Raw genomic sequence first — 40,473 nt, 5'->3', positions numbered from 1 at the left:
CAGCATGTGCGAGGCGCGATCGAGGGAGAACGTGTTGAACGTCGATGACGACATCCTGGCGGTAGGGCGCGGGCGGTCGGGGGTACGGGGCCCGGCTCCGCTCCAAGTGTTTTACTTGTGTAATACCTGTTAAAGTAAATGAGTGCGTGATACAACCATCCGGTCCTCCCGGCCCGCCGTCCGCAAGCTCCCGCTGACCGGTCCGCTGCGCCTGGCGCACCCGTCCGACCAGTGGTTCAAGCCCGCCACCAGCGTCGTCGTGGCCACCGCGATACCCAACCTGGTGCTCCTGGCCCTCGGCCGGCTCGACCTGGTGATGTACACGATGGCCGGCTCACTCTGTGCGCTGTACGGCCACAGCCTCCCGTACGTCCGCCGCGCCGGAGCCGTCGCCGGGGTCGTCCTCGGCATGACCGCCGGCCTCGGCGCCGCCCTCGTCGTCGCCTCGCTCACCGGATCGGCCGCCGTCCTCATCGCCGTCGGCGCGCTGCTGGCCGCCGGCCAGAAGCTGCTCTGCGACGCGACCCGGATCGGGCCGCCCGGACCGGTGATCTTCACCTTCGTCAGCTCCGCCGCCCTCTTCGTCCCCCAGACGCTCGCCCAGGTCCCCGGCCACCTCGCCCTGACCCTCGGCGCGGGCGCCGTGGCCTGGCTCGTCGCCGTCGTCGCCCCCGCGCTCGTCCGCCGCGACGGCCCCGAGCGGCGCGCCACCGCCCGCGCCCTGGACGCCGCCGCCGCGCACGCCGCGGCCCCCGGCCACGCCACCCGCCGCGCCGCCGTCGCCGCCGTGCACGCCGCCTGGCAGACCCTCCTCGCCGCCGGCCGCCCCACCCCGGCCCGCCGCGCCCTCGAACGCCTCGTCGTCCACGCCGAGACCTCGGTCCTCGCGGGCGCCCCCGACCCCGCCGACGCCAGCCGGCTCCGCGAGTGGGCCCGGCTCACCCGCGCCCGCGGCCCCGTGCCCACCCCGCCGCCCGCCCCCGGCACCGGCGCCGAACTCTTCGGTCTCGACGCCGAGCGCGCCGCCCTGGCCGGCCGCCCGTTCCGCGCGCTGCTGGGCCGCCTCGCCCCGGGCTCCCCGCTCCTGCCGGTGGCCGCCCGCACGCTCGTCGGCTGCGCCCTGGCCGGGTACGTCTGCTCGGCGGTGGGCGTCGGCCGTCCGTACTGGGCGATCGTCACCGCCGCCTCGCTCTACCAGGCCAACGTCATGCTCTCCTGGAACCGCACGCTTCAGCGCACCCTCGGCAACCTCATCGGCGTCCTCGTCTTCGCCGCCGTCCTCCCGGCCGCCCGGACCGCCCCGCTCGCCCTCATCGGCTTCTGTCTCGTCTTCGCCTTCGCGGCCGAGGCGCTGATCACCCGCAACTACTGGCTCGGCTCCGTCGCCGTGACCCCGATGGCCCTCCTCGTGCTGGAGTACGCGGGCAGCCACCCGGCCGGCGAGCTGATCGGCGACCGGGTCCTGGACACCGTGATCGGCGCCGCCGTCGGCTTCCTCGCCGCCGTCCTGGTCACCAACCGCCGCGCCACCGGCCGCGTCGAGCGCGCGCTGGCCGACGCCGAACGCGCCCGCGCCCACGCCGTGCGCGCGCTCACCGCGCCCGAGCCCGCGCCCGCCGCCCTGGACGCCGCCCGCCGCCGGCTCACCGGCAGCCTGGTCGAACTCCGCGAGGCGGACGACACCGCGGCCGGCGAGTGGTGGCAGCCGACCCTGCCCCGGGAGGCGGTGCTCGCCGCCGAGCAGGCCGGACACCGTACGCTCGCGGCGACAGCGAAACGGCAGGGGCTGCTCGTCCCCGCCCAGGAGAACGGAGCGGTGTGACCGACGACATCGTCGCCTCGGTGGTCCGGCAGTGGCAGGCCGTGAACCCGGACCTGGACACCGGGCCCATGGAGCTCATCGGCCGGATCAACCGCTGCTCCGCGCTGCTCCAGCAGGCCGAGGACGCCCCGCTGCGGGCGGCCGGCCTGACCCGTGCGGAGTTCGATCTGCTCGGCGCCGTACGCCGGACCGACCGCGAGCTGACCCCCGGCGAACTGGCCCGGGAGACCTTCTCCTCCGGCGCCGCCGTCACCAAGCGGCTGCGGGTCCTCCAGGAGCGCGGCCTGATCGCGCGGCGCGGCGACGAACGTGACCGCCGGGTCGCTTACGTCCGCCTCACCGACGAGGGCCGCGACCTGGTCGACGGACTGCTGCCCCGGCAGCTGGCGTACGAACGCGCGGTGCTGTCCGGTCTCGACGCCGAGTCCCGCGACCGGCTCAGCGCACAGCTCAGCGAGCTCCTGGTGCAACTGGAGGGGCGCATCGGGGGCGCCCGCCGGTAGACGGCGCCGCACCGCATCACTCATACGGGCACCCTCGTTCATATGTGCCCCTCTCTCGCCCTGCGGGGCGATTCTTCCTTATTCCTCCGCCCCGTCACTCCCCGCACACGCGTGAAGGCGGTGCGTGCAAAAACTCGTGAGCGTACTACCGCGGGAGCGCTCGCGCAGGGGGTTGGAGGAATGTGCGAAAGCGCTGATTCGATCTGACTAAGCTCACGCGCAGTGAAGCCGAGTTGAGGTGAATTCGCGCGCTTGTTCCCTTCATTCACGCAAGCGCCGAATCTCCGGAATACCTACCGAATCAACCGCCAGAGGTTCAGATGGCCCGTGTTGAATCACCGCCGGCCGGCCGGGAAGCCCCCGTCGCCCGCGCCCTGTTGCTTCCCGTCGTCGTGATGGCGGGGGCAACCGCCGCCGCGGCGGCGCTGGTTGCCGAGCCCGCGCGGATACCAGTCGTCTGGTGCGGAGCATTCGCCACCGTCGTGGTCGCCGCGCTCGCCGTGGAGATCGCCCGCCGCGGCCGGACGATCCGCCGCCGGCACGCCGAATACCAACAGCGCGTCTCCGCCCTGGAACGGCGCATCGCCGAGCACGACGAAGAGACCGTCCGCATCAGCAAGGAGCTGCTGCCCTCCGCCATCCACCGCCTGCGCGTGGGCAATTCGCCCGACGAGGTGCTGCGCGACGTGGTCGACTCCGACCCGGTCTACCGCCACCTGCCCGACTCCCAGCGCTCCCTCGTCTACACGGTGCTGGACATCATCGACAACGAGGAGGCGACCCGGGACTCCGCGCAGCGCGCCTTCGTCAACGTCGCCCGCCGCGTCCAGGCGATCGTCCACCGGCAGGCCAGTGAGCTGCGGGAGATGGAGGAGCACCACGGGCGCAACCCCGACGTCTTCGACGACCTGCTGCGCATCGACCACGGCACCGCGCTGATCGGCCGTCTCGCCGACTCCATCGCGGTCCTCGGCGGCGCCCGTCCCAGCCGCCAGTGGCCCAAGCCCGTCCCGCTGTTCAGCGTGCTGCGCGGCGCCATGTCGCGCATCCTGGAGTACCCGCGCGTCGACCTGCACTCGATCGCCAAGGTCGCCATCATCGGCACCGCGGTCGAACCGCTCATCCACGCCTGCGCCGAACTCCTCGACAACGCGACCCGCTACTCGCCGCCGCAGACCCGGGTGCACGTCACCGCGGTCGAGGTGCAGACCGGCATCGCCATCGAGATCGAGGACGGCGGCGTCAGCCTCAGCGAGGAGGCCCGCTCCCGCGCCGAGAACATGCTCGCCCGGGCCCAGGCCGGGTCCAGCATGAACGACCTCGGCGAGTCCCCGCGCCTCGGCATGGCCGTCGTCGGCCGCCTCGCCCGGATGTACGACCTCCAGGTCTCGCTGCGCCAGTCCGCGTACGGCGGCGTGCGCGCCGTGCTCATCGTGCCCCGCGCCATGATCACCACCGGCCCGGCCCCCGGCATCGCCCACGGCATCGGCGCCACCTCGCGGCCCACCAGCGACATCGACCTGGCCGACATGAAGCACGTCGTGCCGCCCCGCGGCAAGCGCCGCAAGCCCAGTCCCGTCGCCGCGCGCCCCGCGACCGGCCCGGTGGTCTCCGAGCCCCGCCCGGCCGCCCCGTCCATCCCGGCCGTCGCCATGGAGGACGACGTGCCCGTCGTGACCGAGTGGACCGCCGGCGGACTCCCGCAGCGCCGCAGCCGCGGCCGCGCCCCGCTCGGTTCGCACAACCTTCCCGCCCAGGCCGCCGACCCCACCGCCGGCCGCACCAACGGCCACGGCCACAGCTACGGCCCCGGACAGGACAGCAGCAAGGAACCGCCGCCCGGCATCTGGCTGGAGGCGTTCACCAAGGCCGCCAACGGCGTGCCCCAGGAGCCCAGGGCCGACGAAGACTCTGACGACGCGTGGGACAAGGGAGATCAGCGGTGATCCAGCAGCGGGGCAACATGGACTGGATGCTCAAGGAACTCGCCGACGACGTCCCGGACATCCACCAGATCGTCGTGCTCTCCGCCGACGGACTGCGCATCGCCCAGCACGGCGGCGACCCCGACGTCGCCGACCGGCTCGCGGCGGCCTGCGCCGGCCTCCAGAGCCTGGCGGCCGCCGTCGCCTCCGAGATCCCGTACAGCGACGGCCGGATGAGGCTCGTCGTCATCGAGGTCACCGGCGGCTTCTTCTACCTGATGGCCGCGGGGGCCGGCGCCTACCTCGCGGTGCTCGCCGGTGAGACGGTGGACGCCGGGCACGTCGGGGCGCGGATGCGCGACATGGTCGTCCGCATCGGCGGTCACCTCACGAGCCCGCCCCGCCACGACGGGCAGGCCGGATGAACTCTCCCCGACGAGAACGCCGCAAGGCCGACCCGGCGCTGAGCGATCCGGAGAGGCTCTACGTCATCACCGGCGATCCCGACGGCAGCGAGCGGGCAGCGCTCGACCTGGTCACGATGATTGTCTCGAAGTCGGAGCCGTCACCGACGGTCCAGCCCGAGCAGGCCGTGATCCTCCGGCTCTGCCAGGCCCCGTTATCCGTCGCCGAACTCTCCGCCTACCTCAGCCTGCCGTTCAGCGTGGTGACCTCGCTCCTCACCGAACTCCTCGCCACCGGTCTGATCGAATCGCGCGCGCCGATCGTCCGCGCGACGCTCCCGGACCGTTCCCTCCTCGAAGCGGTGATGCATGGACTTCAGAAACTCTGACACGATCACGGGCCCCCGCAGCGAGGACGTCCTGCCCACCACGGCCACCGCCGCGGTGAAGGTCGTGATCGTCGGAGGGTTCGGGGTCGGCAAGACGACCATGGTCGGCTCGGTCAGCGAGATCCGGCCGCTGACCACCGAAGAGACGATGACGCAGGCCGGCGTCGGCGTGGACGACAACTTCGGCGTGGAGAGCAAGACCGCCACCACCGTCGCCATGGACTTCGGCCGGATCAGCATCAGCGAGGAGCTGATCCTCTACCTCTTCGGCACCCCCGGCCAGGAACGCTTCTGGTTCCTCTGGAACGGCCTGTTCGAGGGTGCCCTCGGCGCCGTGGTCCTCATCGACACCCGCCGGCTCGAAACCAGCTTCGACGTCATCGGGCGCCTGGAGGAGCGCGGGGTGCCGTTCGTCGTCGCCATCAACACCTTCCCCGACGCCCCGAAGTACCCCGTCGAGGCGCTGCGCGGCGCCCTGGACCTCTCGGAGGAAGTCCCGATAATCGACTGCGACGCCCGGCTGCGCGGCTCCAGCCGCGATGTGCTGATGACCCTGATGCGCTATCTGCACAGCATCGCCCTCCCGCTCGGCTGACCCCTCCCGCGCACCCTTCCCGAACCCGTTCCGCGCGTCCCCACCGCGCCCCCGACCGTCAGGCCCCCGAGGCCCGACCCCTGGAGCGATCGTGACTACCCCCTTCCCCTACGAGCACGGCCCGGTCCCGCCCCCCGAGTGCCCGGCCCACGGCCTCAGCGTCGGGCCCGGCGGACTGCGCCGGCTCTACGGCCCCGAGGCCGAGCAGGACCCGCACGGCCTGTACGAGAAGCTGCGCGCCGAACACGGCACGGTGGCGCCGGTCCTGCTGCACGGCGACGTGCCCGCCTGGCTGGTCCTCGGCCACAGCGAGAACCTGCACATGACCCGTACGCCCTCGCAGTTCTCCCGCGACTCGCGCCGCTGGCGAGCCCTGCAGGACGGCAGCGTCGCCCCCGACCACCCGCTGGCGCCGATCTTCACCTGGCAGCCGATCTGCGTCTTCGCCGACGGCGCCACCCACGAACGCCAGCGCGGCGCCGTCACCGACTCCATGGCCCGCATCGACACGCGCGGCGTGCGGCGCCACGTCAACCGGTACAGCAACCGGCTCGTCAACGGCTTCTGCCGGGAGGGCCGCACCGACCTGGTCGCCGAGTTCGCCGAACGGCTGCCCATGATGGTCATGTGCGCCATCCTCGGCATGCCGGAGGAGTACAACGACCGGATGGTCGAGGCGGCCCGCGACATGATCAAGGGCACCGCGACCGCCGTCCAGAGCAACGCCTACGTGGTCGGAGTGCTCACCCGCCTCGTCGAGCGCCGCCGCCGCGAACCGGCCGACGACTTCGCGACCTGGCTGGTCGAGCACCCCGCGAACATGAACGACCAGGAGGTCGCCGAGCACCTGCGGCTCATCCTGATCGCGTCCTACGAGGCCACCGCCAACCTGATCGCCAACGTCCTGCGCATGGTCCTCACCGACCCGCGCTTCCGGGCCCGGCTCAGCGGCGGCCACATGACCGTCCCCGAGGCGGTCGAGCAGACACTGTGGGACGAGCCGCCGTTCACCGCCGTCTTCGGCCGCTGGGCCGTCGGCGACACCGAGCTGGGCGGGAAGCACATCAAGGCCGGCGACGCCCTGATCGTCGGCATCGCACCGGCCAACACCGACCCCGTGGTCCGCCCCGACCTGACCGCCAACATGGAGGGCAACCGCTCCCACCTGGCGTTCAGCGGCGGCCCCCACGAGTGCCCCGGACAGGACATCGGCCGCGCCATCGCGGACGTCGGCGTGGACGCCCTCCTCATGCGGCTGCCCGACCTCGAACTCGCGGTGGACGAGAACGAGCTGCGCTGGGTCGGCAACTTCATGAGCCGCCACCTGGTCGAGCTCCCCGCCGAATTCGCCCCCCGCTCCCCGCAGGACGACCGGGAGCCGCCGTCCATGGGCCGGCCCAACGCGGCCCGGCAGGACTGGGAGGTCCAGTCCGCCGTACGGCACACCGCCCCGACCCCCGTCCGCGCGCCCCTCGACGGGGCCCCCGCGCCGTCGTCCGCCGCCCCGGCCGGGGCGACCGCGACGGCCGACGGATCGGCGGAGGCGCTGTCCGGCCGGGTCCCGCCCCAGCGCAAGCCCGGCGGGCCCGCCCGGCTCTGGCGTGTCGTGACCCGCTGGTGGAACGGCGACTGAGGTCCGCGCGACGGCAGGGCGGCCCGGCGGCGGGGAGGCGGAGACGACGCCCCCGCCGCCGGGCCGCCTCGCACCGGGCCCCGCGGAGATCCGCCGGACGCCCCGGGGGCGCCACGTACCATGCGGAAGCGTGAAGCTGACAATTCTGGGCGGCGGCGGATTCCGGGTCCCACTGGTGTACGGGGCACTGCTCGCCGACCACGCCGAGGGCCGGGTCACGGCCGTCACCCTCTACGACACGGACACCGACCGGCTCACCGCCGTGGCCCGGGTCCTCGCCGAGCAGGCCGAAGGCATCCCGGACGCGCCCGCCGTCCGCGCCACCACCGACCTGGACGAGGCCCTGCGCGGCGCCGACTTCGTCTTCTCGGCGATCCGGGTCGGCGGTCTCGCGGGCCGGGCCGCCGACGAACGCGTGGCGCTCGACGAGGGCGTCCTCGGCCAGGAGACGGTCGGCGCCGGCGGCATCGCCTACGGGCTGCGCACCGTACCGGTCGCCGTCGGCCTGGCACGGCGCGTCGCCCGGCTCGCCCCGGACGCCTGGGTCATCAACTTCACCAACCCCGCGGGGCTCGTGACCGAGGCGATGTCCCGGCACCTCGGCGACCGGGTCATCGGCATCTGCGACTCGCCGGTGGGTCTCGGCCGCCGCATCGCCCGCGTCCTCGGCGCCGACCCGGACCTGGCCCGCGTGGATTACGTCGGCCTCAACCACCTCGGCTGGGTGCGCGGGCTGTACGTCGACGGCCGCGACGCACTCCCGCGCCTGCTGGCCGACCCCGGGCTGCTGGGCTCCTTCGAGGAGGGGCGGCTGTTCGGCGCCGACTGGCTGCGCTCGCTGGGCGCGATCCCCAACGAGTACCTGCACTACTACTACTTCAACCGGGAGGCGGTCCGCGCCTACCAGGAGGCCGCGCAGACCCGGGGCGCCTTCCTGCGCGAGCAGCAGGAGGGCTTCTACGGCCGGATGAAGGACCCGGCGACCCCCGCCCTGGCCACCTGGGACCGCACCCGCGCGGAGCGGGAGGCGACCTACATGTCGGAGAACCGGGACGTCGCCGGGGCGGGGGAGCGCGAGGAGAGCGACCTGGACTCGGGCGGCTACGAGCAGGTCGCCCTCGCCCTCATGCGGGCGATCGCCCGCGACGAGCGGACCACCCTGATCCTCAACGTCCGCAACCGGTCCACCCTTTCGGTCCTGGACGCGGACGCCGTGATCGAGGTCCCCTGCCTGGTCGACGCCAACGGCGCCCGCCCGGTCTCCGCCGACCCCCTGCCGTACCACGCGGTCGGCCTGGTCACCTCGGTGAAGGCGGTCGAGCGCGCGGTCCTGGACGCCGCGGCGAGCGGATCGCGCGCGGACGCGGTCCGCGCCTTCGCCCTGCACCCCCTGGTCGACTCGGTCTCCGTGGCGCATCGCCTGGTGGACGGCTATGTGAAGGCGCACCCGGGGCTGGCGTATCTGGGTGTCGTACGGTCATGACACCGCGTCCGCGGTGAGCGCGGTCAGGTCGGCCAGCAGCTCGGAGGCGGTCACCGCGTCCAGACCGTCGAACCGCAGGTCGTGGGGGCGGTGGTGCCAGTAGTCGTTCGGTACGACGTCGAGCCAGACGGTCTCCAGGGTCTGCTCCGGGTAGGTGTCGACCGCGCCGATCGCGATGCCCCCGTCCAGGGCGATCACCAGGTGGCGATCGTCTCCCAGCCGCTTGGAGATCCAGCGCTCCACACCGTTGTCCTCCGGGTTCCCGCGCTGCCAGCCGTACCGCTCCAGTCCGAGGACCTTGCCCGTGGGCACCCTGAACCCCTCGAAGCGCTTGAGGCGGTGGCCGGCCGCCTCCTCCTCGGTCAGGGCGTACACCGGGCGCCCGAGCTGCGGGAACGGCTGCGCGATCCCGTGGGTCGCGAACACCTCCGACCAGACGGCCACCGCCCCGCCCAGCCGCAGCGGGTGAGGCAGCCGCACGGTCGCCCGCTCGGGCAGGGCGAACGCGTCGCCCCCGGCATCGGCGAAGGTGCGGTCCTCCGCCACCCGGAAGGCCGTGGTCACCCCGTCCGCCTTGCTCAGCCACACCAGCCGCCGCACCAGGTGCCACACCAGCGGGTGGCCGACGAACAGCTCGGTGAACTCGCGCGCCGTCCACGAGCGGTCCGTCAGCATGGCCGCCTCCAGCCGGCGGACCTGGTCGGAGGCGAGCGTCCGGACCTCCTTCTTCAGGGCCATGAACCGCTTGCGTTCGGCCGGGGCCAGCTCCGGGTCGTCCTTCGCCCCGGGCTTCGGCAGGTCCTTGCGGAGCTTGCCGTCGCCGTCCAGCACCTGGGGCCGCAGCTGCTCGTCGAAGCCCACGGTGAACGTCCGGCCGCCGTAGTCCACGACGGTGGAGCCGTCGGCGTCGAGGCCGAGGTCGGGGACCAGCCGGTCGGCGAGCTGTTCGCCCGTCAGGCCGAGGCCCGCGGCCACCTCGGCGATCTTCTCCGCGGCCCGCACCTTCAGGGCCTTGAACTTCACGCGCTGCGCGACGCCGTGCAGCTGGAGCAGCGCCGTGTCGGTGCCGATCGCCGCCAGCACCTCCAGCCCTTCCACCGCCCGGTGATGGGCGTTCTCGCCGGGCCAGGCGCGGATCACCGGGGTCAGCCGGTGCACCGTCCCGTCGTCGCCCAGCATCCCCAGGGCGTGCAGCGCCCACGCCTCCTTGGCGGGCAGGAGGGCGGCGCGCCACTGCTCGAAGAGCGCCCAGGCGAATTCCGCCGCCGAGGCGGCGTCCACGACCGCGAGCGCGTCGGCGAGTCCCGGGTACGGCTCGCCCGGCTTGGACAGGGCGAGCATGGTCAGCAGATGGCGGACGGACTCCTCCGGCAGCGCCCCGCCCGACACGACCGCCGGCTGCGGCAGCAGCGCGGGGTCCGCCCACGGCGGCAGCTCCGGCATGACGGCGGGCAGCACCCGCTCCAGCGGATCGGCGGCCAGCAGCGCGGCCACCGCGTCCGCCGCCTTGTCGCCGTACCCCTCGGCGGCCTCGCGCACCACCGCGTCGCCGTGCAGCCCGGCGATCAGCAGCAGCGCCTGCTCGGCGGCGCGCCGGGCGGCCCCGGCCCTGCCGAGCGCGTCCGGCACGAGCAGCGGCGCCGCGCGCACACCGTGCCGCTCGAACCACGCGTGGGTGACGGCTGCCGTGGACTTCAGGCGCACCGCCCAGTCGGCCATGAGCCGGGCGACCCGCGCGTCGACGTACGGCATCAGGAGCGGGGCGAGCGAGCCCGGCCGGCGCGGTGCGACGCGGAGCAGCAGGGGCAGGGCACCCAGGCCGAAGCGGGCGGCGACCGGCTTGAGCGTGTCCGCCGCCTCCCACACATCGGTCGGGTCCCAGGTGTCGAGCAGGGGCGCGACCCGCTCCTTCGGTCCGTGGACGTAGACCCAGGCGGGGCGCAGGTCCGACGAGTCGAGCCCGTGGCGCAGCGAGTCGAGCGTCTGCTCCCAGTCGTCCACCGCCTCGCGCCGGGTGTACACGCTGCCGGTGGCCGCCCACTCCTCCCGCTCACCGTCCTGCCACAGCGCGGCCTTCCCCGTGTCCGCCGTGAGGCCGGTGACCGTCCTGGGCCGGGCTGCGGTCCGCTGCCGGGTCCACGGCGGCGCGGTGAGCACGGCCGGAAGGGCGTCGGCGGGCGCGTCCGCGATGCGGCCTGCCGGGTGCAGCAGGGGCTCCACGACGGCCGCGAGGCCGTCGTCCAGCGTCGGCAGCACCCGCTCCGCGAGGGCGCGGTGGTGGGCGATGTGCGTGCGCAGCAGGACGGACGGGGCGGCCGCCGGGAGCTCCGCCCGGTCCCGGGCGTCCGCGGCGAGCAGCCGCAACGCACGGGCCGGATAGCGCTCCATCGCCGCCAGGAGGGCGGGGCGCACCTGCTTGTCGTCGGAGTGGGCGAGCAGCGCCCCGAAGGCGTCGTCGGTGGGGAACTCCACGAGCGCCTCGGCCAGTTTCTTCATCCCGTCCGCGTAGAAGTACCCCCGCTCCAGCTCCTTCGTGAGCATGGGCACGAGCGCCGTGCCGATGCCTTCGGCGGCTGTGGCGATCACGGCCGGAGTCCGGTCGAACCCGAAGGCGGGTGTGTAGAGCTCCGCCTGTTCCGGCGAGTCGAGCGTGCAGAAGATCAGGGAGAGGAGCCCGGAGTCGAGCTGTCCGGCCGTCTCGGGGACGGCGCGCAGCTCCGCGACCCAGTCGGACTCGCTCGGGGCCAGGTAGGCCGTGACGATCCTTCGGTGTGCGTCGGTGCGGCAGGCGGACAGGGCCTCGACGGTGGCCCGGTAGGTGCCGTCGTCCGCCACGGCGAGCAGGGCCCGCACCCGGTCGGCGGCGATCCGGCTGTAGTGTCCGGACGCCGCGTCCTGTGCGGTGGACGCCGCCTCCAGCCGAGCGTCGTAACGGTGCGTCCCGCGCTGCATGTAGTGCACCTTGGTCATGAACAGCTCCACCGTGGCGCGGGCCGCGAAGGGCAGCCCGTGCAGCCGCACCCAGCTGTCCGCCCACGCGTTCGCCGGAGGCTTGTACATCCCCGCCATCCGCGCCACCGCCGCCGCGCCGGCGGGGGAGGGCTCCCCGGCCAGGTGCCGCCGGACCTCGGCGACCAGGGCGACGTCGCTGCCCGGTGCGTCCAGGTACTCCTGAATCCAGGCGCGCTCCTGAACCGTCCGCTCCGCCACCTCGTCGAGCAGCTTCCCGTCCACCCGGGCCGGTGTCCGCGCGATGCCCCCGCGCCGGGGATGGACCAGGCGCCGCCAGCCATCCGGGAAGACGAACGTGTCCTCGTCCGCCCCGGTCCCCTCGAACTGCGACGCACCGCCCTGGAAAGACTCCACAGCACGCACCGGCCCGCCCCCTTCATACCCGTTGACCCCGTATTCCACGGGTTTCCGATCAGTGGTTCCACAGTAGGACCGGCCACTGACAACGCGGGGGCGACGGGTGGGCGGGAGGCCGGGGACGCGGTCCGGATCAGGGAGCGGAGACGGCCCGGGGCCCGTACGCCTGGGTCCACGACGGTGTCACGCCCGTCACCTGGCAGACCATCAGGAACAGCGGGATGGGCGGGGTGTAGGGCGTGCGGCTGTCGGGCTGGTGGATGAGCCGGGGCCGCACCGCGGACACCCACGCCCCGCGCGCGTACGCCACCTGCTCGGGCCAGTCGAGGTCGAGGTCGGAGCCGGCCGGGACGATCCACCACCAGCGCTCGGCGTCCGCGAAGACGCAGCCGGTGCGCGGCAGATGGGACATCAGGCGGAATCCGTGGCGCGCGGGCACCCCGACCGCGTCGCAGCCGAGGCTCGCCGAGAGGGACGTGGGCAGCGGCAACTGGACACGGCCGGTGTTGCCGGGGGAGCCGACGGGCTCACGGGAGCGGCGGTGTCCGAGGAAGTGGTTCATGGCGTTCTTCAGCATGAGTGCTCCGAGCCGTGCGGCAGTTCTGCCCAGACGATGCGGCCCGAGCCGTCCCCGGCGTCCCGCGAGCCCCAGGAGCGGGCCAGTGAGTCGACGAGCAGCAGGCCGCGTCCGTGCTCGTCGTCCGCGCCTCTGCCGAGGCGAGGTCCGTCCGGCTGGTGCCCCTGGTCCTGCACGGAGACGCGCAGCCGGCCGTCGAGGCACCGCAGTTCGCACAGGACCCGGGCGCTGGTGGTGTGCACCACCGCGTTGGTGACCAGTTCGGAGACGATCAGGACCGCGGCGTCGAGGGTGTCGTCGCCGGTGCCCCACTCGCCGAGCCGGGCCTTCGTCAGGCGCCGGGCGGCGGCGACCGATTCGGGATGCGCGCGCAGCGCGAAGCAGTACCGGAGCGCTTCGGTCCCCGGGCCGGTCTCCACGAGCCGGGGGATGAGCGCACTGCCAGGTGCCACGACCGAATCCTCACAGTGGGGGCTGCGTCACGCTTCGCGATCTTCGAAAAGGCCGCAGGCGCGACAGGTCAACTGGTTTCGCTCCCAACTCTCCCCCTGTCGCGAACACTTGGCAAGGGGCACTCTGAAAATTCCAGAGTGGCTGTGTCCATGGCGGCGGCCGCATGGCACACTGCACGCATACAGCGCAGGGGGAGGTCTGAAGTGAGCGAACCGCGGTCCGCCCCGACCGTGGGCCAGGTCGTTCTCGGCAAGCGGCTGCAGGATCTGCGGGAGCGTGCCGGCATGGGCCGGGACCAGGCCGCCAAGGTGCTGCACGTCGCACCGGCGACCGTACGCAGGATGGAGACCGCCGAGGTCGCCCTCAAGATCCCCTACGTGCAGCTGCTGCTGCGGGCGTACGGGATCTCGGAGGCGGAGACGGACGCCTTCGTGGAGCTCGCGGAGGAGGCCAACAGGCCCGGCTGGTGGCAGCGGTTCCACGACGTCCTGCCCGACTGGTTCTCCATGTACGTCAGTCTGGAAGGCGCGGCGAGCCTGCTGCGCATCTACGAGCCCCACTTCGTGTCCGGACTCCTCCAGACCGAGGACTACGCGCGCACCGTCATGCGCACCGGGGCCGTGGGCCAGGTCAGGACCGAGGACATCGAGCGCCATGTGGCGCTGCGGATGGAGCGGCAGGCCCTGCTGACCAAGCCGGACGCCCCGCGCCTGTGGGTGGTGATGGACGAGACCGTCCTGCGCCGCCCGGTCGGCAGCGCCGACATTATGCGCGCGCAGGTGGACAAGCTCCTCGAAGCGACGTTGATGCCCAATGTGACGTTGCAGATCGCGGAGTTCTCCACCGGTCACCACCCGGGGACGTACGGGCCGTTCGTGCTGTTCCGGTTCGCCGTGCCCGAACTGCCCGACATGGTCTACAGCGAATATCTGACCGGGGCCGTCTACTTCGACGCGCGCCCGGAGGTGGCCTCCTATCTCGAGGTCATGGACCGCATGGCGGCCCAGGCCGCGACGGCACAACGCACGAAGGAACTCCTCCGGGACTTCCGCAAGGAGCTGTGATGACACCCATATACAACGGCATGCCCGCCGCTGACCTCGGCTCCGAAGGCTGGTACAAGCCATGGAGCGGTGGCAACGGCGGTACCTGCGTCGAGGCCATGAAACTGGCCGACGGGAGAATCGCCATGCGCCAGTCCGCGGACCCCGACGGTCCGGCCCTCATCTACACCCACCACGAGATCGCCGCGTTCATCCAGGGAGCCAAGGCCGGCCAGGCCGACTTCCTGCTGACCTGAGCCGCCCGTCGGGGCCGCGCACTCGCGCACGTCACAATGGACGCATGTCCCGACGCACCTCCCGCCCCCGGCGCCCGTCCGCCGCGAGCCCCCGTACCGCCCCCGCCCCCGAGATCAGCGCGGCTTCGCCGTGCCCCTGCGGGCTGCCCGCCGCCTACGCCGAGTGCTGCGGCCGGCTGCACGCGGGGGCTCCGGCGGCGACCTGCGAGGCGCTCATGCGGTCCCGGTACGCGGCCTTCGTCGTCCGGGACGCGGGGTATCTGCTGCGCACCTGGCACCCGGACCACCGCCCGGACGCCCTGGACTTCGACCCCGGGCAGCGCTGGCAGGGCCTGGAGGTCCTGGAGACCACCGAGGGCAGCGCGTTCCACACCACCGGCACCGTCACGTTCCGCGCCCACTACACGGCGGGCGGGCGCGCCGGTTCCCTGTACGAGAAGAGCCGCTTCGTCCGGTACGAGGGTGCCTGGGTCTACGAGACCGCCGTCTTCGCGGACTGAGGGGCTGAGCCCTCAGACCGGTGCGCCCGCCGGTGCGACCGGCGCCAGCTCCTGAGTCAGGTCCTCCGCCAGCAGCCGCTTCGCGATCACGTCGACCGCCGCACGGAGCCGGGCGTCGTCCGGGCGTTCACCGTCCTCGCCCAGCTGGTCGTTGAGCCAGCGGGCCCAGGCGTCGTTGATGGTCCGCGCCTCGCGGCTGCCGGCCGCGGTGTGCGTGAACAGGTGGCCGTCGCCGGTGAGGAAGCCCTCCTCGATCATGCGGTCGAAGACCGGCACCAGGACCTCCGGCGGAATCCGGTGCCGGGACGCGATCAGCCGGAGCCCCGCGTGGCCGACCATCCGCGTGAACAGCTCGACCTGCATCACCGCCCAGGCGCCGGCCATGTCGAGCCGGGTGTCCGACTCCGCCACGATCCGCCGCGCCGTCTCCGGGTCCACTCGCCGCAGCACCTTGGCCACCGAGAATTCGAGCAGCCGGGCCGGGTCCTGGGTGTTCGGCGAGGCGAAGCCCTCGCCCATGTCCGTCGAGCCCGCCCGTACGGTGTCGCGCAGCTTCACCTGCTTGAGGAACAGCGCGACGACGAACCCGAGCAGCGCCACGGGCACCGTCCACAGGAACACCGTGTGCAGGGTGTCCGCGTACGCCTGGGCCAGCGGCTCCGACTGGGGGGCGGGCAGCGCGTGCAGCCCCTCCGGGCTCTGGGACGCCTTCGCCAGCACGGCGGGATCGCCGCCCGCCCGCGCGGCCTCGGTGATCCCGTCCCTGAGGTGCGGGCCGAGCGCGTTGGCGTAGATGGTCCCGAAGACGGCGGTGCCGAAGGAGCTGCCGAGCGTACGGAAGAAGGTGACGCCCGAGGTCGCCGTCCCCAGGTCCGCGTAGTCCACGGTGTTCTGCACGGCGATCGTCAGGACCTGCATGGAGAGCCCGATGCCGGTGCCGAGCACCAGCATGTACAGCGACTCCAGCCAGACCCCGCTGTCCGGGCCCATCCGGGAGAGCAGGAACAGGCCGACCGCCATGACCAGCGAGCCGATGACCGGGAAGATCCGGTAGCGGCCGGTCTTGCTGACCACGTTGCCGCTGAAGATGGAGGCGGCGAGCAGACCGACGACCATCGGCAGCGTCCGCACGCCCGACAGGGTCGCCGAGTCGCCGTCCACGTACTGGAGGTACGTCGGCAGGAAGATCATCGCGCCGAGCATCGCGAAACCGACGATGAAGCTGAGGATCGAGCAGACCGTGAAGACCGGGTTGCCGAAGAGCCGCATCGGCAGCATCGGCTCCTTCGCCCGGAACTCGGCCAGGCAGAACAGCGCGAGCGCCACGATCCCGAGGACGAACAGGCCGATGATGACGCCGGAGCCCCAGGCGTACTCGTTGCCGCCCCAGCTGGTGGCCAGGATCAGGGCGCTGGCCCCGATGGTGACCAGGGCGATGCCCAGGTAGTCGATGACCGGCCGCCCGGCCGCCTTCACGGACGGGATCGTCCGGGCCGCCGCGATGACCACCGCGATCGCGATCGGCACATTGACGTAGAACGCCCAGCGCCACGTCAGGTGGTCGGTGAACAGCCCGCCGAGCAGCGGTCCGATCACCGTCGACACGCCGAAGACGGCACCGATCGCGCCCTGGTACTTGCCCCGGTCGCGCAGCGGGATGACGTCGGCGATGAGCGCCATCGAGGTGACCATCAGACCGCCGGCGCCGATGCCCTGGAGGCCGCGCCACACGATCAGCAGCGTCATGTTCGTCGCCAGCCCGCAGAGGAACGACCCGGTGATGAAGATGACGGCGGACAGCTGGAAGACGATCTTCCGCCCGAACAGGTCGCCGAACTTGCCGACCAGCACCGTCGCCACCGTCTCCGCGAGGAGGTAGGCGGTGACCACCCACGACATGTGCGCGGCGCCCCCGAGGTCCGAGACGATCGTCGGCAGCGCGGTACCCACGATCGTCTGGTCCAGGGCGGCCAGCAGGATGCCCAGCACGATCGTGGCGAAGACGATGTTGCGGCGGCGCGGATCGAGCACGGGCGGCGCGGCGGCACTCTGCGCGGCGGGGGCGGTCTCGCTGGCAGTGGTCACCTTTGCACCCTCACATCGCGTCGTGTCACCCGCATGCGGGGAACGCCCGGACGTGTCAGGCGAGCAGATCCCGCAGCGACCGCGTCATGCGAGTGGCGAATGCCTCCCGCACGGGGGCGGCTACCCGGTCCAGCGAGAGATACGGGTTGAGGTCCTCCAGTTCCACGAGGAGCAGGCCGCCGTCCGCCGTCCGGCAGGCGTCCACCCGCTGGATGCCGTGGTCGAGCGTGTTCCACTCGACGAACGACCGGGCGAACGCCAGATCCGCCGCGCTCGCCTCGTAGGGCTCGAGGACCCACCGCCGCTCCGGGTCCGGGGCGTGCAGCGCGTACTGGAAGTCGTGGTCGACGTAATAGAAGGACACCTCGTAGCGGAAGTCGATCCGGGGCTGGACGAGCAGGGTGCCGTCGGCGCCCGGTCCGAGCTCCGGTGTCGTCACGAAGCGCAGGCCCACCGAGTCCGCCCCCAGCTTCGGCTTGACGACATAGCCCTCGGCGTCCGGCAGCAGCCCGAGGTCCGCCGCCCGGTCCACGGTGGGTATGACCGGGTGTCCGGCCCGGCTCAGGTCCACGAGGTACTGCTTGCCCGCCATGTCGCCGCGCCCGGTCAGCGGGTTGTAGACCCTGGTGCCCAGCTCCAGGGCCCGCGCCCGGAACGCGTCGTACGCCTCCTGGTAACGCAGCACCGGACCGCTGTTGCGTACGACGACGGCGTCGAATCCGTCCAGCAGGGCGGCGGCGTCGCGCGGATGGCAGAGCGCGAGGTCGAAGTCCTCGCGGAGACGTGCCGTCAGCCCGATGTCCTCGTCGCAGTAGCGCCGGCCGCGCGCCTCGTAGGCGAGGTCGGTGACGAAGAGGACGGACGGGCGCGGGACGGCGGGCATGGCGTTCCCCCGGGTGCGGCGGTGTGCGGACCCGCATATCCTCGCCGGTCCGCTCCCGCGCCCGCCCGCCGCCCCCGTCCTCAGCGGATGTGCCGTCCCGAGATCGCCCGCGCGATGACCAGGCGCTGGATCTCGCTGGTCCCCTCGAAGATCGTGTAGATCTTGGCGTCGCGGTACATCCGCTCCACCGGGTGCTCCCGGCTGTACCCGGCGCCGCCCAGGATCTGGACGGCCTTCTCGGTCGCGGCCACCGCGAGTTCGCCCGCGCGGAGCTTGGACATGGAGCCCTGACCGGCATCGAAGGTGCGGTCGTTGCGGGCCATCCAGGCGGCCTGCCAGATCAGCAGCCGTACGGCCTCGATCTCGGTACGGATGTCGGCCAGCGCGAACGCGATCGACTGGTTCTCGATGATCGGCCGCCCGAACGCCTCACGGTCCCCGGCGTACTCCAGCGCGTACTCGTACGCGGCCCGCGCGATGCCCAGCGCCTGCGCGCCGACCGTGGGACGGCTGACCTCGAAGGTGGCCATCGCGGCCTGCCCCTTGGCGGTGGAGCCCTCGCGGGCGCGGGCGAGGCGGGCGTCCAGCTTCTCCTTGCCGCCGAGCAGGCAGTGCCCCGGCACCCGTACGTCGTCGAGGAAGACGTCCGCCGTGTGCGAGGCGCGCAGGCCCAGCTTCTTGATGGTGCGGCTCGCGGCCAGGCCCTCCGTGCCGGGCGGGACGATGAACGCGGCCTGCCCGCGCGCGCCGAGCGCGGGGTCGACCGAGGCGACGACGACATGGACCTCGGCGATGCCGCCGTTGGTGATCCACGCCTTCTGGCCGGAGATCACCCACTCGTCCTTCGCCTCGTCGTACCGGGCCTTCGTGGTCATCGCGGAGACGTCGGAGCCGGCCTGCGGTTCGGAGACGCAGAACGCCGCGACCTTCGGATCGTCCTCATCGCCGTAGCACTGGGGGACCCACTCGGCGAGCTGGTCCGGGGTGCCGGAGGCGAAGATCCCGGCGACGGCGAGCGAGGTGCCGAACAGGGCCATGCCGATGCCGGCGTCGCCCCAGAACAGCTCCTCGTTGGCTATCTGGAGGGAGAGGCCCGACGGGTCGCCGTACATGTCGGCCAGCGACTCGAATCCGTAGAGACCGATCCGGGCGGCCTCCTGGATGACCGGCCAGGGCGTCTCCTCGCGGGCGTCCCACTCGGCCGCCGCCGGACGCACCACCTGGGCGGCGAAGCCGTGCACCCAGTCGCGCAGGTCCTGCTGCTCCTCGGTGAGCGCAAGGGAGAAGTAGCTCATCGGCTCACGCCTTCGGGATGTCGAAGTAGCGCGTGAGCCCCGAGGCCAGGCCGACGTCACCGGCCACCTTCAGCTTGCGCATCATGAACATGGTGATCGGGTTGCCGTTGCCGGAGACCAGCTTCAGGAACTCGGCGTCCGCCATGACCAGCGTCGTACGCGGCTCCGCGTCCGAGCGGCCCTCGCTGACGGTGCAGGTGCCGTCCGCGATCGAGGTCTCGTAGACCACGTCCGCGTCACCGGTGATCTTCCAGCGGATCAGCGCCGTGAGCGCCCCGGCCGCCTCCGGGCGGAACTGCTGCTTCATCCGGCCGAAGACCTCACCGAGCACCCGGGTCCGCAGCTCCCCGTGCATGACGTCGGCGAGCTGCTTGGCGGACAGCCCCTTCACGATCCGCGCGAACTCCTCCGGGGAGACGGCCGCGAAGTCGAGGGCGGCCAGTTCGTCGGTGACCTTGCCGCTGCTGTTGTCGGCCACGCCAGTTCCTTACTCTGGAGTAAACTTACTTTTGAGTAAGGTAAGGGTGCGGCGGACTCTTCGCAAGGTGCGGTACGGGTCGTTCTCCGGGGTCACCAGGCGGAACCGGGGCGCACCACCAGCCGGGGATGGTGGGCGGCGAGCACCTTGTTGGCGCGGGCCAGCTCGGACAGGGCCAGCTCGCGGTCGGCCTGGTCCTCGATGCCCAGCCGCGGCCCGCGAAACCTGCGGACCTCGCGTGCGGCGCAGTCGGCGTCGAACTCGGCCTGGAGGATGTGCGCGGGGGTGCAGGCGCCGATGAGCGCGGCGATGCGGTCCGGGATCGGGACGGGGACGAGCAGGTGCGAGGCGGTCATGGGGGTTCCCTCTCGATGGTGGCCAGGAGGTCGGGCGTCGGACCGCCGGGTGGGCGGACCGACTCCACTCCATATAACGAGACGCAGTTCCTGGTTTCTCGTTGAGTACGTCTCCGTGTGGCAACCGATTGGGAATGACCGGCTATTTCCCCTTACCAGCAGGTAGGTTGACGTCGCGTGAGGTGCTCGTCGGGCCGAAGGTGCGTCGCGCGCTGTTCAGATGGGTGTCTCGTTGCTGCGGGCGCGCAGCTGCATGGCGCGGAGCACGGTCTCCGTCGAGAACCGCGCCTCCGGATCGACCAGCTGATCGCCGAAGATCGCTTCCAGATTGCGCATCCGGTAGCGGACGGTCTGGGGGTGCACGTCGAGGAGTTCGCCCATCTGGGCCGCCGTGCCCCGGGTGTCGAGCCAGATCCGCAGCGTCTCGATGAGCCGTTCGCGCCGGTTGGCGCTGATGTTGGCCATCGGGGCGAGTTCGCGGCGCGCGAGCTGGTCGAGGAGGACCGGGTCGGAGAGCAGCCACAGGGTGATGAGGTGGTCGTCGCAGAGGATGGCGGGCGCGTCGTCGATGACGCCCGCGTCCACGAGTTCCAGCACCCGCCGGGCCCAGCGGATCGAGTCCGAGGCCAGCGACGAGGGCACGGTCAGGCCGATGGCGGCGCGGACGCCCGGCAGCGCGTGTTCCAGCATGCGTCTTCGCATGTCGTCGAAGGGGCCCGGGATCAGTAAGTGCGGCTGCGGGTCGGTGAAGTCGACGAGTACGTCGCGGTCGATCGCCAGCCGGTCCAGATCGGGGGACGGGCGCACGGCCACGAGCGTCACCTCGTCCGGCAGCGTCCAGCCGGTCTGCTCGCACAGCTCGGCGATGGCCACCCGCGGCACGGGGCGCCCGGCGAGGATCAGGTGGAGCAGCCGGCGCCGCAGGGTGTCCGTGTGGTCGTCGGAGGCCGACCTCACCTCCAAGTACCCTTCGCGCGACAGGGCTTCCAGTTCGTCCACGTAACTGAACAGCGCGTCCGCGAACGTCAGCATCATGGTGGGGGAGAGGTTGTAGCGCCGGCCGATCTTCTTGGCCCGGCGGAGAGCCACCCGGGCGCCCAGCCGGTACGCCCCCTGCAACTGGTCCAGGCTGCGCCCCTCGTACGCCTCGAACCGGCCGAACCTGCGGCACATCTCGTCGCGCAGCGCGGAGGGGGCGGCCGGCTCGGCCACCTGGTCCACGAACACGGAGATGCTCTGCTCGACACCGACCCGGATGCCCTGGCCGTACGGGCCGTCGAGGAGTCGCGCGTACTCGGGGTAGGCGCGGGTGACCTCAAGGCCGATCTCCTTGATGAGGCTGGGCAGTTCGGGCCGCACGATCGAGGCGAACTCCTGCGGCAGCGGTCCCAGCGGCTCGCCCAGATCCGAGGGTTGCGCAACTCCCGGCATACCTTGACCCCTTCTTGCTCTTCGGCGCCCGATGGGGGGTGACGGACAGGAGAGCGCTCCCACCCGTCCTCAGGTGCGTACCAACGTCGGTTGCCGAAGATAGTCCACGTATGTGGCCCTGAACACAGGCAGGACAAGACGAAATGTATGGGCCACGTATCGGCGGTTTTCAGCCACCTGTCCGCGCGGCCTCCGCGCTCGTGACCGGCTTGCGGATCACTCGTGCGGTGTTGATGCGGGGGCCTGGATTCCGGTAATGCGACGGCGGCTCCGAGGTGGGCTTCCGGACTCCTCGAACAATGCCGCCCGCGCTATTCGCGGTGAATTCCACTGCGTCGGCGGGGGGAAGTCAAGGGTGTGGCAGGGTGTCGGGCGCGCGGGACGGCGGCGCCGGGGGAGGCCGTGCGGGAGGGCTGTGACGTGGGGTGTTGAGCGGCGGCGGAGGTCGTACCCTCATCGGGTGAGCAGGGCCGGGTGCGTCCGCCTCGCCGGAACTGCTCACTTCCCGATAAAAAATCGGCGGGCCTTACTCGCTGCGCAGCAAATTCCTTGGCGGGGTGGCTGATTGTGGAGATTCTTTGTTCCGGTGTGTTGCGGAGCGACATTACTCGCCCGTAGCGTCATGGCCGAACGCAAGAGGTCGAGCAGTCGGTCAGGTCGGACTGCCACATTCCTGTCTCGTGACCCCCCACTCCGGGAGCGCCGCTCACCCGGCCGGAAGTGGCCCCCCGGTGTAGGTCACACACCCTCGAAGGGAACCGGATTCCGTGAACACCCTTGCACGTAGAGCCGCCATCATCGTCACCGCCGCCGGCGCCGCCCTCGGGATGGCGGTCACCACGGCCTCCGCCGGCACCGCGTCCTCGTGGTCGGCGACCCCGTCCGGGGCCTACACCGCCCACGCGGACTACCCGACGCTGGACGTCCCGTTCGCGAACCTGGAGTGCGTGTCGTCCGACGTGTCGTCGGGCACGATCAACGCCACCAGCAGCACGGGCGCCAACATGGCCACCATCGCCAGCATCGGCTTCACCGACTGCACGGTCGGCGGCCTCGACTTCGACGTGACGATGACCGCGTCGCCGTGGGCGATCAACGTCACCAGCGTCGACCCCTCGAACTCCAACCGGGTCAAGGGGAACGTCACCGGCATCTCGGCCCACATCGAGGGCTTCGGCTGCTCCGCCGACTTCGCCGGCAAGGTCTACGGGTACTACGACAACAGCACCGGGGACCTGGTCATCGACGGTTCGGGTGACGACCTGGTCGCCTCCAACGCCGACTGCCTCGGCCTGATCAACGACGGCGACGTGGCGTCCTTCAACGCCTCGTACCACGTCAGCACGTCGCCGGTGATCAGCACCCCGTAAGGCGTGACGGCACATCGGTACGGGCCGGCCGCGGAGACCCCGCGGCCGGCCCGGCCTTCTCGTTATGGGCGCCGGCGGGCGCGGCGCTCCGACCCGTGAGGACGTGGATCAGTGAAACTCCGTACCCGAAGATCCGCCGTCGTGGCGGCCGCCCTGCTCGCGGCCCTCGGCACGACGGTCTCATCGGCCTCCGCCGGGGCCACGTCCGTGGAGACGCTGACGCCTCCAGGGCCCTACACGGCGCATTCCGACGACGCGACCCTGCAGGCGCTGTCCACGATGACGTGCGACTCCTCCGACGCGGGCGGGTGGCTCTACGACACCGGTCCGGTCGCCGCCGACATCGGCCTTCTCTCGTTCACCGACTGCACGCTGTCCGGCATGAACGTCGCCCTGACGGTCACGGGCACCCCGTGGCCGGTCGCGGACGCGGGGCCGAGCACCACGAACCCGAACGTGTACAACGTCACGGTCCAGGGCGTCGCGGTCCACGTCGTGGGCGTCGGCTGCTCCTTCGACCTCGGCGGCTCCCTCGACGGCTCCTTCGACAACACCACCGACACCCTCGTCGTCGAGGGTGACCTGATCGCGTCCGCGGCCAGCTGTCTCGGCCTCGTCAACGACGGCGACCCGGCCCACTACAGCGCCACGTACCACGTGTACGGCTAGGCCCTGGGCGCAACCCGCTACAGACACCGCTCGCACGCACGCCCTGGAGGACAGGCCCCTATGCACACCCAGATACCTGTGACCCGTGCGGGGCGTTCCGTACGGGTCGCCTCCGTCGCCGGGCTCGCCCTGCTCGCCGGGCTGTTGTCGGGCGGAGGGTCGGCCGCCGACGAGAGCCCCGGACCGCTCGGCCTCGCTGCCGCCTGCGGGACCGAGGGCAGCGGCGAGGCGACCGTGGCCGCCTCCGTGGCCCTGTCGGCGGACGTCCCGGCGACCGGCGAGACCGGCCGGCCCGTTCAGCCGGGGCCCGTGACGCTCGCCGTGACGCTCGCCCGGGCCGACGTCGCCGCGCTCCTGCCCGAGGGCACCGAAGCCCTCGCGAGCCGTGCCGCGCTCAAGGTGAAGGTCGCCCAGAACGGCGAGTCGGCCGAGGCGTCCTGGGAGCTCACCGCGGCGAGTACGCCGCTCGCCGCCGACGGGGACGTGGTGCTCGTCCACTCCGGTGAGGTCCCCTACGTGACGTTCGGGTCCCCGGGCGACGCCGACTTCTCGGTGGGGGAGTTCACCATCGAGCTGCTGTCCGCCGCGTCGACCGCCGAGGAGGCCCCGCCGGCCCTCGCCACGCTGACGTGCCGGCCGAAGGAGGGCGAGGACGGGCACTTCGCGACCACACGTGTCACGGACGGAGCGGGCACGGAGCCGTCCGGAACCCCGACGACGCCCACCACCCCGGCGGGCGGCTCCGGCAGGGCGGAGGGGAAGGAGATCACGGTGGAGCCGGCGGCCGCCGACGAGGAGGACCCCGAGTTCTGCCCCGTCGATCCACCGGTGGGGGAGATGGACGCGAGCGAGGCGCCGCAGCCGGCACCGGGCGGACCCGTCACCGAACGGGACACCCCCACGGGCGGAACCTTCAGCTGCGCCTACGCCCTGGGTCTGGCCAACGTGAGCAAGCTGAACGGGGCCATGATCATCAACGACCCCGACGATCCCGCGCTCATCAGCGTCCTGGCCTCTAAGCGCTCGGCGACCCGGTCGGCGCGGGAGGAAGGAGGGGCATACCTCCGCATCGACTCGCTCGCGAATCTCGACCTTCCCGATGCCCGGTCCACTTTCCTCACCTTCGGCTTCCAGCCGGTGACGGCGAAGGTCTCGTTCGAGAACGGTCCCATCACCATCTCGACGGGCAGCTATGGCACCGGGGCCACCCGGGTCTCCTTCTCCACCGCCTACTTCACGCAGTCGCTCCGTCTGCACGACGTCGAGGTCAACGGCACTCCCCTGGACGTGGGAAGCGACTGCAGGACGTCGAAGCCGTTCAAGGTGGTTCTGAACGGCGGGGAGGCGTACAAGAACGTCGCCGTGGGCGGCGTTCTGGAGGGCCGGGTGAACATTCCGCCCTTCACCGGCTGCGGTACGGACGAGGAGGACCTCAGCCCGCTCTTCACGGCCTCCATCTCCGGCCCCGGGAACCGTGTCTTCATGAACCAGGCCCCGACCTGCATCCCGGACAACCCCACCCGGTCCTACTGCCCGCCCCCACTGCCGGAACTGCCCGGAACGAAGCCCGCCACGTAGCCCGCCCGGCACACCGAAGGGGCCGCCTCACCGAGGCGGCCCCTTCGGCGCCGCATGGCGCGGGAGCGGCTACCGCACCGCCGAGTGCCAGTACTGGGCCAGCAGCTTGCCCGCGTTGGGCGCCTGGTCGCGCGGCTTGTTCATCGTCGCCACGTAGGTCTGCGCGTCGTCCAGCGTGACGTTGTTGTTGCCGGAGGCCGACGGCAGGCCCGTCTTCAGGTTGACGGCCCAGTTCAGCGAGCCGAGCAGACCGCAGCCGTTGGTGCCGGGGACCGCGTACGTGGTGTCGGTCTGGGTGGCGCCAAGCAGGTTGAGCCGGTTCATCTGACCGGCCGTGTCCGGAGTGCCGTCGCCGGCGAACTTCTCGCTGGAGATGACCGGCTGGGTGAGGTTCTGCGGCTTGAGCAGGATCGGGTTCGAGGCGGAGCCGATGTAGCACTTGTCGCCGAGGAGCGGGTTCTCCAGGTGGATCCGCACCGGGAGCGTGAGGATCGGCTTGCCGGTCGTCGTGCCCGCCACGAGCTGGAAGCCGGTCGGGGTGTTGACCGACTCGATGGTCGCCGTCACCCGGTTCAGGTTGACGTCGGTGAGCGTGTTGCAGATCCCGGTGATGACGGGCACGTCAGCCGGGCACATGAGGCCGAGCAGGCCGCCGGGCACCTTCGCGGAGTCGGCGATGAGCGCGCCGCCGGCCGGGGAGACCACGGTGGACGTGCCGCCCGGGTGGTTGACCACGCCGACCTGGAGGTCGCTCGCGCCGACCGGCACCTCGGTGTTGCCGAGCTTGATGGAGCCGCTCGCCGAATGGGACGACACACAGATCGCGGTGTCCGTCGCCCCGTCGGCCGCCAGCATCGCCGGGTCGTCGACCGGGCAGCGGCTGAAGGGCGCCCAGCTTCCGTTCAGCGTCGTCTTGGCGGCCGTGGCCGTGCCCATCGACGCGACGGCGGCGAGCGCGGTGAAGGAGGCCAGGAGCCCCACACGTACCCGGTTCGAGGTTCTCATGTCTTCCCCTTGTTTCCGATGTGCGCAGCGAATTGAGCGCGGAATGCGGAATGCGGGTGCCGGGACGGCGTCGGACGGGTCCGATACGAAATCCCATTCACCGAGCCGTGAGGTTACTGGCGGGAAACACCGGTACACAATCCCGTCGTATGAGAATCTATGGACGGGTCGTGCATCTCCGTCAGGGATGAGTACGAGATCCGGCCTTCTTGTCACTTCCTGCGCAGGTCCTCGCGGGCGCCGCTGCGCCTCCGGCCGGCCGGACATGCGGAATGCCGCCTGCCACTTGTGTATTCGAGCCGGTCCCGAGCGCTTCTCGACGCACTGTGCGGCCCGCAGGCCCCGCCGGCCGCCCCCAGAACTTGTCACCGGGCGACAGTTTTTCCGGCCGTTCTGCTCAGTCGATGAGAAAGAACCGACCCCTTCGCGCACTCGCGCGAAAACTTGATGACCTGGTATTGCGGCCCAGGTTACCCACCCGTAGCGTCGCCTCCGTCAGCAACTCCTCCGGCGCGTACGGAGATTGCCCACCCGTCGGCGAGGAGCCCGGACGTCTGTCCGGCCCCCTGGGCCGCGGGGTTCCGGCCTGCACCGACGGACGGCAGTGCGCAGTACTTCACAAGATCGGAACCGGAATTTGTCATCCGATGACAAACGGACCGGATCTTTGCGAATGGGCTGTTCAAGGGCTTGTCCTGGCGGTGCCGGTGAACTTAACGTGCGCCCCTCGGCGCATTTCTGTCACTTCGTGAGCGCATGCAGGAGGTGGGATGGGAATCGAAGTAGTGGTCGAAGGGCTCACCAAGTCTTTCGGCAAGCAGAACATCTGGCAGGATGTGTCGCTCACGCTTCCCGCAGGCGAGGTCAGTGTCATGCTCGGCCCGTCCGGGACGGGAAAGACGGTGTTCCTCAAATCCATCATCGGCCTCCTCAAACCTGAGCGCGGGCGCGTTCTCGTCAATGGCGTCGACATGGTGAACGGCTCCGAGCGGGACATCATGGAGACGCGCAAGCTCTTCGGTCTCATGTTCCAGGACGGCGCCCTTTTCGGGTCGATGTCACTTTTCGACAACATCGCGTTCCCACTCCGGGAGCACACCCGCAAGAAGGAATCCGAGATCCGCCGCATCGTCATGGAGCGGATCGACGTCGTGGGGCTCCTGGGCGCGGAGAACAAGCTCCCCGGCGAGATCTCCGGCGGCATGCGCAAGCGGGCCGGCCTCGCCCGGGCCCTCGTCCTGGACCCGCAGATCATCCTCTGCGACGAACCGGACTCCGGCCTCGACCCGGTCCGCACCGCGTACATCTCCCAGCTCCTCGTCGACCTCAACGCGCAGATCGACGCGACGATGCTGATCGTCACCCACAACCTCGACATCGCGTCCACCGTGCCGGACAACATGGGGATGCTGTTCTGCCGCAACCTCGTCACCTTCGGGCCGCGCGAGGTGCTGCTCACCAGCGACCTGCCCGTCGTGAACCAGTTCCTCGCCGGCCGCTGCGAGGGGCCGATCGGCATGTCCGAGGAGAAGGACGCCGCCACGCTCGCCGCCGAGGAGCTCAACGGCTACGGCCAGGGCATCAGCTCGGCCAACGCCCCGCGCACCGTCGTCCCCCAGCTGGAGCCCACGCCCGGCCTGCCGGTGCGCCAGGGCGCCCTGCGCCGCCGGGAACGCGTCATGTCGATGCTCGGCGAGCTGCCGGAGGCGGCCCGTACCGCCATCCTCAACAGCTACAGCCCCGCCGTGGGCGGTGGACGCCGGTGACCGCCCCCATGCCCGTACGGCCCCCCGACGAACCGGAGCCGGTGGACCGCGCCCCGGAGCCCGCCAAGGCGCCCGAGGCCCCGCGCCCGAGCAAGCTCGCCGCGCCGCTGCGCGAGACCGGGCGGCTGTTCGCGCTCGCCGGGACCGTGACCCGGGAGACGTTCCGGCGGCCGTTCCAGGTGCGGGAGTTCATCGAGCAGTTCTGGTTCGTCGCCAGCGTGACCATCCTGCCCGCCGCCCTCGTGTCCATCCCGTTCGGCGCGGTCATCGCCCTCCAGGTCGGCTCGCTCACCCAGCAGCTCGGCGCCCAGTCCTTCACCGGCGGCGCCAGCGTCCTCGCCGTCATCCAGCAGGCCAGCCCGATCATCGTGGCGCTGCTGGTCTCCGGGGCCGCCGGGTCCGCGATCTGCGCCGACCTCGGCTCCCGCAAGATCCGCGAGGAGCTGGACGCCATGGAGGTCATGGGCGTCTCGCCCGTGCAGCGCCTGGTCGTCCCGCGCGTGCTCGCCACCATGCTCGTCGCCGTCCTGCTCAACGGCCTCGTGTCCGTCGTCGGCACCCTCGGCGGCTACTTCTTCAACGTGATCATGCAGCACGGCACCCCGGGCGCGTACCTCTCCAGCTTCTCCGCCCTCGCCCAGCTGCCCGACCTCTACGTCAGCGAGGTCAAGGCGCTGATCTTCGGCTTCATCGCCGGCATCGTCGCCGCTTACCGCGGCCTCAACCCGCGCGGCGGCCCGAAGGGGGTGGGCGACGCGGTCAACCAGTCCGTCGTCATCACCTTCATGCTGCTGTTCTTCGTGAACATGGTCCTCACGGCGATCTACCTGCAGATCGTCCCCGCGAAGGGGAGCTGACCCATGTCAATGCTCGGCTGGCTCGACAGATCCGGTGACCAACTCACCTTCTACGTGAGGGCGCTGATCTGGATACCCCGCACCCTGCGCCGCTACCTCAAGGAGGTCCAGCGCCTCCTGGCCGAGGTCGCCTTCGGCAGCGGCGGCCTCGGTGTCGTCGGCGGCACCATCGGCGTGATGATCGCGATGACCCTGGCCACCGGCACCGTCGTCGGACTCCAGGGCTACGCGGCCCTGAACCAGATCGGCACCGCCGCGTTCACCGGCTTCATCTCCGCGTACTTCAACACCCGCGAGATCGCCCCGCTCGTCGCCGGACTCGCCCTCTCCGCGACCGTCGGCGCCGGCTTCACCGCGCAGCTCGGCGCCATGCGCATCAACGAGGAGGTCGACGGCCTCGAATCGATGGGCGTGCGCTCGATGCCCTACCTCGTCACCACGCGCATCATCGCCGGGGTCGTCGCGATCATCCCGCTGTACGCGATCGGGCTGCTCTCCTCGTACGTCGCGTCCCGCTACGTCACCGTCCTGTTCAACGGACAGTCGGCGGGCACGTACGACCATTACTTCAATCTCTTCCTGTCCCCGACCGACGTGCTCCTGTCGGTGCTCAAGGTGCTGATCTTCAGCGTGATGGTGATCCTCGCCCACTGCTACTACGGCTTCCACGCCACCGGCGGCCCCGCCGGGGTCGGGGTGGCCGTCGGCCGGTCCGTGCGCAACGCGATCGTGCTGATCAGCGTCACCGACTTCTTTCTCTCGCTCGCCATCTGGGGCGCCACGACGACGGTGAAGGTGGCCGGCTGATGACCTCACGCGCCGCCCGGGCCACCGCCCGCAGAACCGCCGGAGTCGCCCTCTTCCTGGTGCCCGCCGTCCTCATCTGGGTGTCGGTCTCGGTGTACGAGAAGGACTTCACGCACGACGCGACGGTCACCGTACGCACATCGAGCGTCGGCAACGAGATGCACGAGAACGCCGACGTGAAGCTGCGCGGTGTGGTCGTCGGCCAGGTCCGGAACATCTCGGCCGACGGCGACGGGGCCCGGCTCACCCTCGCGATCAAGCCGGACAAGCTGGACCGCATCCCGGCCGACGTCTCCGCCCAGATGCTGCCCACCACGCTCTTCGGCGAACGGTTCGTCGCCCTCGTACCGCCCCCCGTGCCCTCGACCGAGACGCTCGGCGCCGGTGACGTCATCCCCCAGGACCGGTCCAGCAACGCCATCGAACTGGAAGAGGTCCTCGACAACGTCCTGCCGCTGCTCACCGCCGTGAAGCCGGAGAAACTGTCCGCCACCCTCAACGCGGTCTCCACCGCGCTCCAGGGCCGGGGCGAGAAGCTGGGCGACACCCTGGTGAGGCTCGACGCCCACCTCAAGAAGTTCAACCCCCAACTCCCCACGCTCAACGAGGACATCAAGGAACTCGTCAAGGTCAGCCGGCTCTACGCGGACGCCGCCCCCGACGTCCTGGACGCCCTCACCGACTTCACCACCACCAGCGGCACCCTCGCCGAACAGCAGGCGAACCTCGCGAACGTGTACGGGTCCACCACCGCGTCCGCCCGCGACGTCACCGCCTTCCTCCAGCGCAACAAGGACAACCTCATCCGGCTCGCCGCCAGCGGCAGGCCCACCCTGGAGACCCTCGCGAAGTACTCCTCGGAGTTCCCCTGCACCCTGCGCACCGTGGCCAACTTCGTCCCGGCCATGGACAAGGCGCTCGGCAAGGGCACCGACCAGCCCGGACTGCACGTGACGCTCAAGACCGTGCCGTCCAAGGGCAAGTACGTCGCGGGCAAGGACACCCCGGTCTACAACGCCACCGGCGGACCGCACTGCTACTCCATCCCGTACGTCGGCCAGACCGTGCCGACCGCCGACGCCAGGACCGCCGCCGACACCCCCCGGACGGACCCGGACCCGGCCACGCCGGTCGAGGTGCCCGCGGCCGACCCGTCGCTCGGCATGCCCAACTCGCCGCAGGAGAGCCGCCTCGTCAACGAGCTGGTCGCTCCCTCACTGAAAGTCCGGCCGCAGGCCCTGCCCGAGTGGAGCAGCGTGCTCATCGGCCCGGCCTTCCGCGGTGTGGAGGTGAAGCTCAAGTGAAGCGCCGTTCCCTCGCGGGACCGCTCGCGAAATCGATCGTGTTCATCGTGGTGACGAGCCTGGCCACCACGGTCCTCGCCCTGTCCATCGCCAACACCGGCGTGGGCGACACCCGCTCGTACAAGGCCCGGTTCACCGACGCCACCGGACTCATCGTCGGGGACAGCGTCCGCGTCGCCGGGGTCAAGGTCGGCCAGGTCGAGTCGGTAGAGGTCGCCGACCGCCGGGTCGCCGAGGTCCGCTTCAGCGTCCGCAAGAGCAAGAAGCTCCCGGCCTCCGTGACCGCGTCGATCAAGTACCTCAACATGGTCGGCCAGCGGTACATCGACCTGGACCAGGGCGCCGGACCCGTCGGCGAGAGCTTCGCACCCGGCGCCACCATCCCGCTGTCGCGCACCACCCCGGCGCTCGACCTCACCCAGCTCTTCAACGGCTTCCAGCCGCTCTTCGAAGGGCTCTCGCCGCCCGACGTCAACGAGCTGGCCGGCTCCATCGTCCAGGTGCTCCAGGGCGAGGGCGGCACCGTCGACTCCATCCTCCAGCACGTCGGCTCGCTGACCGGCACGGTCGCCGCCAAGGACAAGGTGATCGGCGAGGTGATCAAGAACCTCAACTCGGTCCTGAAGACCGTCAACGACCGGGAGGACGGCTTCAACGACCTGGTCGACACGCTCCAGGCCCTCGTCACCGGCTTCGCGGGCGACCGCAAGCCCCTCGGCGAGGCCGTCACCGCGATGGGTGCGCTCACCACAGTCACCGCGGACCTCTTCGAGGACGGTCGGGGGCCCCTCAAGGACGACATCGAGCAGCTCGGCCGCCTCTCCGGGAACCTGGCCGACAACACCCCGAAGATCGAGAACTTCCTCCAGAAGACCCCGGCCAAGATGGAGGCCATCAGCCGCCTCACCTCGTACGGCTCCTGGCTCAACCTCTACCTCTGCGAGGCCAGGGTCAGCGGCGTGACGACGAGCGACGGCAGCACCCCGCCGACCGGCATCGAGATCACCCAGCCGAGGTGCCTGTCATGATCAAGCCGATACGCCACCGCAACCCCGTCGCCGTCGGCATCGTCGGCCTGCTCCTGCTCGCCCTCGTCGGATTCGGCGCCTACCGGGCCGACTCGCTCCCCTTCATCGGCGGCGGCACCACCTACAGCGCCGACTTCACCGAGTCCGCCGGACTCGGCGAGGGCGACGAGGTCCGCATCGCCGGCGTCAAGGTCGGCAAGGTCACCGGTGTCTCCCTGGACGGCGCCAAGGTGAAGGTCACCTTCAAGGTCAAGGACGCCTGGATCGGCAACGCCAGCACGGTCGGCATCGCCATCAAGACGCTCCTCGGCGAGAAGTACCTCGCCGTCGACCCGCTCGGCGACTCCCCGCAGGACCCGGACGAGCGCATCACGGCCTCCCGCACCACCTCCCCGTACGACGTCACACAGGCGTTCAACGGACTGGGCGAGACCATCGGGGAGATCGACACCGAACAGCTCGCCAAGAGCTTCGAGACGATCTCGGCCACCTTCAAGGACTCCCCGCCCGACGTGAAGAGCGCCGCCGAAGGGCTCTCCGCGCTCTCCAGGACCGTCTCCGAACGCGACGCCCAGCTGGCCACCCTGCTCAAGGGCAGCAAGAAGCTCACCAAGACCCTCGCCAACAAGAAGAGCGGCTTCGAGACCCTCCTGGACGACGGCAACCTGCTCCTCGGCGAGATCCAGGCCCGCCGCGACTCCATCCACCTGCTGCTCACCGGAACCCGCGACCTGGGCACCCAGCTCACCGGTCTCGTCGCCGACAACAACAAGCAGCTGAAGCCGACCCTCAAGGCACTCGGCCGGGTCACCGCGGTACTCAAGAAGAACCGCAAGAGCCTCGACCAGGTGCTGGCGCTCGCCGGCTCGTACAACCGGCTCGTCGGCAACACCCTCGGCAACGGCCGCTGGTTCGACAACTACGTCTGCGGGGTCGTCCCCAAGAACTACCTGCCCGCGAACACCCCACCGGATTCCGGCTGCATGCCGCCGAAGCAGGAAGGCGGGCACTGAGATGAGACTCACCCGCGTCATCGGCATCGGCGCCGGCCTCGTCGTCGTGGCCGTCGCCGCCACCTCCGGGGTCTCGGCCCTGGAGGAGCAGGGCGGCACCACCGTCACCGCCTACTTCGACCGGGTCACCGGTGTCTACGCCGGGTCCGACCTGCGCATCCTCGGTGTACGGGTGGGCCGCGTCGAATCCGTCGAACCGCGCGGCAAGGACGTCAAGGTCGTCCTGCACATCGACAAGGGCATCCAGGTCCCCGAGGACGCGCACGCCGTGGTCGTCGCCCCCAGCCTGGTCGCCGACCGGTACGTCCAGCTCGCCCCCGCCTACACCGGGGGAGCGGCCATGCGGGACGGCGCCCAGCTGCCCGCCGCCGACAACGCGGTCCCGGTGGAGGTCGACCAGCTCTACGCGTCCATCACCGAACTCTCCACCGCGCTCGGCCCCGACGGGGCGAACGCCGAAGGGGCCTTCGCCGGACTCCTGGACACCGGGGCCGAGAACCTCAAGGGCAACGGCAAGGACATCGGGGACTCCATCGAGCAGTTCGGCAAGGCGACCAAGACCCTGGACAAGTCGAGCGGCAACCTCTTCGACACGCTGTCCTACCTCCAGACGTTCACCACCATGCTGAAGGACAACGACGGCAACGTCCGCGCCGCCGAGGAGCAGCTGAACTCCGTCACCGGCTTCCTCGCCGACGACAAGAAGAACCTCGGCGCCGCGCTCAAGGAACTCGGCACCGCACTCGGCCAGGTGAAGACCTTCATCAAGGACAACCGGGGCGAGCTCAAGAAGAACGTGGACGCCCTCGTGCCGATCACCCAGGCCCTCGTCGACCAGCGCGCCTCGCTGGCCGAGTCGATGGACGTCCTGCCGCTCTCGGCGGGCAACGTCCTCAACGCGTACGACCCCGAGCACCGCACCCTCAACGGCCGCACCAACCTCAACGAACTCAGCATGGGCGGCCCGCTCCTCGAACCCACCCTCGCCCTCCAGGGGCTCTCCCCGGTGGACGCCCAACGGCAGAAGGCCCTGCCCACGCTGCCGCTCCCGGCCGTGGGCACGGTCTACGGCACCCCGGAGGACGCCGGGGACGGCAAGGACGCCAAGGACACGAAGGGGGCGAACCGATGAACCGGAGACCGCGCAGACCCGCGGCCCTCGGCACCACGGGCGGGCCGGCGCTCGTCGCGCTCGGCCTGTGCTGCACCCTCTTCGTCACCGGATGCGGAGCCCCGCACTTCTCCGGCATCGAGGACCTGCCGCTGCCCGGCGGGGCCGACCTCGGTGACCACCCGTACGAGATCACCGCGGACTTCGGGGACGTGCTCAGCCTCTCCCCGCAGTCCTCGGTCAAGGTCAACGACGTCGCCGTCGGCCGGGTCACCAAGATCTCGCTGGCGCCCGACGGCTGGCAGGCCCGGGTCACCATGAAGGTCAACGGGAAGATCGACCTCCCCGCCAACGCCTACGCCCACCTGGAGCAGTCCAGCCTGCTCGGCGAGAAGTACATCCAGCTCACACCGCCCGCCAAGGGCAAGGAGCAGGGCACCCTCGCCGACGGCGACCGCATCCCGCTCACCCGTACCAACCGCAACCCCGAGGTCGAAGAGGTCTTCGGCGCCCTGTCCATGGTCCTCAACGGCGGCGGCGTCCAGCAGCTCAAGACCATCACCACCGAACTCAACAAGGCCCTGAGCGGGCAGGAACCCCAGGTCAAGTCCATGCTCCACCGGGTCGACAAGCTCGTCACCAACCTGGACGACCACCGCGGCGACATCACCGCCGCGCTCGACGGCGTCAACCGGCTCTCCAGCACCCTCGCCGGCCGCAAACAGCAGGTCGGCACCGTCCTCACCAAGCTCAGCCCCGGCATGAAGGTCCTGGAGAAGCAGCGCGGATCGCTCATGACGATGCTCCGCTCCCTGGACACCCTCTCCGACGTCGCCGTCACCACCATCAACCGGAGCAAGGCGGACACCATCGCCGACCTCAAGGCCCTCGCCCCCACCCTGCGCGCCCTCGCCGACTCCGGGAACGACCTGCCCGACTCCCTCCAGGTGCTGCTCACCTACCCGTTCACCGACGAGGTGCTGCGCGGCGTGAAGGGCGACTACCTCAACGTGTACCTGGACCTGACGGCCGAGCCCGGCACCCGGATCATCCCCGCCTACGACCCCGACACCGAGACCACACCCGCCCCGTCCCAGGCGGTCGCCGGCGCCGGACTGCCGCTGCCCCTCCCCGCGACCTCGGCACCGACGACGAGCCGGCCCACGGACTCGAAGGGGAGCAACCGATGATCACCCTCGCCATCCGGCTCAAGAACATCGCCTTCCTCATCATCTCCGTGCTGGTGCTCGGCTACCTCGGTGTGCGGTACGCCGACCTCGGCCATTACGTCGGCATGCGCGACTACTACACCGTCAAGATGCAACTCCCGCGCACCGGCGGTCTCTTCACCCACTCCAACATCACCTACCGAGGGGTGTCGGTCGGCCGGGTCGGGGCCATCGAACTCACCGACGACGGCGTCGAGGCCGAGCTGCGGATCGACAAGTCCGCCCCCCGCATCCCCGACGACCTCAAGGCGGTCGTGGCCAACCTCTCCGCCGTCGGCGAGCAGTACGTCGACCTGCGGCCGACCCGCACCGAGGGCCCCTACCTCGCGAACGGCTCGGTCATCGACGAGGCCGAGACCACCGTCCCGGCACCGGTGACCAACGTCCTCACCAGCGTCAACGACCTCACCTCCTCGGTCGACCTGGAGTCCCTGCGCACCGTCGTGGACGAGTTCGGCACGGCGTTCAGCGGGCGCGGCGACGACCTCCAGGTCCTCCTGGACACCGGCAGCGAGTTCGTGGACGCCGCCGACGACGCCCTGCCCGTCAACACCAGGCTGATGGAGGACGGCAAGACCGTGCTGCGCACCCAGGTCGAACAGGGCGAAGCGCTCAAGGGGTTCGCCTCCGGAGCGAAGGAACTGGCCGCCCAGCTCAAGGGGTCCGACACCGACCTGCGCAAGCTGATCGCCGCCGCCCCCGACGCCACGAACCAGATCAGCGGACTCCTCCGGGACGTCGAACCCAGCTTCGGGGTCGTCGTCGCCAACCTCCTCACCACCTCCGACGTCGCCGTCACCCGCCAGCGCGGCCTGGAGGAACTGCTCGTGAAGCTGCCCGCCGTCGTGGCCGCCGGGGCCAGCGCGGTCGACGAGGACGGCGCCCGGTTCGGCATGTCGATCACCTTCTTCGAGCCGCTGCCCTGCACCGCCGGCTACGAGGGCACGACCTATCGCAACGGCCTCGACCTCACACCCGCGCCCGCCGTCAACACCAAGGCCCGCTGCGCCGCCTCGCCCGGCACCGGCATCGACGTCCGGGGCAGCGCCAACGCCCCGACGGGCGGCCCGCTGCCCCCACCGGCGAAGGCCGGCGCGCTGCTCCTCGGGGACGCCGGGGAGGACCGGCTGCCCGGTGTGCTCGGCGCCACGACCGACACGGCCCCGGAGGCCCGGGGCATGGCCGGGCTGCTCGGCCTGGGACAGGAGGACGGCGAGTGAACCCCCGTACGCGCAGCCTCGGCGGCTGGGCCGTCCTGCTGATCGCGGCCCTCGTCTGCGCCCTGGGCGGCTGGTCGTACGCCCAGGCCCGCGGCGACGACGACCTGGCCTACGCCAAGAGCCGGGACGCCGCCCTCGCGGACGGCCGGCAGGCACTGGCCCGGCTCAACACGCTGGACGGCAAGGACGCGACGAGCGTGGACGCGGGCCTGGCCGGCTGGCTGGAGTCCGCCACCGGCCCGTTGTACGACCAGCTGAAGCGGACCCGGAAGAAGGACGCCGCCGACCTCAAGGAATCCGGCGCCACCGCACGCGGCAAGGTCACCGACGCCGCGCTCACGGAGCTGGACGAGCGGACCGGCACCGCGCTGATGATCGCGACCGTCGATATCGAGGTCACTCCGCGCACCGGCAAGGCGGGCACCGAGCGCAAACGCTTCGAGGCCACGCTCGCCCGGACCGGGGACGGCTGGAAGATCAAGGCGCTCACGGCGCTCGGCATAGGGAGCGGCGCATGACCACCGACGTCGAGGAGAAGCCGGAGGCCGCCGTCGAGCCGCCCGAGGACACCGACGACACCGGCACCCGCCCGGCCCGCCGCCGGCTGCGCGTCCTCGCCGGGGTCCTCGTCGTCGCCCTGCTCGCCGCCGGGGCCGTGATGTACGTGACCGGGAGGCAGCTGCGCGACACGCCCGCCACCTCCAACCTGGCGCTGACCGACAGCGCGGCGACCGCCCAGGTGGCCGGCGAGGTCACCAACGCCCTCGGCAAGGTCTTCTCGTACAGCCCCGAAGGCACCGCCGCCACCAAGGCGTCCGCCCAGAAGCTGCTCGCGGGCAAGGCGCTCCAGCAGTACGCGGCGCTGTTCGGCCAGGTCGAGAAGCAGTCGGCCGACCAGAAGCTCACCCTCACCACCCATGTCGTGCGCGCCGGCGTGACCAGGCTGACGACCGACAGCGCCCATCTGCTCGTCTTCCTCGACCAGGTCTACGAGCGCAAGGGCAAGGCCGCGAGCAAGGCGGCCGCACAGCTCTCCGTCACGGCCCGACTGCGCGAAGGGCACTGGACGATCGTGGAGATCACCTCCCGGTAGTCCCGGGAAGGCACCACCGCACCACCGAGCACGGACAGCACAGCACGGCGGGACCGCCGGCAGGGAGAGGCAGCGATGGCACGGGTAGCGATGACGAGGAATCCGCTGGTCGCGGCGGCGATCGTGCTGACGGTCGCGGCGGCCGGCGCCGCCGGCTGGGGCGGGGTGTCCCGGTACCAGGCGGCGCACGACAGCTCGGCCGCGTACGCCCAGACCCGCGACGAGGTCCTGGCGGCGGGGGAGCAGGCCGTGCAGAACATGAACACGCTCGACCACGCGCAGCTGGAGAAGGGGCTCGACAGCTGGGAGGACTCCACCACGGGGGACCTGCACCGGCAACTGGTCGACGGGCGGGACGGGTTCGTGAAGCAGATCCAGGAGGCGAAGACCGTCAGCACCGCGAAGGTGCTGGCCGGTGCGGTCACCGAGCTGGACGACCGGGCCGGGAAGGCGGGGGTCATGGTGGCGCTGCGGGTGACCGTGACCGCGCCGAAGGGCAAGCCCGCGGTGAAGGAGAGCCGGATGCTCGGTCAGCTCACCCGCACCCCCGACGGGTGGAAGCTCAGTGCCCTCGGCCAGGCCCCCGTCGGCAACACCGCCGGCTGACACCCCCGCCCCCGCACCGAGAGGAACCCGGACATGTCGACCACCCGCCACCTGGTCAACCGTCAGCGCCGCCTGGCCACCGTCGCCGCCGCCGAACGCGCCGCGACGGCCGCCCCGCCCCGCCCCCGCACCGGGCGCGGGCCCGACCCGGAGAAGCCCGGCACCGCGCCGGACGAGGCGGTCGCGGAGGACGAGGAGGAAGAGGAGGAGGGCGAGCCGGAGGCGCCGAAGGCCACCGCCCGGCGCTGGCCGCGCCCGAGCCTGCCCGCCGTCCTCTGCGTCCTCACCCTGCTCCTCGGCGCCATCGCCGCCTGGGCGTTCACCTCGGCGGCGAGCCTGCGCGACGACCCCGCCCGGCAGAACACGGCCCTGACCGACATCAGCCGCACCAGCGAGGTGAAGGGCCAGATCACCGAGGCCGTCGGCGCCGTCTTCTCGTACGACTACGCCTCACCCACCAAGGCCGAGGCGGCGGTGACGAAGTACCTGACCGGCAAGGCGGTCCAGCAGCACGCGGACATGCTCGCCGAGGTCCGGGCACAGGCGCCGAAGCAGAAGCTCGTCCTCACCACGACCGTCACCGACAGCGGCGTGGAGATGCTCGACGGCGACCGGGCCCGGCTGCTGATCTACGCCGACCAGCGCAACACCCGTACCGGCAAGTCCGAGGAGACCACGTACGCGGCGGCCATGTTCAGCGTGGACGCCGTCCGCAAGGGCGGCAGCTGGCGGATCTCCGCGATCGACACGTTCACCCGGTGACCCCAAGGAGAGCACGCATGAGGTTCAACGGCACCATGCGCCGAGGACTCGGCGGCACCGCCGCGGCCGTCGCCGCGATGGCCGCGCTCACGGCGTCCCAGGCACCCCAGCTCGTCGCGCACGAGGAGACCCCGAAGCACCGGCAGAAAACGGACGACGTCGTCTGGTCGGAGGTCCCCAACGACGACTCGTACCACACCGAACTCCCGCCGCTGAAGAGCCCCGAGCCGCCGAAGAAGGGGGAGAAGCAGAGCCCCGCGGCCAAGCAGTCGTGGGCCGAGGCGGGCATCCCGGCCACCGTGCTCGCCGCCTACCGCAGGGCCGAGGCGTCGACGGCGCGCAGCGACCCCGGTTGCCGGCTGCCCTGGCAGTTGCTGGCGGCGATCGGCAAGGTGGAGTCCGGGCACGCGGCCGGCGGCCGGGTCGACAAGAAGGGCACGACCGTCTCGCCGATCCTAGGCCCGGTCCTCAACGGCGCCGGTTTCGCCAACATCCCGGACACCGACGGCGGCGCCTACGACGGGGACGCGACGTACGACCGCGCGGTCGGCCCGATGCAGTTCATCCCCTCGACGTGGGCGCACTGGGGCCGGGACGGCAACGGCGACGGGCGCCGGGACCCGAACAACGTGTACGACGCGGCGCTGGCCGCCGGGGCCTATCTCTGCGCGGGGACGCGCGACCTGTCGATCCCCTCCGACATGAACCGCGCGATCCTCAGCTACAACCACTCGGAGACCTATCTCCGTACGGTGCTGTCCTGGCTGGAGTTCTACCGCAAGGGCATCCACCCGGTCACCGACGGCACCGGGCCCATCCCCAGGAGCCCCGGTGCCGGCAGCCCCAACGCCCCCCGGCGCCCGGTGGGCGGGTCCGGTTCCGACGACGGCGGCGGCGGCGGCATCGAGGTCGGCCCGCAGCCCACGCCCAGCACCCGCCCGACCGCGCCCGGCAGCCACGACCCCGACCCGGGCACCACGCCGGACCCGGACCCGACGGACACCGCCGGTCCCTCGCCCGACCCCACGGACACCGGCTCCGCCACCCCGGACCCGAGCACCACCCCCGACCCCGACCCGACCACGACGAAGCCGGACCCGGGCTGCACGACCGCACCCCCGCCCGACCCGGCCGACACCACCGACCCCACCGGCTCGCCCGCACCCGGCCCCACGGAGACCGGCGAACCCTGCACCACCCCCACCCTGCCGCCCACGGCGGACTAAAGGGTGCTCCCCAGGGCTCAGCCGCCGCCCGCCAGCACCTGGGCGAGGTCGTAGCGCACGACCTCCTCCAACTGGGCGTACGTGCAGCTGTCCGGCGTACGGTCGGGCCGCCAGCGGCGCCACTGGGCCGTGTGCCGGAAGCGGTCGCCCTCCATGTGGTCGTACGCCACCTCGCAGACCCGCTCCGGCCGCAGCGGCACCCAGGACATGTCCTTCTTGCCGGACCAGCGGCTCGGGGCGCCGGGCAGCCGGGCACCCGCGTGCGCCTCGGCCTCGGCCCAGGCGCGCCACGGGTGGTCGTGGGGGTCGGTCAGCAGGGGCTCCAGCTCGGTGACGAGTTCCGCGCGG

General features: G+C 71.4%; 39 protein-coding genes (1 of these 39 cut by a window edge). 28 read left to right on the top strand and 11 right to left on the bottom strand.

Annotated elements, in window-relative coordinates; translation table 11 throughout:
• Positions 1-142: 142 nt before the first annotated feature.
• The 8 genes from ACFUJY_RS27825 (at position 143) to ACFUJY_RS27790 (ending at position 8,754) form a co-directional block, all read left to right on the top strand.
• Positions 143-1,822, top strand: coding sequence for an FUSC family protein (locus ACFUJY_RS27825; RefSeq protein ID WP_383304683.1), 1,680 nt, complete (start codon positions 143-145; stop codon positions 1,820-1,822).
• Positions 1,819-2,325: a MarR family winged helix-turn-helix transcriptional regulator gene (locus ACFUJY_RS27820; protein ID WP_383304681.1), complete on the top strand. Its 507-nt coding sequence runs from the start codon at positions 1,819-1,821 to the stop codon at positions 2,323-2,325. The genes ACFUJY_RS27825 and ACFUJY_RS27820 overlap by 4 nt, the downstream gene beginning before the upstream one ends.
• Before the next feature lie 320 nt (positions 2,326-2,645).
• Positions 2,646-4,271: an ATP-binding protein gene (locus ACFUJY_RS27815; RefSeq protein ID WP_383304679.1), complete on the top strand. Its 1,626-nt coding sequence runs from the start codon at positions 2,646-2,648 to the stop codon at positions 4,269-4,271.
• Positions 4,268-4,675: a roadblock/LC7 domain-containing protein gene (locus tag ACFUJY_RS27810; protein ID WP_018100234.1), complete on the top strand. Its 408-nt coding sequence runs from the start codon at positions 4,268-4,270 to the stop codon at positions 4,673-4,675. Before ACFUJY_RS27815 ends, ACFUJY_RS27810 begins: the two co-directional genes overlap by 4 nt.
• Positions 4,672-5,043, top strand: a complete 372-nt coding sequence (locus tag ACFUJY_RS27805) for a DUF742 domain-containing protein (RefSeq protein WP_018100233.1) — start codon at positions 4,672-4,674, stop codon at positions 5,041-5,043. Before ACFUJY_RS27810 ends, ACFUJY_RS27805 begins: the two co-directional genes overlap by 4 nt.
• Positions 5,024-5,638 carry an ATP/GTP-binding protein gene (locus ACFUJY_RS27800; RefSeq protein WP_383304676.1) on the top strand — a complete coding sequence of 205 codons (615 nt, stop codon included), beginning with the start codon at positions 5,024-5,026 and terminating at the stop codon, positions 5,636-5,638. The genes ACFUJY_RS27805 and ACFUJY_RS27800 overlap by 20 nt, the downstream gene beginning before the upstream one ends.
• A gap of 91 nt (positions 5,639-5,729) precedes the next feature.
• Positions 5,730-7,271 carry a cytochrome P450 gene (locus ACFUJY_RS27795; protein ID WP_383304674.1) on the top strand — a complete coding sequence of 514 codons (1,542 nt, stop codon included), beginning with the start codon at positions 5,730-5,732 and terminating at the stop codon, positions 7,269-7,271.
• A 130-nt stretch (positions 7,272-7,401) separates the two neighbouring features.
• Entirely contained in the window at positions 7,402-8,754 is a 1,353-nt protein-coding gene (locus ACFUJY_RS27790; RefSeq protein WP_383304672.1) for a 6-phospho-beta-glucosidase, read from the top strand.
• Here ACFUJY_RS27790 and ACFUJY_RS27785 read toward each other — a convergent pair.
• The 3 genes from ACFUJY_RS27785 to ACFUJY_RS27775 form a co-directional block, all read right to left on the bottom strand.
• On the bottom strand, positions 8,749-12,120 hold the full coding sequence (locus ACFUJY_RS27785) for a DUF4132 domain-containing protein (RefSeq protein ID WP_383304670.1): 3,372 nt from the start codon (positions 12,118-12,120) through the stop codon (positions 8,749-8,751). The genes ACFUJY_RS27790 and ACFUJY_RS27785 overlap by 6 nt on opposite strands.
• Positions 12,121-12,256: 136 nt before the next feature.
• Entirely contained in the window at positions 12,257-12,700 is a 444-nt protein-coding gene (locus tag ACFUJY_RS27780) for a hypothetical protein (RefSeq protein ID WP_383304668.1), read from the bottom strand.
• Entirely contained in the window at positions 12,694-13,152 is a 459-nt protein-coding gene (locus tag ACFUJY_RS27775; RefSeq protein WP_383304666.1) for an ATP-binding protein, read from the bottom strand. The genes ACFUJY_RS27780 and ACFUJY_RS27775 overlap by 7 nt, the downstream gene beginning before the upstream one ends.
• Before the next feature lie 204 nt (positions 13,153-13,356).
• Here ACFUJY_RS27775 and ACFUJY_RS27770 point away from each other — a divergent pair, with 204 nt between their 5' ends.
• From ACFUJY_RS27770 to ACFUJY_RS27760, 3 genes are read left to right on the top strand one after another with little or no spacing between them, the layout of a single operon-like run.
• Entirely contained in the window at positions 13,357-14,217 is an 861-nt protein-coding gene (locus tag ACFUJY_RS27770; protein ID WP_383304664.1) for a helix-turn-helix domain-containing protein, read from the top strand.
• Positions 14,217-14,453, top strand: coding sequence for a DUF397 domain-containing protein (locus ACFUJY_RS27765; RefSeq protein ID WP_111339243.1), 237 nt, complete (start codon positions 14,217-14,219; stop codon positions 14,451-14,453). The genes ACFUJY_RS27770 and ACFUJY_RS27765 overlap by 1 nt, the downstream gene beginning before the upstream one ends.
• A 44-nt stretch (positions 14,454-14,497) precedes the next feature.
• Positions 14,498-14,953 carry a YchJ family protein gene (locus ACFUJY_RS27760; RefSeq protein WP_383304662.1) on the top strand — a complete coding sequence of 152 codons (456 nt, stop codon included), beginning with the start codon at positions 14,498-14,500 and terminating at the stop codon, positions 14,951-14,953.
• Between the two features lie 12 nt (positions 14,954-14,965).
• Here ACFUJY_RS27760 and ACFUJY_RS27755 read toward each other — a convergent pair whose 3' ends face one another.
• From ACFUJY_RS27755 to ACFUJY_RS27730, 6 genes are all read right to left on the bottom strand, one after another.
• A complete protein-coding gene (locus tag ACFUJY_RS27755; protein ID WP_383304660.1) occupies positions 14,966-17,038 on the bottom strand; it encodes an MDR family MFS transporter in 2,073 nt (690 codons plus the stop codon).
• Positions 17,039-17,093: 55 nt separating this feature from the next.
• Positions 17,094-17,921, bottom strand: coding sequence for a hypothetical protein (locus ACFUJY_RS27750; protein ID WP_383304658.1), 828 nt, complete (start codon positions 17,919-17,921; stop codon positions 17,094-17,096).
• Between the two features lie 80 nt (positions 17,922-18,001).
• Complete coding sequence (locus ACFUJY_RS27745) at positions 18,002-19,216, bottom strand: acyl-CoA dehydrogenase family protein (RefSeq protein WP_383304656.1); 1,215 nt, start codon at positions 19,214-19,216, stop codon at positions 18,002-18,004.
• Between the two features lie 4 nt (positions 19,217-19,220).
• On the bottom strand, positions 19,221-19,694 hold the full coding sequence (locus ACFUJY_RS27740) for an SCP2 sterol-binding domain-containing protein (RefSeq protein ID WP_383304654.1): 474 nt from the start codon (positions 19,692-19,694) through the stop codon (positions 19,221-19,223).
• 92 nt (positions 19,695-19,786) lie between these two features.
• Entirely contained in the window at positions 19,787-20,050 is a 264-nt protein-coding gene (locus tag ACFUJY_RS27735; RefSeq protein WP_132901570.1) for a hypothetical protein, read from the bottom strand.
• A gap of 216 nt (positions 20,051-20,266) precedes the next feature.
• Positions 20,267-21,481, bottom strand: a complete 1,215-nt coding sequence (locus tag ACFUJY_RS27730; RefSeq protein WP_383304653.1) for a helix-turn-helix domain-containing protein — start codon at positions 21,479-21,481, stop codon at positions 20,267-20,269.
• A 767-nt stretch (positions 21,482-22,248) separates the two neighbouring features.
• Between ACFUJY_RS27730 and ACFUJY_RS27725 the strand changes: the two genes are divergently transcribed.
• The 3 genes from ACFUJY_RS27725 to ACFUJY_RS27715 all read left to right on the top strand — a co-directional run bounded on the left by ACFUJY_RS27725 (position 22,249) and on the right by ACFUJY_RS27715 (position 25,098).
• Positions 22,249-22,851 (top strand): hypothetical protein, encoded by a 603-nt coding sequence (locus ACFUJY_RS27725; RefSeq protein ID WP_383304651.1) that lies wholly within the window; start codon positions 22,249-22,251, stop codon positions 22,849-22,851.
• A 111-nt stretch (positions 22,852-22,962) separates the two neighbouring features.
• The gene (locus tag ACFUJY_RS27720; RefSeq protein WP_383304649.1) at positions 22,963-23,520 is read left to right on the top strand and encodes a hypothetical protein; all 558 of its coding nucleotides are present in this window, start codon (positions 22,963-22,965) and stop codon (positions 23,518-23,520) included.
• 60 nt (positions 23,521-23,580) lie between these two features.
• Complete coding sequence (locus ACFUJY_RS27715; protein WP_383304647.1) at positions 23,581-25,098, top strand: DUF6801 domain-containing protein; 1,518 nt, start codon at positions 23,581-23,583, stop codon at positions 25,096-25,098.
• Between the two features lie 69 nt (positions 25,099-25,167).
• Here the strand turns inward: ACFUJY_RS27715 and ACFUJY_RS27710 are convergent, their stop codons facing one another.
• Positions 25,168-26,079 (bottom strand): hypothetical protein, encoded by a 912-nt coding sequence (locus ACFUJY_RS27710; protein ID WP_383304705.1) that lies wholly within the window; start codon positions 26,077-26,079, stop codon positions 25,168-25,170.
• Between the two features lie 794 nt (positions 26,080-26,873).
• Between ACFUJY_RS27710 and ACFUJY_RS27705 the strand changes: the two genes are divergently transcribed.
• The 14 genes from ACFUJY_RS27705 (at position 26,874) to ACFUJY_RS27640 (ending at position 40,125) form a co-directional block, all read left to right on the top strand.
• Positions 26,874-27,869, top strand: a complete 996-nt coding sequence (locus ACFUJY_RS27705; protein WP_164398591.1) for an ABC transporter ATP-binding protein — start codon at positions 26,874-26,876, stop codon at positions 27,867-27,869.
• Positions 27,866-28,726: an MlaE family ABC transporter permease gene (locus ACFUJY_RS27700; protein WP_383304645.1), complete on the top strand. Its 861-nt coding sequence runs from the start codon at positions 27,866-27,868 to the stop codon at positions 28,724-28,726. Before ACFUJY_RS27705 ends, ACFUJY_RS27700 begins: the two co-directional genes overlap by 4 nt.
• A 3-nt stretch (positions 28,727-28,729) precedes the next feature.
• Positions 28,730-29,533, top strand: coding sequence for an ABC transporter permease (locus ACFUJY_RS27695; protein ID WP_360850431.1), 804 nt, complete (start codon positions 28,730-28,732; stop codon positions 29,531-29,533).
• Positions 29,533-30,837, top strand: a complete 1,305-nt coding sequence (locus tag ACFUJY_RS27690) for an MCE family protein (protein WP_383304643.1) — start codon at positions 29,533-29,535, stop codon at positions 30,835-30,837. Before ACFUJY_RS27695 ends, ACFUJY_RS27690 begins: the two co-directional genes overlap by 1 nt.
• Positions 30,834-31,865: an MCE family protein gene (locus tag ACFUJY_RS27685; RefSeq protein ID WP_383304641.1), complete on the top strand. Its 1,032-nt coding sequence runs from the start codon at positions 30,834-30,836 to the stop codon at positions 31,863-31,865. The genes ACFUJY_RS27690 and ACFUJY_RS27685 overlap by 4 nt, the downstream gene beginning before the upstream one ends.
• Entirely contained in the window at positions 31,862-32,878 is a 1,017-nt protein-coding gene (locus tag ACFUJY_RS27680; protein WP_383304639.1) for an MCE family protein, read from the top strand. The genes ACFUJY_RS27685 and ACFUJY_RS27680 overlap by 4 nt, the downstream gene beginning before the upstream one ends.
• A 1-nt stretch (position 32,879) precedes the next feature.
• Positions 32,880-34,010 carry an MCE family protein gene (locus ACFUJY_RS27675; protein ID WP_383304638.1) on the top strand — a complete coding sequence of 377 codons (1,131 nt, stop codon included), beginning with the start codon at positions 32,880-32,882 and terminating at the stop codon, positions 34,008-34,010.
• A complete protein-coding gene (locus ACFUJY_RS27670; protein WP_383304636.1) occupies positions 34,007-35,179 on the top strand; it encodes an MCE family protein in 1,173 nt (390 codons plus the stop codon). The genes ACFUJY_RS27675 and ACFUJY_RS27670 overlap by 4 nt, the downstream gene beginning before the upstream one ends.
• Positions 35,176-36,438, top strand: a complete 1,263-nt coding sequence (locus tag ACFUJY_RS27665; protein ID WP_383304634.1) for an MCE family protein — start codon at positions 35,176-35,178, stop codon at positions 36,436-36,438. Before ACFUJY_RS27670 ends, ACFUJY_RS27665 begins: the two co-directional genes overlap by 4 nt.
• Positions 36,435-36,956 (top strand): hypothetical protein, encoded by a 522-nt coding sequence (locus ACFUJY_RS27660; protein WP_383304632.1) that lies wholly within the window; start codon positions 36,435-36,437, stop codon positions 36,954-36,956. Before ACFUJY_RS27665 ends, ACFUJY_RS27660 begins: the two co-directional genes overlap by 4 nt.
• Positions 36,953-37,531 carry a hypothetical protein gene (locus ACFUJY_RS27655; protein ID WP_383304630.1) on the top strand — a complete coding sequence of 193 codons (579 nt, stop codon included), beginning with the start codon at positions 36,953-36,955 and terminating at the stop codon, positions 37,529-37,531. The genes ACFUJY_RS27660 and ACFUJY_RS27655 overlap by 4 nt, the downstream gene beginning before the upstream one ends.
• 75 nt (positions 37,532-37,606) lie before the next feature.
• Positions 37,607-38,137 carry a nuclear transport factor 2 family protein gene (locus ACFUJY_RS27650; RefSeq protein ID WP_383304628.1) on the top strand — a complete coding sequence of 177 codons (531 nt, stop codon included), beginning with the start codon at positions 37,607-37,609 and terminating at the stop codon, positions 38,135-38,137.
• Between the two features lie 33 nt (positions 38,138-38,170).
• Positions 38,171-38,899, top strand: a complete 729-nt coding sequence (locus tag ACFUJY_RS27645; RefSeq protein ID WP_383304626.1) for a hypothetical protein — start codon at positions 38,171-38,173, stop codon at positions 38,897-38,899.
• A gap of 17 nt (positions 38,900-38,916) precedes the next feature.
• The gene (locus ACFUJY_RS27640; RefSeq protein ID WP_383304624.1) at positions 38,917-40,125 is read left to right on the top strand and encodes a lytic transglycosylase domain-containing protein; all 1,209 of its coding nucleotides are present in this window, start codon (positions 38,917-38,919) and stop codon (positions 40,123-40,125) included.
• 17 nt (positions 40,126-40,142) lie between these two features.
• On the opposite strand, the gene ACFUJY_RS27635 is transcribed toward ACFUJY_RS27640, so the two are convergent.
• Positions 40,143-40,473, bottom strand: the 3' portion of a protein-coding gene (locus ACFUJY_RS27635; RefSeq protein WP_383304622.1) for an ATP-dependent DNA ligase. The gene runs 734 nt beyond the window's last position; 331 of the gene's 1,065 nt are visible here — the last part of the coding sequence; the start codon falls outside the window, past its right edge; it ends in the stop codon at positions 40,143-40,145.

It is taken from the genome of Streptomyces sp. NPDC057249 (genome assembly GCF_042669245.1).
In the GTDB taxonomy this organism is placed as follows: Bacteria; Actinomycetota; Actinomycetes; order Streptomycetales; family Streptomycetaceae; genus Streptomyces.
Note: the sequence above shows the minus strand (reverse complement) of the source record. Positions and strands in the feature narration are given on the sequence as shown.

Excerpts from the sequence above, each read along its gene's own strand:
- ACFUJY_RS27815 (WP_383304679.1), top strand. The coding sequence starts at position 2,646 with ATGGCCCGTGTTGAATCACCGCCGGCCGGCCGGGAAGCCCCCGTCGCC.
- ACFUJY_RS27805 (WP_018100233.1), top strand. The coding sequence starts at position 4,672 with ATGAACTCTCCCCGACGAGAACGCCGCAAGGCCGACCCGGCGCTGAGC.
- ACFUJY_RS27800 (WP_383304676.1), top strand. The coding sequence starts at position 5,024 with ATGGACTTCAGAAACTCTGACACGATCACGGGCCCCCGCAGCGAGGAC.
- ACFUJY_RS27780 (WP_383304668.1), bottom strand. The coding sequence starts at position 12,700 with ATGCTGAAGAACGCCATGAACCACTTCCTCGGACACCGCCGCTCCCGT.
- ACFUJY_RS27765 (WP_111339243.1), top strand. The coding sequence starts at position 14,217 with ATGACACCCATATACAACGGCATGCCCGCCGCTGACCTCGGCTCCGAA.
- ACFUJY_RS27760 (WP_383304662.1), top strand. The coding sequence starts at position 14,498 with ATGTCCCGACGCACCTCCCGCCCCCGGCGCCCGTCCGCCGCGAGCCCC.
- ACFUJY_RS27750 (WP_383304658.1), bottom strand. The coding sequence starts at position 17,921 with ATGCCCGCCGTCCCGCGCCCGTCCGTCCTCTTCGTCACCGACCTCGCC.
- ACFUJY_RS27745 (WP_383304656.1), bottom strand. The coding sequence starts at position 19,216 with ATGAGCTACTTCTCCCTTGCGCTCACCGAGGAGCAGCAGGACCTGCGC.
- ACFUJY_RS27735 (WP_132901570.1), bottom strand. The coding sequence starts at position 20,050 with ATGACCGCCTCGCACCTGCTCGTCCCCGTCCCGATCCCGGACCGCATC.
- ACFUJY_RS27730 (WP_383304653.1), bottom strand. The coding sequence starts at position 21,481 with ATGCCGGGAGTTGCGCAACCCTCGGATCTGGGCGAGCCGCTGGGACCG.
- ACFUJY_RS27715 (WP_383304647.1), top strand. The coding sequence starts at position 23,581 with ATGCACACCCAGATACCTGTGACCCGTGCGGGGCGTTCCGTACGGGTC.
- ACFUJY_RS27705 (WP_164398591.1), top strand. The coding sequence starts at position 26,874 with ATGGGAATCGAAGTAGTGGTCGAAGGGCTCACCAAGTCTTTCGGCAAG.
- ACFUJY_RS27695 (WP_360850431.1), top strand. The coding sequence starts at position 28,730 with ATGTCAATGCTCGGCTGGCTCGACAGATCCGGTGACCAACTCACCTTC.
- ACFUJY_RS27690 (WP_383304643.1), top strand. The coding sequence starts at position 29,533 with ATGACCTCACGCGCCGCCCGGGCCACCGCCCGCAGAACCGCCGGAGTC.
- ACFUJY_RS27680 (WP_383304639.1), top strand. The coding sequence starts at position 31,862 with ATGATCAAGCCGATACGCCACCGCAACCCCGTCGCCGTCGGCATCGTC.
- ACFUJY_RS27675 (WP_383304638.1), top strand. The coding sequence starts at position 32,880 with ATGAGACTCACCCGCGTCATCGGCATCGGCGCCGGCCTCGTCGTCGTG.
- ACFUJY_RS27670 (WP_383304636.1), top strand. The coding sequence starts at position 34,007 with ATGAACCGGAGACCGCGCAGACCCGCGGCCCTCGGCACCACGGGCGGG.
- ACFUJY_RS27665 (WP_383304634.1), top strand. The coding sequence starts at position 35,176 with ATGATCACCCTCGCCATCCGGCTCAAGAACATCGCCTTCCTCATCATC.
- ACFUJY_RS27655 (WP_383304630.1), top strand. The coding sequence starts at position 36,953 with ATGACCACCGACGTCGAGGAGAAGCCGGAGGCCGCCGTCGAGCCGCCC.
- ACFUJY_RS27650 (WP_383304628.1), top strand. The coding sequence starts at position 37,607 with ATGGCACGGGTAGCGATGACGAGGAATCCGCTGGTCGCGGCGGCGATC.
- ACFUJY_RS27645 (WP_383304626.1), top strand. The coding sequence starts at position 38,171 with ATGTCGACCACCCGCCACCTGGTCAACCGTCAGCGCCGCCTGGCCACC.
- ACFUJY_RS27640 (WP_383304624.1), top strand. The coding sequence starts at position 38,917 with ATGAGGTTCAACGGCACCATGCGCCGAGGACTCGGCGGCACCGCCGCG.